Source organism: Microbispora corallina (genome assembly GCF_016863035.1).
Classification (GTDB): Bacteria; Actinomycetota; Actinomycetes; order Streptosporangiales; family Streptosporangiaceae; genus Microbispora; species Microbispora corallina.
The window spans coordinates 1-47,868 of the sequence record NZ_BOOC01000028.1 but is presented as its reverse complement, the minus strand read 5'-3'; the positions used below and the strand labels follow the sequence as shown (position 1 = coordinate 47,868).

Below are 47,868 nucleotides of genomic sequence, written 5' to 3'. Positions count from 1 at the left end.
GGGGGGGGAGCCGGGCCCGCGCGACTGGCTGGGGCCGCTGCGCAGCCGGGCGCTGGTGCTGCTCTTCCTCGGCCTTGCCGGCGGCGGCACCGCCGTCGGCGGGCTCAACATCGTCGCCGTGGCCTACGCCGAGCGGCACCCGGTGCCGGGCGGCGCGGGCGCGCTCCTGGCCGTGTCCGCGCTCGGGGCGCTGATTGGCGCGATCGTGCACGGCCGCAGGTCCTGGACGGCGGCGCCCACCGCGCAGGCCGTGCTGTTCTGCGCCGGCCTCGCGGTCACCTACCTGCTGGTGGCCACCATGGCCCCCGTATGGGTCATGGCGCCGATCTGCCTGGCGACGGGCCTGTTCCTGTCGCCTCTGCTGGTCGTCGCCTTCACGATGGTGGACGCGTTCGCCCCGCCGGGGACGGTCACCGAGGCGTTCGCGTGGCTCATCACGCTCTTCACCACGGGTACGGCCCTGGGCTCCGCCCTCGCCGGCGTGGTCATGGAGGTGGCGGGGCCCGGCACGGCGGCCGCCTCGACCGCGCTGGCCGCCCTGCTGGGCGCGGCGGTCCTCGCGGTGTGCCATCGCCTGCCCGAGAGCCGGCGGCTCGCGCCGCGGGAGGCCGCCGGCTGAGGAACCGGCGGCTCCGGGGACGCCTCCCCGGTCGTCCGGCGCGGGCACGACGGCGACGAGGCGCGCCGGCCTGTGGAATCGGCAGAGGGACAATGGAGTTGTCCCGTGGATGACCGCAAGCCGTAGGCTTGAGGCTTCCGGGCAATGGAGGTCATCTCGTGCTGGTTGACTCGTTCGGCCGGGTCGCGACCGATCTGCGCGTGTCGCTGACCGATCGGTGCAACCTGCGGTGCTCCTATTGCATGCCGCCCGAGGGCCTCGACTGGCTGCCCAAGCCCGAACTTCTGACCGCCGACGAGGTCGTCCGGCTGGTCACGATCGGCGTCGAGCGACTCGGCATCACCGAGGTGCGCTACACCGGCGGCGAGCCGCTGCTGCGCGGGGACCTCGTGGAGATCGTCGCCGCCACCGCCGCCCTGCGGCCCCGGCCCCAGATCTCGCTCACCACGAACGGCATCGGCCTCGCCCGGCTCGCCGAGCCCCTGGCCCGGGGCGGGCTCGACCGGGTCAACGTGTCGCTCGACACGCTCGACCGCGACGTGTTCGTCCGGCTCGCCCACCGGGACCGGCTCGGGGACGTGCTCGACGGCCTCGCGGGGGCGGCCTCGGCCGGCCTGCTGCCCGTCAAGGTCAACACCGTGCTGATGCGCGACGTCAACGAGCACGAGGCGGTGCCGCTGCTGCGCTTCTGCCTGGAGCGGGGCTATGAGCTGCGCTTCATCGAGCAGATGCCGCTCGACGCCCAGCACGGGTGGCGGCGCGACCGGATGGTGACGGCGGACGAGATCCTCGGCCTGCTCAAGGACTCCTTCGACCTCACCGAGGACGACCCCCGGGCGCGCGGGAGCGCCCCCGCCGAGCTGTTCCTGGTGGACGGCGGCCCGGCCCGGGTGGGCGTGATCGGCTCGGTCACCCGCCCGTTCTGCGGCGCCTGCGACCGGGTCCGCCTCACCGCCGACGGCCAGGTGCGCAACTGCCTGTTCGCCACCGACGAGTCCGACCTGCGGTCGGCCCTGCGCTCGGGCGCCTCGGACGACGACCTCGCGGCCCGGTGGGTCGCCGCCGTACGGGGGAAACGGGCCGGGCACGGCATCGACGACCCGAGCTTCCTCCAGCCGGCCCGTCCCATGTCGGCCATCGGCGGCTGAACGGGGATCTGCCGTGCGTCCGCCCGAGGGCACGCCGTACGACGCGGTGATCCTGGCCGGGGGGAGGGCCGAGCGTCTCGGCGGCGCGGACAAACCGGGCGCCCTCGTCGGCGGACGGCCGCTGGTCGAGCGCGTCGCCGCGGCCGTCGCCGCCGCCCGCGCGCTCGTCGTCGTGGGACCGCCCCGGACCGGCCTCCGCGCGGTGTTCACCCGGGAGGACCCGCCCGGCGGAGGACCGGTCCCGGCGCTGCGCGCCGGGCTCGCCGAGGTGGCCGCGCCGTGGGTCGCCCTCCTCGCCGCGGACCTGCCGTTCCTCACGGCCGCGCACGTGTCCGCGCTGCTGCGCGCGGCCCTGCCGGACGCCGCGGGAGCCGTCCTGGTGGACGACGGCGGCCGCGAGCAGTGGCTCACCGGGGTGTGGCGGACGGCGGCCCTGCGGGACGCCCTGGCGGCGTACGAGGGGCGGTCGCTGCACCGGCTGCTCGGCCCGCTCGATCCGGTGCGGCTGCGCCTCACGGGGGAGGACGGATGCGAGCCGTGGTTCGACTGCGACACGATTGACGATCTCGGCACGGCCCGCCGCAGGGCCGGGGAGCCCTGACCCACGAGGAGGCCGCATGAACGTGCTTGAGGAGTGGACCGCGCTGGTCTGCCGCGAGCTGGGGATCGACCCGGCGCGGGTGGACCGCGCCGCGGTGCTCGACCTGACCAGGGACGTCGCCCACGGGGTGACCCGGCCCGCGGCGCCGCTCACCGCCTACCTGGTGGGGCTCGCGCAGGGCGCGGGGACGGCCCCGCCCGACGCCGTGGAGAGGCTGTCGCGGATGGCGGGCGACTGGGGCAGGGCGACCGCGGAGACGCTCGGCGACTCTTGACAGGAGACCTTACGGACGGGGTCGCGGGAACAGCGGCCCCCGTCCCGATACGCGGCCACCACGGGAACACGGCCGGAAAAAGTGGTAAAGCCCGGGAAAAGGGCGACGCCGGGTGGTTACGGGGGCAAACCACCCGGCGCCGCTTCATCGGCGTTCCGACGGGGGCCCGGAACGCCGGCACCAGCGCTCCGACGGGGGACCAGAGCGCTTGGCTAAACTGTACACCTCTAACCCATGGGTTGCGTCAAGACTTTGTCACGACCCGATCTCGCGTCGGTGGCGTGGGATCTCGTTTTGGCTGGATCCGGTCAAGTCTGAGCCGGCCGGAAGGCTCTCACCTCGTTGGTTGGCCCCGATAACGGCAAGGTATGGCAAAAGAACGGCCCCGGCGACGAGCAACCCCTTGATCGGCCAGGGAGCCGGCAGGGCCACGGCGAGGATGAGGCAGATCAGCCGGATGCTCATCTTGATCAGATAGCTTCGCTCGCGCCGTTTGATGTCGTCGGACAGCGACGGCTGCGCGTCGGTCACCTGGTGGACCACCGTGGTGCCGCGCCTGAACCTGCGCCATGGCTTCACGACTTCCACGTTAGTCCTCCACTGTGGCGGGTGTGAAAGCCGCACAAGGATACGATCATGCGGAGACCAGAGCAGGAGGACAAGATGTCGGATCGTACCTACCGGGTGACCGAGATCGTCGGCACCTCGGGGGAGAGCGTCGACCAGGCCATCCGCAACGGCGTCCGGCGCGCCGCCCAGACCCTGCGGCACCTCGACTGGTTCGAGGTCACCGAGGTCCGCGGGCACATCGTGGACGGCGAGGTGGCCCACTTCCAGGTCGGCATGAAAGTGGGCTTCCGCCTCGAGGACGCCTGACCGCGAGAGGCGCGGCCGACGATGGCCGTCAGCTGGCCTGGCTGACCGTCGACATGTTGAAGTCGGGCACTCGGAGCGGCGGCATGACGGCGCGGGTGAAGTAGTCGTTCCACTCGCGCGGCAGCGTCTGCTCGCTCGCGCCCACCTCGGTCAGGCGGCCGAGCAGGTCGACCGGCGACTCGTTGAACCGGAAGTTGTTGACCTCCCCGGTCACCTCGCCGTTCTCGACGAGGTAGACCCCGTCGCGGGTGAGCCCGGTGAGCAGCAGGGTCTGCGGGTCGACCTCGCGGATGTACCACAGGCAGGTCAGCAGCAGCCCCCGCTCGGTCGAGGAGATCATCTCCTCCAGTGAGCGGCCGCCCTCGGGGCCCGTCATGATCAGGTTGTCGATCTGCGGGGTGGCCGCGAGCCCGGTCAGCTCCGCTGAGTGCCGGGTCTGGATGAGGTTGGCCAGCGTGCCGTCCGCGATCCAGTCGGTGCGGGCCAGCGGCAGGCCGTTGTCGAAGACCGACTGCTCCCGGCCCGACGCGTGCGCGATCACGAACGGCGCACACTCGATGCCCTGGTGAGCGGGGTCGCCCGACAGCCGCAGCGGGATCGGCGACAGCCGCTCCCCGACGCGGGTGCCGCCGCCCGGCTTGGAGAACACGGTCCGCCCGTCGGCCGCGTCACGCGCCCCGGCCGACCAGTACAGGTAGATGAGCAGGTCGGACACCGCGGACGGCGGCAGCAGCGTCTCGTACCGCCCGGCCTCTAGCGCGATCCGCCGCTTGGCCCACTCCAGCCGCTGCGCCAGCGTGGCGTCGAGCGCGGCCACGTCCACGTCGGCGAAGTCGCGGGTGGCGACGCCGGTCCAGGCCGACCGGGAGACGTCGGCCGACTTGGCGTTCAGCTCCAGCCGTCCCGTCGGCTGGTCGTGCCGCTGCCGCAGCCCGGTCGAGGAGCCGACGAACGTCGAGGTGAGGATGTGCTCGGCGAAGCCGTACAGCCGCCGGCCCGACGCCTCGGCCGACGCGAACGACTCGCCCAGCGCCGGCGCGAAGTCGCGGAAGACCTCGATGGAGGTCGGCTCGACGGGCCGGTCCCAGCCCTCCGAGGCGCCGCCCTCGACGAGCGGGCGGGCGTCCTCCGACGGGCGCGCCTCGCGGGCCGCCCGGTCGGCCGCGGCGACCACGTCCTCCAGCTGGTCGGGCCGTACGGCGGAGCGGGAGACGACCCCCACGCCCTGCCCGGCGACCGAGATGACGGTGAGCCGGGACGAGCGGGCGACGCCGTTCGTCGTCAGCGTGTTGCCGGCGAAGCGCAGGTTGGCGGTGGACCCCTCGTCGACGATCACGACGCAGCCGTCGGCCTGGCTCAGCGCCAGCGCCCGCTCCACGGTCTCCTGTGGCGTGTTCACTTCCCACCCTCCTGGACGGTGTTGAGGATCCGCACGCCGCGGAACAGGGCGGACGGGGTGCCGTGGCTGACCGGCGCGACCTGGCCCGGCTGGCCCTTGCCGCAGTTGAACGCGCCGCCGAGCACATACGTCTGCGGCCCGCCGACGGCCTCCATCGACCGCCAGAAGTCGGTGGTCGTCGCCTGGTAGGCCACGTCGCGGAGCTGACCGGCGAGGCGGCCGTTCTCGATCCGGTAGAAGCGCTGGCCGGTGAACTGGAAGTTGTAGCGCTGCATGTCGATCGACCAGCTCTTGTCGCCGATCACGTAGATCCCCCGCCCGACGCGGGAGATCAGTTCGTCGGTCGAGGGGCCGCCGGGCGCCGGCTGGAGCGACACGTTGGCCATCCGCTGGATCGGCACGTGGCCGGGGGAGTCCGCGAAGGCGCACCCGTTCGAGCGGCCGAGGCCCTTCAGCAGGGCCATCCGCCGGTCGAGCTGGTAGCCGACCAGCGTCCCCTCCTTCACGATGTCGAACGACTGCCCGGCCACGCCCTCGTCGTCCCACCCGACCGTCGCGAGGCCGTGCTCGACCGTGCGGTCGCCGATCACGTTCATGACGGGGGAGCCGTAGTGCAGGTTGCCGAGCTTGTCGAACGTCGCGAACGACGTGCCCGCGTAGGCCGCCTCGTAGCCGAGCGCCCGGTCGAGCTCGGTCGCGTGGCCGATCGACTCGTGGATGGTCAGCCACAGGTTGGACGGGTCGACCACCAGGTCGTACGGCCCGGCCTCCACCGAGGGCGCCTTCAGCTTCTCGGCCAGCAGTTCGGGGAGCTCCGCCAGCTCGGACGGGAAGTCCCATCCGGTGCCGGTCAGGTACTCGTACCCGCGGCCCGCGGGCGGCGCGAGCGTCCGCATGTCGTCGAACCGGTCGCCGTCGGCCTTCATCGCGGTCAGCACAGGGTGGACCCGGACCCGCTGCTGCGTGGTCACCGTGCCGGCCGAGTCGGCGTAGAACTTCTGCTCCTTGACCTGCATCAGCGAGGCCGACACGTGGTCGACGCGGCCGAGCATGCCGGACGACCAGTCGGCCAGCGTCGCCGCCTTGTCGGGCAGCGGCACCTCGAACGGGTCGACGTCGTAGGCCGACACCCAGGTCACGTCGTCGTAGACCGGCTCGGGGGCCAGCTCCACGGGCTCCCGGTTGATCGGCGCGCTCACCGCCGCCACCCGCACGGCCTCCTCGGCCGCCCGGGCCGCGGCCTCCGGCGTCAGCTCGATCCCGGACGCGAAGCCCCAGGTGCCGTCCTTGATCACCCGTACGGCGAAGCCGAGGTCGTCGGCGTCCATCGAGCCCTCCAGCCGGGCGTCGAACAGGCGCAGCGTCTCGGCGCGCACCCGTTCGAGGCGGAAGGAGGCGTGCTCGGCTCCCAGGTCACGGGCGCGCTGGAGGGCCGCGTCCGCCAGCCGCCTGAGCGGCAGGGCGAGAAAGTCGGGGTCGATCTGGCGCATGTCCACGATCCTAACCCTGTGATCTTGTGCCCTGCGGACAAGTGGCCTACCCCCTGGTAGCCGATACCGTCGGTCGCATGGTTCGTTCTGTACTCGTCACCGGCGGCAATCGCGGCATCGGCCTCGCGATCGCGCGCGAGCTCGCGGCCGCCGGGGACGCGGTGGCCGTCACCTACCGATCCGGGGAGCCGCCCGAGGGGCTGTTCGGGGTCCGCTGCGACGTGACGAGCGCCGCGGACGTCGACGCCGCCTTCGAGAAGGCGGAGGCCGAGCACGGCCCGGTCGAGGTCGTGGTGGCGAACGCGGGGATCACCAAGGACACCCTCCTGCCGATGATGAAGGAGGAGACCTTCACCGAGGTCATCGACACGAACCTCACGGGCGCCTACCGCGTGGCCAAGCGGGCCGTGCGCCCCATGCTCCGGTTGCGGCGCGGCCGCATCATCCTGATCTCGTCGGTCGTCGGCCTGTCCGGTTCGGCGGGCCAGACCAACTACGCCGCCTCCAAGGCCGGCCTGGTGGGCTTCGGCCGGTCGCTCGCCCGCGAGCTGGGCTCGCGCGGCATCACGGTCAACGTGGTCGCGCCGGGGTTCGTCGAGACCGACATGACGGCCGTCCTGGACGAGGCGCAGCAGGAGCAGATCCGCAAGAGCATCCCGCTCGGGCGGCAGGCGAAGGCCGACGAGATCGCCCGGGTGGTCCGGTTCCTGGCGAGCGACGACGCCGGTTACATCACCGGCGCCGTCATCCCCGTGGACGGCGGCCTGGGGATGGGACACTGACAGGCGTCCCGGGGACGGACGAGAAGACTGGAGCTTGAGCATGGGTTTGCTGGACGGGAAGCGACTGCTGGTCACCGGCGTCCTCACCGACTCGTCGATCGCCTTCAACGTGGCGCGGCTGGCCCAGGAGGAAGGCGCCCAGGTCGTCCTGACGGGCTTCGGCCGCCTGAGCCTGGTCGAGCGCATCGCCAAGCGGCTGCCCGAGCCGCCGCCGGTGATCGAGCTGGACGTGCAGGACACCGAGCACCTCGACACACTGGCCGACCGGGTCGGCGCGCACGTGGACGGCCTGGACGGGGTCGTCCACTCCATCGGGTTCGCCCCGCAGACGTGCCTCGGCGGCAACTTCCTGAACACGTCCTGGGAGGACGTGGCCACCGCCGTCCACGTCTCGACGTTCTCGTTCAAGTCGCTGGCCGTGGCCTGCCTGCCGCTCATGAAGGAGGGCGGCGCGGTCGTCGGCCTCGACTTCGACGCCACCAAGGCGTGGCCGGTGTACGACTGGATGGGCGTGGCCAAGGCCGGGCTGGAGTCGTGCTCCCGCTACCTCGCCCGCGACCTCGGCAAGCACGGCATCCGGGTGAACCTGGTCGCCGCCGGGCCGCTGCGCACGATGGCGGCCAAGAGCATCCCCGGGTTCCAGGAGTTCGAGGACAGCTGGCCGGCCAGGGCGCCGCTCGGCTGGGACCTCGCCGACACCGCCCCGGCCGCCAAGGCCTGCGTGGCGCTGCTGTCGGACTGGTTCCCCGCGACGACCGGCGAGATCGTCCACGTGGACGGCGGCGTCCACGCGATGGGCGCCTGATCCGCGCAGTGTGAGGGCGCCCCCGGTCGCGGCCGGGGGCGCCCTCGTCGTTCAGGTCACTCCTGTCGTCAGGAACGTGTCGCCGCGGTGCCGCCGCTCAGGACGCGGCGCAGGTCAGCGCCGGTGTGGCGGCGGTGCCTGATGCGGTGAACCCGAAGGTTGTCGTGCCGGCGGCGGCGAGGGAGCCGTTCCAGGTCTCGTTGCGCACGGAGACCGCGGCGCCGGAGGTGGACGGGACCCCTCCCCACAGCTGGGTGACGGACTGGGAGCCGGTCCAGCTCCAGGTCACCGTCCAGCCCCTGATCGCCGAGCTTCCGGCGCGCACCGTCACCTCGGACTGGAAGCCGCCGGGCCAGGAGTTCACGGTCCGGATGCTCGCGCTGCACCCGCCCGGCTGAGGCGTCGGGGTCGGGGTCGGGGTCGGGGTGGGCGTCGGCGTGGGTGTGGGGGTCGGCGTGGGTGTGGGGGTCGGGGAGGGCGTGGGTGTGGGGGTCGGCGTGGGTGTGGGCGATGGGGTCCCGGTGCTGTTCAGGCCGAGGAAGTTGATGGCGTAGGCCACCATGCCGTTGAGGGGCAGCGAGTGTCCCTGGCCGGAGACGCTGACGCCCTCGACCGGCGGCTGGGTGCCCGTGGCGCCGTACCGGGTGCGGGTCCACCCGGACGAGGGGCTGTCGGTGGACGCGGGCGTCTGGCCGACGCCGTTGAGGTTGGTCCACTGCTTGATCTCTTCGCCGAAGTTGTTGTAGTTCAGCGTGCTGTCGGAGGTGCCGTGCCACAGCTGCATCCGGGGGTAGGCGCCGCTGTACCCGGGGTTCATCGAGCGGGCCAGGTCGCCCCACTGCTGCGCGGTCTTCGTGACCTGCCCGTTGGCGCACTGGCTGTTCCAGGTGGAGCCGTCGGTGGTGGCGAAGCAGCCCGCCGGGACGCCCATGAACGCCGAGCCCGCCCTGAACACGTCGGGATACTCGGCCGCCAGCACGTTGGTCATCATCGCCCCGGAGGAGACGCCGCTGACGAAGACGCGCCCGGGGTCGACGTTGTACCGGGACTTGGCGTAGTCGACCATCGACATGATGCCCACCGGGTCGCTGCCCCCGCCGCGCTTCAGCGCCTGGGGCGAGTACACGTCGAAGCAGCTCCCGCTGCGCGTGGCCTCCGGGAACACGATGACGAACCCGTACTGGTCCGCCGCCGTGACGTAGTCGTGGAAGTAGCCGTTGAACAGGGCGGACGCGGTGCCCTGACAGTAGTGGACGGCCACCAGCAGCGCGGGCCGGGCGGCGACCCGGTCTGGCACGTAGATGTACATCCTGAGGTTGCTCGGGTTGGTGCCGAAGTTCGTCACCTGGGTGAGCGAGGCGGCGGCGGCCGGTCGGGCGACCAGTAGCGAGACCGCTGCGACCACGGGCATCAGCGCGGCCGCGATCACGGCCACGATGCGACGTTTCACGGGCTGTCCTTCCTCCGGGTACACCGGTCCGGCGTGATGGCCGTGGCGCCGCGCGTCGCGCGACTCCCGAAATCGAGTACGTCACCCCGCCGGACCCGGGGGGTTTTAACGTTTCAGGAGTCTGTAGAAACATTTCTGGCATCACAAGGCCGAACGGCCGGGAGGCTCACCTGCGAACCGCAGCCGCCGGCGAACACCAGGTCGGAGGCCCTTGACGGCGCCGGCCGGAGGACGCCCGGTAGAAAATTTCACGACAACGGCGAAAGTCGCCGGGCGCGCGAGGCCGCCGACGGAGGGCAGGGAGAACGCGGTGACGGCCCGTCCGAGGGTCAGGCGGGCCGGGGCGCAGGGTCAGGGAGAACGCGGTGGGGGACCGCCGAGGGTCAGGCGAGGCGGTGGCGGCCGGAGCGGCCGGGCATCCGGAGGCCGCCCTCGAACGGGATCGACTCCTGCTGCTCGGCCCTGGCCCGGCGCGCGGACACCACGCGCGTGGCGAGCACGGCCGACAGCAGCAGCGCGGCCGTCAGCGCCGTCCCCACCCCGTCGTACGACTTGTGCGGCCGGACCGGCCCGCCGCGCAGGTCGCCGACCAGGTCGGGGATGCGCTGGCCCGGCCACAGCAGGGGGATCAGCCCGTCACGGTCCGGGTGCACGCGGGTGGCGGACCCGTCGGCGGAGACACCCCCGGCGGGCAGGTAGCTCGGCCGCAGCGGGTGGTACGGCTCGCGCGGAAGCACGCCCGCGGAGGGCCGGGGACGTTCCGGGGTCACCGAGCCGGGCTTCCCGCCCTCGTCGCCGGGGGCGCACCCGCCTCCGACCAGGGGCAGGCAACTGTCCCTGATGCTCTTCGTCAGCCCATCGGTGAGCCGGGCGGTGGGGCCGGCGCTCGGCGTGCCCGCGCCGGTGACGCCCTTGACCGTCTCCACCGTGTGGTCCACCGCGCCGCCGACACTGGCGGCGCCGTCGTTCACCGCGGTGCCCGTGTGCTGGACGGTCCTGTCGACGGTCTCGCCCACCGCGCCCACGGCTCCGGTCGCGGCCTTGCCGACGTCGTCGACCGTCGTGTTCACCGTGTCGTCCACCGCGTGGCCCACGTTGTCGACGGCCGACCCGGCGGCTCCCGTCGTGGTGCTCACGGCGTCGTCCACGGCCTTGGTCACGGGCTGCGTCGCGCCGCCGGTCGCCTTATCGGCGGCGTCCGTCACGTCGTCGACGACGCCGCCGACGCCGTCGACGACCGAGCACAGCCCGCTGGTGACACCCGAGACGAGCCCGCCGCCGTTCGTGCAGTCGAGCGCGTGCGCCGGAGCGGCGAACGCCAGGGGGAGTCCTCCGCCGAGGGCGATCGCGAGAGCCCCTGCGGAGAGCGCGGAGGCGTTGCGAGCGATCCCCATGTGTCCCCTTCCAAGATGAATCTGATCCATCCCCCGTCGTCTCTGCCACTGTTCGCCACCGGGCGGGGTTATGCAGTAGAAAGTTGCGATTCGGTATCGATGTGTGATACGTGAAGACGATTCTCGTTCGCCTCGGTGCGTACGGAGGGACCTCAGGGGTCGGAGACGTCGTCCAGGGCCTCGCGGATCTCCCACGGAAGGGTGAGCTTCTCGGCCTGGAGCACGCCGAGGAGCTGGGCGTGGGTCCGCGCGCCGACGATGGCCGACGACACGCCCGGGCGGTCGCGCACCCAGGACAGCGCGACGGCGAGCGGCGACACGCCGAGCCCCTCGGCCGCGGTGGTGACCGACTCGACGATCCTGCGGCACCGGTCGTCGAGATAGGGCTGGACGAACTCGGCGAAGTGCGGCGTCGCCGCGCGGGAGTCGGCCGGGATCCCGGTGCGGTACTTGCCCGTCAGCACGCCGCGGCCGAGCGGCGACCACGCGAGCACGCCGGCGCCCACGTGCGCCGCGGCCGGGAGCAGCTCCTCCTCGGCCTCGCGGGCCAGCAGGGAGTACTCCACCTGGGCCGCCACGACGGGGGCGCGGGACTCGCCCGCCCGCTGCCACACGGCGGCGGCCGCGAGCTGCCAGCCCGTGTAGTTGCACACGCCCGCGTAGGCCGTGCGGCCGGTGGACACGGCGAAGTCCACGGCGGCGAGGGTCTCCTCCAGGGGGACCGACGTGTCGAACGCGTGGAGCTGCCACAGGTCCACCTCGTCCAGACCGAGACGGGCCAGCGAGGCGTCGAGGGCGCGGATGAGATGGCGGCGGGAGGCGTCCCGGGCGCCGCCGGACGTGAGGACCGCCTTGGTCGCGATCACCAGTTCGGAGCGCGGCACGACGTCGCGGATCAGCCTGCCGATCAGGCGCTCCGCGTCGCCGCCGCCGTACACGTCGGCCGTGTCGATCAGCGTGCCCCCGGCCTCCGCGAAGGCCGTGAGCTGGGCCGTCGCCTCCTCGGCCGAGGTGTCGCGGGCCCAGGTCATCGTGCCGAGCCCGATCCTGGACACCGAGAGACCGCTGCGCCCGACAAATCGCTGGTCCATTGTGCGGTAAGACTAGCCGATAGGCTGTCCGCACCATGGACGTACTTCAGGCAGTCGTGCTCGGCGTCGTACAGGGGCTGACCGAGTTCCTGCCCATCTCGAGCTCCGCCCACCTGCTGATCGTGCCGAAGCTGCTCGGATGGTCCGATCCCGGCGCCGCGTTCACGGCGGTGATCCAGCTCGGCACGATGCTGGCGGTCGTCATCTACTTCTGGCGCGACATCGTCCGCATCGTGTGGACCTGGCTGCGCAGCCTCTGGACGCCGGAGCTGCGCGACGACCTCGACGCGCGCATGGGCTGGTACATCATGCTCGGCACCATCCCGATCAGCGTCGCGGGCCTGCTGTTCAAGGACGCGATCGAAGGCCCGGCGCGCAACCTGTGGCTCAACGCGAGCATGCTCGTCGTCTTCGGCCTGCTGCTGCTCGCGGCCGACCAGATGGGCAGGAAGAAGAAAGAGGTCGCCGACCTCGACATGCGCGACGGCCTCATCATCGGCGCCTGGCAGATGCTGCCGCTGATCCCGGGGGCGTCGCGGTCGGGGTCGACGATGACCGGCGCCCTGTTCCTCGGGTACACGCGCGAGGCGGCCGCCCGCTACTCGTTCCTGCTGTCGATCCCCGCCGTGGTGCTGTCCGGCCTGTTCGAGCTGCGGCACGTGGGCGACGGCGGCGGGGTGCCGGTGGCGCCCACGCTCATCGCGACCGTGGTCTCGTTCGCGGTCGGGTACGCCTCGATCGCCTGGCTGCTGCGCTACGTCGCGCGGCACTCGACGATCGTGTTCGTCGTCTACCGCGTCTTCGCGGGAACGTTCCTGCTCACCCTGCTGGCACTGGGCGTGATCTCCTCATGACGACCGTTCTCCTCGTACGGCACGGCCTCACCTCGATGACCGGGCCCGTCCTCGCGGGCTGGACGCCCGGGGTCCACCTCGACGAGCGGGGCCGGGAGCAGGCCCGCGCCACCGCGGAGCGGCTCGCGCCGCTGGAGCTCGACGCCATCGTCTCCAGCCCGCTCGAACGGTGCCGGGAGACCGCGGAGGCCATCGCCCAGGGCCGGGCCGTCTCGGTGCAGACCGACGACAGGTTCGGCGAGTGCGGCTACGGCGACTGGACCGGCAGGCCGCTGGAGGAGCTGGCAAAGGAGCCGCTGTGGCGGGTCGTCCAGGCCCATCCCAGCGCGGCGGTGTTCCCCGGCGGCGAGGCCTTGGCCGACGTGCAGAGCCGTGCCGTGCGGGCCGTACGGGACTGGAACGAGCGCCTGGGCGAGAAGGCCACCTATCTCGTCTGCAGCCACGGGGACGTGATCAAGGCCATCGTGGCCGACGCGCTGGGGCTGCACCTGGACCAGTTCCAGCGGATCACGGCGGACCCCGCGTCCGTCACGGTGATCCGTTACACCCCCCTGCGTCCCTTCCTGCTCAGATCCAACGACATCGGGGGCGATGTGACCAATCTGGTTCCCCCACCCGAGGTTCCGGGAGGCGAAGGCGGGGGAGAAAACTCCACCGGGAGCGATGCCGCCGTCGGCGGCGGAGCCGGGACCACATAAGGTCGGGCTATGCCGGTCTTCGACTACGATCCGCCTGACAGGTTCGTGGCCGGTGCCGTTGGGCAACCGGGCGCGCGAACCTTCTTCCTGCAAGCCCGCGGTCAGGGCAGGATCACGACCGTGGCGCTGGAGAAGTTCCAGGTGGCCGTCCTCGCGGACCGCCTGGACGAGCTTCTCGACGAGGTGCTGCGCCGCAGCGGCGGCCGCGCCCCCGTCCCGGCCATGGCGCCGGCCGAGCTGGCCGACCAGGGCCCCCTCGACCTGCCGCTCGACGAGGACTTCCGCGTGGGCACGATGGCCCTCGCCTGGGATCCGGACACCTCCCAGGTGATCATCGAGGCCCAGGAGGCCGGCGAGTCCGACGACGACGAGGAAGACGAGGACGACCCGCTCGCCGACGACCGGCCCGAGCCGGCCGTGCTGAGGGTCAGGATCAGCGCCGCCGCCGCCCGCGCGTTCAGCCGCCGGGCCCTGGAGGTCGTCGCCGCGGGCCGTCCGCCGTGCCCGCTGTGCGGCCGGCCCCTCGACCCCGATGGTCACATCTGCGTCCGTCTCAACGGTCACCACCCGGGAGGTCTGACGGCGTGACGCGGCGAACGAGCGGGACCGGCGTGACGGCTGCCGGGCAGGGGACGCAATGACGGCCGAGGGCGAGGCGGGCATCAGCGACATAGAGGGGCCGGGGCTGGACGACGCCGCGGCCATGAGGCTGCTCCGGGAGGGCACGATCGAGGTGGCCGGACGCCTGGTCGAGGCCACCAACATGACGCTCTACTGCTCGATCGGGAACGGCGAGCACGTGGCGGCGTGCGTCTACAAGCCCGTGCGGGGCGAGCGCCCCCTGTGGGACTTCCCCGACGGCACGCTCGCGGCCCGGGAGGTCGCGGCCTACGAGGTGGCGGCGGCGACGGGCTGGCGGATCGTGCCCCCGACGGTCTACCGCGACGGCCCCTTCGGCCCGGGCATGGTCCAGCTGTGGATCGACGCCGACCCGGAGACCGACCTGATGGCCCTCATGCGCAGCCGCAACCCCGCCCTGCGCCGCATGGCCGTCTTCGACGCCGTCGTGAACAACGCCGACCGCAAGGGCGGGCACCTGCTGCCGCTGCCCGACGGGCACGTCTACGGCGTCGACCACGGCGTGTGCTTCTCGGTCGACGACAAGTTACGGACCGTGCTGTGGCAGTGGCGGGGCAAGTCCCTGCCGCGCGAGGCCGTCAACGTCCTGACCCGGCTGGAGCAGGAGATGGAGCGGGGCCGGCTCGGGCGGCGCCTGCGCGAGCTGCTCACCAACGACGAGGTCGAGGCCACGTGGGAGCGGATCAAGCGGCTCCTGGCGACCGGCGTCCACCCCCACCCCTCCGAGGACTGGCCCGCCATCCCCTGGCCGCCGATCTAGAGATCGTTTCGATTACGTGACACTTGCGTGAACCGTACGAATTGTGCACTCTGCAGAGGTCTCTACCGATATGGAGGGAACGCGCATTGTGTACGGTCATCGTGAGCGTGGAGCCCGACGCCGGGACTCCGGTGCTCCTCGCGGGGGTGCGTGACGAGTTCGTCACCCGGCCGTGGATGTCGCCCGACCGCCACTGGCCCGACCATCCCGGCCTCGTCGGCGGGCGCGACCTGGAGGCCGGCGGCACCTGGCTGGCCGCCGACCCCGCCGCCCGCAGGGTGGCCGCGCTCCTCAACGGCCACGGCGCCGCCGCTGCGCCCGAGATCCGCCGCTCGCGCGGCTCCCTGCCGCTGCTGGCCGCGGCCGACGGCGTGCTGCCCCCGCTCGACCTGCGCGCGTACGACCCCTTCCACCTGGTCGTGGCCGGGCTGGACGGGGTGCGGGTGTGGAGCTGGGACGGCGGGCGGGTCGTGGAGGAGAAGCTGCCCCGGGGCGTCCACATGCTGGTCAACAGCGGGTGGGAGCGCGGCGACGACAACCCGCGGGTGGCATGGTTCCGGCCCCGGTTCGCCGCGGCCGAGCGCCCGGACTGGCGCGACGGCGGCTCCCCCCGGCGCTTCTGGGGCGAGTGGCTGGACCTGGCCTCCGGCGGCGGCCTGGCGGTGGACGACCCCCGCGCGCTGGTCTTCAGCAGGCGCCTCGAGGACGGCCGCGTCTTCGCCAGCCTCTCCGTCACCCTCGTCGCCCTCTCCCCGGACGGGCTGCGCTACGACTTCTGCCCCCGTCCGGACGACCCGGGGACCTGGCACCGCGTGCCGCCGACCGCCTGATTCGAGCTCCCGGGCCCGCGGATAGGCTTCACACCATGCGATCGTGGTCTGCTCCGAACGTCCCCAGGCTGCCCGGTCCGGGCCTTCCGCTGCGCCTGTACGACACAGCCGCCCGAGAGGTCCGCGAGACCGCCCCCACCGGGGAGGCGCGGATGTACGTCTGCGGGATCACGCCGTACGACGCCACCCACCTCGGGCACGCCAACACCTACCTCGCCTTCGACCTGGCGTACCGGGTGTGGCGGGACGCCGGGCACGAGGTCCACTACACGCAGAACGCCACGGACGTGGACGACCCCCTCCTGGAGCGCGCGCAGGCCACCGGCACGCCGTGGCAGGACCTCGCCGAGCGCGAGATCGACCTGTTCCGCTCGGACATGGAGGCACTGCGCATCCTTCCGCCCAGGGAGTACGTCGGCGTGACCGAGGTGGTCGACCAGATCGCCGAGCTGATCGGCCGGCTCACCGAGCGGGGCGCCACCTACGTCCTCGACGGCGACGTCTACTTCTCGGTGTCCGCCGCCCCCAAGTTCGGGGCCGTGTCGGGATACTCCGAGGAGACCATGATCGAGCTGTTCGCCGAGCGCGGCGGCGACCCGGCCCGTCCCGGCAAGCGCCACCCGCTCGACTGGCTGCTGTGGCGCGCCGAGCGGCCGGGCGAGCCCTCCTGGCCGTCGCCGTTCGGCCCGGGACGCCCGGGCTGGCACGTCGAGTGCACGGCGATCGCCCTGCGCAACCTCGGCACCGGCTTCGACGTCTCCGGCGGCGGCTCCGACCTGATCTTCCCCCACCACGAGATGGGCGCCTGCGAGGGCCACGTCGCGACCGGGGAGTGGCCGTTCGCGCGGGCGTACGTGCACGCCGGCATGGTCGGCCTCGACGGCGCCAAGATGTCGAAGTCGAAGGGCAACCTCGTCTTCGTGTCGCGGCTGCGGGAGACGGCCGACCCCATGGCCGTACGGCTCGCGCTGCTGGCCCATCACTACCGCGACGACTGGGAGTGGACGCCGGACCAGCTCGCCGAGGCCGAGGCGCGGCTGGCGCGCTGGCGGGCGGCGGTGGCGCGGCCGGCCGGCCCGGACGCGGCGCCCGTGCTGGCCGAAGTCAGGGAGCGGCTCGCGGGCGACCTCGACGCGCCGGCCGCGCTCGCCCTGGTCGACGCCTGGGCGGCGGCCGGGGGCGACGACTCCGCCGCGCCCGCGCTGGTCCGTGACCTGACCGACGCTTTGCTCGGCGTGGCGCTCTGACCTGCGGGTTCGCGGTGGCGTACAGCGGACCCTCAAGTTTTCCACAGCCCGCGTTCAAGGTCGGCTGGTTTCGTTGACCGTGCTATAGCGTTGATCGCGAGCCGGTCCTCCGCGGGCGAGCCGGCGCGAGGGGGAGCGGTGCGTGTGGTGTTCCGCCGATGGGCCGGCACGGCCGTCGGCGTCCTGGTCGCCGGGCTGCTGATGATGGCCTGTTCGGCGCCGGACAGCGGCGCGACCAGCGGCCGGGCGACGATCGGGTCCGGTGCGGGGTCCGGTGCGGGGTCCGGCGCGGCCTCCGCCGCCGCCGTGCCGGACGAGGCGCCCGCGGGCGGCGGGTCGTCGCGGTGGCCGGTGTTCGGGTTCACCCACACGCAGTACACGGCGGACTACGGCGACGACCGCGCCCTCGCCACGGCGCGGCGCGCCATCGCCAGCCAGCGGCTCCTGCAGAACCAGCACATCATGGGGTTCGGCGCGCTCAACCCCGAGCCGAGCCCCGGGCGGTTCGACTTCGCGTCCCTCGACGACCGGATGGACCTGATCCGCAAGACCGGCGGCGTGCCAGTCATCACGCTGTGCTGCGCGCCCGACTGGATGAAGGGCGGCCGCGCCGGGCGGACCGACTGGGGCCACATCGAGCGGGCGCCCACGCCCGACCACTTCCAGGACTTCGCCGATCTCGCCGCCAAGGTGGCCGAACGGTACCCCTACGTCACGCACTTCATCGTCTGGAACGAGCTGAAGGGCTTCTTCGACGAGGGCAGGCACCGCTGGGACTACGAGGGCTACACCGACATGTACAACCGGGTCTACAAGGCCCTCAAGGCGGTCAACCCCAAGATCCAGGTCGGCGGGCCCTACCCCGTCATGGCCGACTTCGACGCGCCGTCGGAGCTGGAGGGCCCCTGGGGCAACGTGGACCAGCGCGTGCTCGACGTCCTGCGCTACTGGGACAAGCACAAGAAGGGCGCCGACTTCGTGGTCGTCGACGGGTCCGCCGAGACCGACCAGGGCATGATCCCCGACGACTTCGGCGCCCAGGAGAAGTTCTCCGCCGTCAACCAGTGGCTGCACAAGCACATCGGCCTGCCGATCTGGTGGGCGGAGTGGTACCCGGAGCCGGACGATTCGGGCTGGCCGGACGCGAAGCGCGCCGCGGTGGCCGCCGTCTCGATGATCGAGCTCACCCGGACGAAGTCCGCCGCCGTCCTGTACTGGAACCGCCAGGAGGAGGGCGAGAAGTGCCCGCCCGGGTGCCTGTGGACCAGTCCCCGGCAACGCGGCGGCGGGCAGCCCACGACCCTCTTCAAGGCGCTCCAGGGGTTCGCCCGCTGGTTCCCGCTCGGGGTGAAGACCGTCCCCGTCCAGGTGTCGCCCGCCTCGGTCCGGGCGCTCGGCCGGGACGACATGACGGTCGTGGTCAACACCGCGTCGAGCGAGGTCGGCGCCACGGTGAACGGCAAGCGCCTCAACCTCGCCCCCTACGAGGTCCGCTGGGTCCCCCGCACCTCCTCCTGACCGCCGGCCGGAGGCGTCCCGGACGCGTGGTCTCTGATGTAAACCAGGATTCCCATGGAGTCCTGGTGGCGCATGGGCCGACAAGCTCGCCGCCGGCTTCACCAACTCCGCCTCGAAGAGCGGAGACAAGCTCAACACGCTGCACTTCCTCGCGTCGTTCGCCGCGCAGCACCAGATGATCTGGGGCAGCCTCGGCCTGGCCCCGGGCTGGAACGCCCTGGACGCGAGTGAGCACGGCCTCAACCGGCTGGGCTTCTGGGCCGGGGCCGGCGCCCAGACCCCGCTGGACGGCGGCGCCGAAGCGGTCCACCCCGCGGACATCGCCACGGCCGAGCGCCTGGGGGCGCGCGTGGCGGAGCAGGCCGCCGCCCTGGTGGCGGGGCGGTCCGCGCTGGCCACGAGGGCCTGAGAAGCCCAGGGCGACCCAAGACAGGGCCGAGCCCGGTCGGCCGCGCCAGGACGGGCTCCACGCACATATCATCGCCACGGGAACGGCATCCCCGTCGCACTCAGCCTGACCGGCGGCAACCGCGACGACGGCAGTCGGGCGCGCCCAGTCTCACAGCCGGGATCTCAGCACGTCGATCTCGCATCCCGGCGCGAACGGGTCGAAGCCGTGCTCGACCAGCCAGCGAACCACCAGCAGGCTTCGCAACGACCACCACGCGCGGATCACGTCGAGGTCGACGTCGGCGCCGTAGCCGGCGACGACGTCGCCGAGGTGCTTCTCGTGTCCGAGCGTCAGGATGGCGAGGTCGAAGAGGGCATCACCTTGGCCCGCCTCCGACCAGTCGATGATGCCCGTGATCTTCTCGCCGTCGACGAACACGTGAGCGATCTGCAGGTCGCCGTGCGTGAACACCGGAGCCCACGGCCGGAGCGCGGCCTCGGCGACCTGGCGGTTGCGGGTGACCAGGTCGGCGGGCAGGACGCCGTTCGTCACGAGCCACTCGCACTCGGCGTCGAGTTCCGCCGCCAACTCGTCCATGCTCCGGCCGGCCCGGCCGCGCCGGGGCGGCAACGGAGCGTCGTGCAACCTCCGGATGGCGGCGCCCGCCGCGGCCCAGGCCGCCGGGGGCGCGGTCGACGGCTCGCCGAGGCGGCCGAGCGCCGTCCCCGGAACCGCGGCGATCGCGAGCACGGGTGGCTTGTGCCACAGGACCTTCGGGGTCGGGACCGGCGCCAGGGCCATCGCCTCGACCTCGATGCGCGCCGGATCGGCGTCCACCTTCAGGAACACGTCGCCGACGCGCAGCGTAGCGCGCTCGGAATGGGCGACGACCACTTCGACCTCATCCATGGGCGACCCAGTATCCCGGGGATGATCGTCGATGTCGCCGGGTTTTATCGCGTGCGACGGCGCGGCTCACCGTGTCCCGCCACCAAGCGGCCTCGTGGGCGACACCGCCGCTGCCCCGCCGTCAGGGACCCACCGGCGTCATTCGTCCGGGCCCTGCCCAGCGCCCTTCCTGCGCGCGCGCGAGGCGCGCAGGTTCGCGATGTTGCCGCAGGTGCGGACGTTGTGCCAGACCGCGCTGCCGTTGCGGGAGGCGTCGTAGAAGGCTGTACGGCACCGGGGTCCGCGGCACAGCTTGAGGTGCGACCAGGCGCCGTCGTGCTGGGCGAGAAGGATCTCCGACCAGACCGCCGACGCCAGCCAGCTCGCACCCGTGCCGGCCGGGATGACGGCCACGCGGCCCCGCTCGTCGGCGACGAGGAGCGCCCGCGCGCGCGGCAGCACGGCGCCGGTCGCGTCGAACGGGCCGGTGAACCGCTCGCCGGACGGGACCACCAGCATCTCCTGCAGCGTGGTCCGCAGTTCACGCAGCGCGTCCAGGTCCTTCTCCGGCAGGAAGAGCTCTGGCGGCTCCAGCCCGTGCGCCTGCGCCCACTGGCCGGCGGCCGCACGCAGCCAGTGCCGGGCGGTGGCGAGGTCGGCCAGCAGATCCGCCCCGTGACGGGCGACGGCGTGGGTGTTGACCAGTTCCTGCACGAGAGCCAGCCCCCCCGGCGCGGTGCGGGCCTCGAACCTCTCCGTCGCCATCCATGACATAGGCAAAGTGTACTTGACTCCAGTCATGAGTACGTCCAGGATGACAGAGGCTAAAGCGATTACACCTCAGTCGCCTACGCGACTCGTCGCCGGCTGACATCGACCGCCGAACTGATCCGTCAAAGGAGTACTTTCATGGCAAAGCTGGACTATGCGGTGTACGTGGCCCCGTCGAAGGCCGCGGTCTCCGACGACCTTCCCCCGGGGGAGGCGCGGCGGATGTGGTCGCCGACCGCATCGACCCTCATCTACGGCGCGAACGACGCGGTCCTGGTAGATCCGCTCATGACCATCGACGAGTCGCGTGCCTTGGCCGACTGGGTGGCGGCCACCGGCAAGAACGTGACCACCGTCTTCGTCACCCACGCCCACGGCGACCACTTCTTCGGCGCCCCGGCGGTGCTCGAACGCTTCCCGGACGCCGCACTCGTGGCCACGCCCGGCGTCGCCGCGCACATGGGCGCTCAATGGGGTCCGCGCTGGTTCGACGGATTCTGGGCCCCGCGCTTCCCCGGCCAGATCTCGGACCGGCACGTGGTGGCGCAACCGCTGGCCGCCGACGGACTGATCGAGCTGGAAGGAGAGCGCCTTCACGCGATCGAGCTGGGCCACACCGACTCCGACGGCACCAGCGCCCTGCACGTCCCGTCCATCGGGCTGGTCGTCGCGGGTGACGCCGTGTACGGAGACGTCCACCTCTATCTCGCCGAGTCGAAGGGCAACGGCCGGAAGGAGTGGCTTGGCGCCCTGGACACCATCGAGAGCCTCCGGCCCCGCGCCGTCGTCTCCGGCCACAAGCGTGACGGCGACCCCGACAGCCCGGAGGACATCGGCAGGACCCGCCGCTACATCGAGGACTTCACGGCCGCGGCCGAGAAGGCCGAGAGCCACACCGACCTGTACGACGCGATTGTCGCCCGCTACCCCGACCGGCTCAACCGCGGCGTCCTGTGGAACTCCGCCAAAGCGGTCATGTCCTGAACCGTCCCCGCCCTTGGCGCGCGGAGAGGTGGCCGGCCGTCGTCCAGAAGGGGGCGTCGGGGGTCGTCGCGCGGGATGGTCGTCCGGGTTCTCCTCGGGACCGCCGCCCTCTCCAGCGGGCCGGGCGCCGCGACCGGCCCGCCGCCCGGTCGTACGGCACGAGCCGGGTGGCGGGTGCGGCGCGGTCAGCCTGCGGGTGGTCCGTCCGCCAGCACCGCGCGGAGCGTCTCGGCGAACTCCTTGGGCTGCGCGAGGAAGCCGCCGTGGTCGCCGGGGAACTCGACCGGGGTGACACCGAGCAGGCCGGCCAGCGCCACCGAGGTCGGATGCGTGACCAGGCCGCCCGAGGTTTCGCCGATCCCGACGACGACCCGGCCCGCCCCGGCCGTCACCGCGGCGACGTCCGGCCGGTAGCGGGTGGTGCCGCGGATCTCGTGGGCGAAGAAGCGGGCGCCGTTGGCGATGTCCTGCTCGGAGAACTCGCCCGGCGGCTGGGCCGGGGCGCCGCCCTGGCCGTCGTCGAAGCCCGACGTGACCATGAACTTCCCCCAGGCCGCCGGCTGCCCCTCCCGGTAGAAGGTCGCGACGATGTCGTCGACCGCGGCATGCCTGTCGGCGGCGTCCGGCAGCAGGTCGAGCAGGGGAGGCTCGTGCGCGACGAGCGTGCGCACCCGCCCGGGATGCCGCGCGGCGAGCGCGAGACACGTCACCGCGCCGCCGCTGCTGCCGAAGACGTCCGCGGACGTCGCGCCGAGTGCGTCGAGGAGGACCGCCATGTCGTCGGCCCGCAGGTCGGGCGTGGAGTCCTGCTCCGGGTCGTCGAGGACGCTGCCCGAGATGCCCCGAGGGTCGTGGGTGACGACGGTGTGGTCGTCCGCGAGGGCGTCGGCCAGGGGTGCGAAGGCGGCGGCGTCCATGGGCGCCCCCATGACCAGCAGCAGGGGCCCGGAACCCCGGACCTCGTAGCGCAGGCGCCCGCCCGCGACGTCGACGGTGTGGGTGATCATGATCGGTGGGTCCTTCCGTGAATCGTCGTCTGTGACAGGGTGACGCGGATAGGACTCCCGCCGGCCCGCGAAATCGTCGCGGATTCGAAAAAATCTTCGGCGCCGCCGTCCCAGCCCCGGGCCGATCGTCGTCCCCGCCCCTGGCCCAGGCCCGCGCCCGCCGTGCGTCCCGCCCGGCCCATCTCGACGGACGCCTCGCCTGACGACGCGCATCGACGTCCGGCGCGGGTGAGATCGGCCTGTCCGGGGGTAACCCCTTTCTGCCATCCTCGCCAGGCATAATTCGCGAAATTGCCGGTCAATCTCGGAGGTCGCCCTCCGAACGGCCCGGCATTCGCCAGGGAACGACCCTAGAACGGTCCAAGACGTCGGTTAGCATTTCTCATCATGAGCGACATGCCTTCTGTCGACGCCATTGTTTCCACCCGTGGTGACCGCGCCGAATTGCTCACGGAAGCCGTCGACTCCATCGTCCGGCAGGACTATCCGGGCCCCGTCACCGTGATGGTCGTCTACGACCGGGCGGAGCCCGACGCGGCCCTCGCCGAGCGCGCCCGGGACGCCTCGCCCCATCCCCGCGAGGTCCGGGTGATGCGCGGCGACCGCGGTCCGGGGTCGTCGGCCAGTCGCAACGCCGGCATCCTCGCCACCTCCTCCGAACTGGTCGGGTTCTGCGACGACGACGACGTATGGCTGCCGGGGAAGCTGTCCAGCCAGGTCGCGGCGCTGACCGGCAACCCGCGGGCGCTGTTCGCCTCCTGCGGCGCCGAGACCGACTACGGCGACCGGACCAGCACCTGCCTGTGGCACAAGCCGCAGATCGCGCACGCCGACCTGCTCGAGTCCCGGGTGAAGCAGGCCTGCACCGACTCCTTCCTCGTAAGGCGGGAGGGGTTGCTCGGCCCGATCGGCCTGTTCTCCGAGGACATCCCCGGCGGCTTCGCCGAAGACTACGACATGCTGCTGCGGGCCGCCCGGCACGCGCCGATCGTGTACGTGCCCGAGGTCGGCGTGCGCGTCCGCGTCCACGGCAGGCGGTCCCACTTCAATGGGCGCTGGGCCACGATCGCCACGGCCAACGAGTGGCTGCTCGCCACCTACCCCGAGTTCTTCACCGAGCGCAGGGGCTTCGCCCGGCTCGCCGGCCAGATCGGCCTGGCCTGGAGCATGTACGGCGAACGGCGCAACGCCCTCCGGTGGGCCCGCCGGTCGTTCCTGGCGAGCCCGCTGGAGGTCCGGTCGTACGTCGTCACGGCGCTCGCGCTGGGGGCCGTCTCGCGCTCGTGGGTGCAGCGTCACCTCGACGCCGCGGGCGCCACCTCCTGAGGGGCGGCCCCGGGGGTCACAGCGGGACGTGGTCCCCGAGGTGGGCGAGGCCCTCCAGCAGCGGGGGGACGGCCGCGATGTGGCCGACGGCCCGCACCGGCCGGAGCCGCCGCAGGAGGACGCGCAGCCGGGTCTCCGCCGGGGCCGCGCGCAGCCGGAACGGGCCATAGTTGCCGATGCACGCCCGCCGGTAGGCGTAGGGCGCCTCCTGGGGGTGGGAGTCGACGGTCACGCAGCCGTAGCGGTATCCGGCCGCCCGCACGGCCTCCAGCACCCGGGCGTCCGCGAAGCCGTAGGGATAGCAGATGCCGTCGGCGGGCTGGCCCGTGATGTCCCGCAGGATGTCCCGGCTGTGGGCCAGCTCGTGCTTCAGCGCCTCGTCCGGCAGCGTGGTGAGCGCCGTGTGGGTCAGCCCGTGGGAGCCGATCTCCATGCCCTCGTCGGACACCGTGCGCAGCTCGTCGGCCGTCATCAGCCGCTTGCGCGGACCGGGCTGGTCCCACGCGTTGTGGTCGCCCAGCAGCCCCGGCACGATGTACAGGCTCGCGGTGAACCCGTACCGGCGCAGGACGGGCAGCGCGTGGTCCAGGAAGTCGGCGTACCCGTCGTCGAACGTCAGCGCGACCAGGTCGCCGGTGCTGCCGGCCGCCAGCAGTTCGCGTGTCGAGACCCCGCGCTTGCCCCGCTTGTAGAGCCACCTGATCTGGGCCTCGAAGGTGTCGGGATCGACGGTTATGGAATAGGGGTCGAATGTGTAGTGGTCGATCGAGTGATACATCCAGATCGCAGACACTCGACGAGTCTACGTGAGCGTTCGTTCCGCTCACAGGCGCTCGTTATGTCATCGTGATCCGACGGTCGCCTCCGTGTACTCCCATCAGCCACATTCGCCTCGGTAACTCTGCTTATCCCGAAATTTCTGGGTAAGGAGTTACCGCCCCCCGGCGCGGAGCGGAAAGTCGACTTACCGGACGGCGTCAGGACCCGCCGCGCAGGCTGCCGTACCGGCGCATGAGCCGGTCGGCCAGGCCGTGCAGGCGCGGGCTGTCGAGCACGAGCTGCCGGGCCCGGCGGACCGGGGTGTTCCTGGCCCAGTACAGCGCGGCCCCGGCCGAGCGGCGGCGGGCGCAGCCCTCCGCCACCATGTGGCCGCCGGTCCGCAGCGTCTGCTTGTAGTCGTCGCCCTTGCTGGTGCTCCAGTCCATCTGGAGGATGCCGTCCTCGGCCGCGGCCTTGGCCATCAGCAGGTGCTGGAGCAGCCCGGGGGAGTACTTCGAGTAGTCGGCGTCGTAGGCGGGGAACCAGCCGGCGAGCAGCGTGTCCGAGCGCAGGCCGATGTGCCCCGCGATCGGCTTGTCGCCCGCGTAGAGCATGGTGAGCGCGCCGGAGCAGCCGGGCGCGCGGGCCGTGTGCAGCCGCTCCACCAGCTCGACCACCCAGGGCTGGGCGAAGCGGTCGGGCCGCCCGATCCTGCGGTACTGCGCCGACTTCCACTCGATGACGCGGCGCAGGTCGTCGGCGTTCTCGGAGTGCAGCTCGACGCGCAGGTCGCCGTTCTCCCGGCCGAGCTTGCGCAGCCGGGTCATCGCCGTCTTGATCGTGCGGGGGCCGTTGGCCTTCACCTGCTCCAGGTACGCGTCGTACCCCGCCGACACGTCGATGAGCACCGACTCGGCCTCCAGCGTCGCGTACGGCGCGAACCACGGCTGGCCGCCGACGAGGAACTCGAACTCCCAGACGTCGAGCCCGGCGCCCTTGAGCAGCGTGCGGGCGTCGAACGTCACGCCCGGCGCATGGACGACGCCCTGCGCGAACGACACCCACCCGGCGATCGGCCGGCCCACGCCCATCGGGTGCCGCTCGAACGGGAAGAAGCCCACCGTCCGGCCGCCCTCGCTCAGGACCGCGACGAACGCGTCCCGCCGCACCTCGCCGGCGGCCACCGTGAACTCCGGGGCGAGGAACGGGCTGGCCAGGTGCGGCTGGGCCTCCTGCATCGCCCGCCACCCGGCGATCTCCGCGGGGCCGAGCTCGCCGGGACGGATGACGGTGATCTGCATGGGATCCTTCACAAGACAGCGCTGGGGAAGGCACCCATCCTAGGGTCAAGCCGGCCCCCGTATCGGGCAATGGGCGGGGGATCATCTGTGGGACGCTAGTGACGTGACCGTCATCGCCGATCTCGACATCGCGAGGCTGGACTTCTGGGAGCGGCCCGCCGCCGAGCGGGCCGAGGCCTTCGCGTGGCTCCGGCGGCAGGAGCGTCCCGTCTTCTTCTCCCAGCCCAAGGTTCCCCTGGCACGTTCCGGCCGGGGCTTCTACGCGGCCGTCAGGCACACCGACGTCGTCGAGGCGAGCCGCAACGCGGCCGTCTTCGCCAACAGCCCGGCCGTCACCAATCCCGAGCCGCCCAAATGGGTCAAGCACATCTACGGCGACTCGCTGGAGAACATGGACGCGCCCGAGCACACCCGGCTGCGCCGGATCGTCTCCCGCGCGTTCGCCCCCCGCATGATGCAGCGGCTGGAGGGCCTGATGCAGCGGCGGGCCGAGACGGCCGTGGCCGAGCTGGCCAAGGCGGGTCCCGGCGACTTCGTCGAGCTGGTCGCCCAGACCTTCACCACCCACGTCGTGTGCGACCTGCTGGGCATCCCCGAGGAGCACCGGGAGAAGGTGCTGGGCTGGGTCAGGGACACGGTGGAGTACCAGGCCGTCCGCAGCGACCCGAAGGGCATGCTCCGTCACGCCGTCCGCAACACGCGCGCGACGTTCGGGCTGCGCAACCTCGTCATCGGCCTCGGCAAGGAGCGCCGCAGGGAGCCGGGCGACGACGTGATCTCCGCGCTGGCCAACGCCGACGTGAACGGCGAGCGCCTGACCGGCACGGAGCTGGGCGCGTTCTTCCTGCTGCTGGTCGTCGCCGGCATCGACACGCCCGGCCACACGCTGTCCCACGCGGTGACGCTGCTCAGCGAGCACCCCGAGCAGCGCGAGCTGCTGCTGTCCGACTACGACGCCCACATCTCCGGCGCGGTCGACGAGATCGTCCGGTACGCGTCGCCGATCACCCAGCTCCAGCGGACCGTCGTCGCCGAGCACGAGCTGCGCGGCCAGCCGCTCGTCCCCGGAGACAAGGTCGTGATGTTCTACAACTCGGCCAACCGCGACGAGCAGGTGTTCACCGACCCGGACGTCTTCGACATCACCCGCGGGCCCAACCCGCACGTGAGCTTCGGCGGCCCGGGGGCCCACTACTGCCTCGGCGCCCACCTCGCCAAGCGCGAGCTGACCGTGCTGCTGCGCGAGCTGTACACGCGGCTGCCCGGCCTGCGGCTCGCGGCGCCGCCGGTGCCCATGGTGTCGACGTTCAACAACGCGGTCCGGCGGCTGCCCGTCACTTTCTGACCAGCCTGGCGTACCCCTTCAGCACGCGGTCGGCCTGGTCACGCAGGAACGGCGTGGCCAGGACCGTGTTGCGCAGCGCACGCGGGGGCACCCGCAGCAGCCAGTGCGCGGCCGCGCCTGGCGTCGCCCGGGCCACCCGGCCCTCGGCCACCTCCAGGTCGCGGGTCTTCAGGCTCTCCTTGTAGTCCTTCTCGCCGCGGCCCATGTCGATGTGGCGCAGGCCCATGGCGGCGAAGTCCTCCGCCATCCCGAGGTGCTGCAGCAGGCCGGGGGAGTACTTGCCGAAGCGGACGTCGTACGCCGGGAACCACGTGCACAGCTGGCTGCCGGTCCGCAGGCCGAAGTGCCCGGCGACCACCTCGTCGCCGGCGTACAGCAGCGACAGGCTGCCCGCGAAGCGGTCGGTGCGCAGGGCGTGCAGCCGCTCGACGAGCTCGACGATCCACGGGTGGGCGAAGCGGTCGGTGCGGCCGGTGCGCCGGTACTGCGCGGACTTCCACTTCAGCAGCTCGTGCAGCGCCGCCGTGTCGCCGGACTCCGCCACGTGGCGCACCTCGCCGACCTCGCGGCCCAGCCGGTTGCGCTTGTACCGGGTCATCCGGTGCGTGGTGGGGGAGCGGCGGCGCAGCCCCGCCAGGTACGCCTCGTAGCCCTCGTCGAGGTCGATGACCGGGGAGGGGTGCCGGCTGCCGTGGTAGGGGGCGAACACGGGCTGTCCGACGTGCAGGTGGTCGAACTCCCACGCCGACAGGCCGGCGGCCCGCAGGAGCCCCCGGGCGTCCAGCTCCAGCCCCGCCGCGTACACCATGCCCTGCAGGTCGGTGAGGCCGGCGGCGACGGGCTTGCCGATGCCGAGCGGGTGCCGCTCGAAGGGGAAGAACCCGCCGATGCCCGAGCCGTCCTCGACGACGGCCACCCGCACGTACGGCCGCAGCTCGCCGACCGTGCGGACGAACTCGGGGCACAGGAACGGGTTGTCCTGCTCGGGGTCGGCGTCCTGGAACTTGCGCCACCGCGCGAGCTCCGGCTCGCCGAGCTCCCGGGGATGGATCACCGTGATTCGCACCCGCCTAGTCTCTCGCCTCCGGCGACCGCCCGGTGCGTGAACGGGCGTCCGCGCCCCCGTCCCGGACGGACGCCGGGCCGGGCGGAGTCACGCCGGCCAGCGATGGCGCGAAAACGGTCCAAACGCGCACGAGGGACGTCCTGCCCCGATAAGGTGGCCCGCTGTGGGAGGACGCAGGGGACGCCATGCGCGCGGACGCCGATCCCCCCGCTGGCCCGTCGCCGTGGCCCTGCTGGCGCTCGCCGTGGTCTGCGCCGGCGCGATCCTCGGAGTCGCCGCGCTGCGCAGGGACGCCCGGCAGGAGAGCCCGTCCGCGGCCGCGGCCGCGCGCGTCACGCCGCTGACCGTCTCCCGCACCGCCGAGCCCGTCCAGTGGCCGCGCTGGGGGCTGACGCACACCCAGTACACCCCGGGGGACGACGAGCGCGTCGCCGGGCCGGCCGTGCGGGCGCTCGCGGCGCAGCCGCTCGTGCAGAACCAGCACGTCATGGGCTTCGGCGCGGACAACCCCGAGCCCCGTCCCGGGGTCTTCGACTTCGCCTCGCTCGACGCCCGGGTGAAGCTGATGGCCGACACCGGAGGGGCGCCCGTCCTCACGCTGTGCTGCGCGCCGGACTGGATGAAGGGCGGCCGGCCGGGCAAGACCGACTGGAGCCTCATCGAGACCGCGCCCCGCCAGGAGCACTTCGACGACTTCGCCAGGCTCGCCGCGGCCGTCGCCCGCCGGTACCCGCACGTGCGCCGGTTCATCGTCTGGAACGAGTTCAAGGGCATGTGGGACGACCGGCACGGGGAGTGGAACGCGGTCGCCTACACCGAGCTCTACAACCGCGTGTACGACGCGCTCAAGGCCGTCGACCCGGGCATCCAGGTGGGCGGGCCGTACATCCCCGTCGACACCTACGTGTCGGGCTCGCCCAGCCCGTCTGAGGTGAGCGGCCCGTGGGGCTCGGTCGACGGCCGGGTGGTCGAGGCCGTGGACTACTGGCTGCGGCACAAGAAGGGCGCCGACTTCGTCGTCGTCGACGGCGCCGCGGCCTCGCACGACGGCTCGCTGAAGCCCGACGAGTTCGGCGCGCTCGGCAAGTTCGGCGCGGTGACGCGCTGGCTGCGGCAGCGCTCGGGCCTGCCGGTCTGGTGGGCCGAGTTCTACCCGCTGCCCTGCTCGTCGATCGACCCCGGCGGCTCCTGCCCGGCCCTGCAGTGGACCGGGGAGCGCCGCGTGGCGGTCACCGCGGCCGCGCTGATGGAGCTGGCCGCCGGCGGCGCCGAGACCGCGCTGTACTGGGACACCTACGCGCCCAGGGACAAGCGGGAGGGCTGCCCGCTGTGCCTGGTCTCCAGCGACGACGGCGCCCCCACCGCCACGCTGCGCCTGCTGCAGGACTTCGCCCACTGGTTCCCCGCGGGCACCCCGCTCGTGCCGGTGACGGTCTCCTCGCCGGTGGTGCGGGCGCTGGCCCAGGAGCACCGCATCGTCGCGGTGAACACGACCGGCGACGTCCAGGCGGTCAGCGTGGACGGCGGCGGCGTCACCCTCCAGCCGTACGAGGTCCGCTGGATGGATCCGGCCGGAGGGCGGTGAGAGGCTCCCGCCTCCCGCGTTCACTCCAGCGGCAGCCGGGGCGCCAGCCAGGGGAAGACCACGTACCACAGCGCCGCGGCCACGGCTGCGGCCAGCAGCAGGGCGATGAGCAGCCGGAACGGAGTGCTCCCGGGCAGCCGGCGCCAGACGTACCTGTACACGTTCACGTCTCCTGACGGATCAGTCGTGGCGTTCCTCTCGGCGGACGAGCTCGCTCTGGACGACCAGGCGCTGCCCGGCGGAGAACTTGGGGTGGCAGGTGGTCATGGTCATCAGCGCCAGCGTGGGTCGCTGCGCGGGACGGCCGGGGACGGGGTCGGTGACGTCCAGGTCGTCCGGCCGGACGATCTCCGTGCGCACGACCTGATAGGTGTAGCGGGCGTCGGAGGCCTCCACGACGATGGCGTCGCCGCGCCGCAATTCATCGATACGGTTAAAAGGCGCACCATACGTTGTCCGATGCCCTGAAATAACAAAATTTCCTATTTGGCCGGGCAGCGCCGTCCCCGGATAGTGGCCGGGGCCCTTGCGCAACTCGGCAGATCCGACGCCTTCGACTATCGCGTACCGGTAACTGGCCCCCAGCCGCGGGATCCGCAGCAGGGCGAGGGCGTGCCCGAGCCGGATCCGCCCGGGGCCGTCGGTGTGCCTCCAGCCGAGCTCGCGGGTGAGCCCGCGCTGCAGGACCCGCTGGGTCCGTTCCGTGTAGGAGCCGGTGCCCCAGAGCAGGTACGCGTAGAAGAGCAGGACCACCAGGCCGGCGGCCACGCCGATCTCGCCGATGGCCCGCAGAGCGGTCCTCATGGCGTCAGCGGTTCGTCGAGCACAGGGTGAGTATCGGGGCCGTGCCGCACCGGGACCGCGGTCCGCGCGGGGGGTTGGCGAAGTCTTTGGCGCAAGGTGCGGTTCCGAGACGTGAGGCCGCCTGCGCGACGACTCGAAACGCGAAAGCCCCGGCACGGCGCCGTCATCGGAGCGCCGCGAACCCCCGGCGGCGAGGAACGGGCGCGGCCCGGACTCCGTGCCCGGGCCGACCGTCAATGGTTCGAGAACGCTCGCCGATCCTTCGGTAAGCATCGTGTGGCGGGATTGAGCGGCTCCTTCCGAGGCGCATATAACAGGTGAGCAGTGAACATATCGCTCATCATTATGAGCGAAAGGATTTTTTCGGGAGTACAAGTGGCAAGCAGAAGTACCATACCCATTCTTCTGGCCGCGACGGTCGCGGGCGGCCTGGCTTTCGGGTGCACGGGGGTCGCGGCCGCGCAGGCCGCGCTGTCGCCGCCCCATGCCGTCGACGGCTGGCGGACCGGTGTCTATCCGCCGTCCCCCGCCGCGCAGGCGGACGTCTTCGTGGAACCGCGCGATACGCACACCAACACCTGGTCCCAGTCGGTGCCGAACTCCTATGCGTGGAACAACACGAAGAACAACGACGGTCAGGTGCTGCCCGTCGTCGCGCCCGGTGCGGTGGGCGGGGCCGCCCCCGAAGAGGCCGGGCACGAGGCGGCCCCGAAGGCGGAGGAGAAGCCCGCCACCGAGACCTCCACCGAGACCTCCACCGAGAACAAGTCGGAGCCGGAGGAGGAGTCGGAAGAGGCGGGGGAGCCGGCCGAGTCGCAGGACGTCGCGCAGCAGCCGGGCGGCGCCGGGCAACTGCCCTTCACGGGCGCCCCCGTGAAGGTCGCCGTCGTGGGCGCGGGCCTGCTGTCCGTCGCCCTCGCCTGCATCCTGCTCTCCGTGCGGCGTCGCAGGTCCGGTGCAGAGTAGGAGGAAGCGCCGGCTCGTCCTCATCGGTGTGCCGTCACTGGCCCTCGGTCTCGTGTTGACCGGGGGCTGGTCGCTGCGTCTGGGGCTGGGCGCACGCGAACAGCTGGAGGCGACCAGGGACGCCCTGCTCCGGCTGCGCGATCCCGGGTCGGCGGCGGCGGCGCTCGCGGACGCCCGGTGGCACGCGGCCGAGGCCCGGCGGCTCACCGGGGGTCCCGTCTGGTGGCTGCTCACCCATGCCCCCCTGGTGGGGGACGCCGCGGAGACGACCCGGGGGCTGGCCGTGGCCGCCGACGATCTCACCGGCGCGCTATCCCGAGTCCAGCAGGCCGGCGCCCCGTTCCTCTCGGCCGGCTCCTTGTCCGCGGGAGACCTGCGCCGGACGCTGACCGCTCTCGGCGCCCTGGCGCCGGTCCTCGACGGGGCCGCCACGCGCCTCGACGCGGTGCGTTCCGATCTGGCCCGCACACCGGCCAGGACCGGCGTGCCGACCCTCGACCGCGCGCGTGCCACCGTGTTGAACGAGGTCGACCGGCTCCGGGGGTGGGCCGGAGCGGGGGCCGACGCCGCGGCGCTCCTGCCGCCCATGCTGGGCCGCGACGGTCCCCGCAGATATTTTCTGGCGTTCGAGACCAATGCCGAGTCGAGGGGGACCGGGGGCCTCGTCGGCGCGTTCGGCATCCTGAAGGCCGACGGCGGCAGGGTTTCCGTGACGCGGCTGTCGGCCAACACCGGCATGGCGGCGAGCGCGAAGCCCGTCGTCGACCACGGCCAGGGGTTCGCCTCGCGGTACGGGCGGGGCGCGACCACCACGCTGTCGGTGTCCAACCTGTCCCCGCACTTTCCCTACGCGGCGACCACCTGGACCGGCTTGTGGCGCCGCCAGACCGGCCAGGAGCTCGACGGGGCCATCGCGACCGACCCGGTCGGCCTGTCCTACATCCTGGGCGCAATTGGGCCGGTGAAACTTCCCGGAGGCGAAACGGTGACGGCCGGCAACGTCGTCGACCTCACCGAACGGGTTGCCTACGCCCGCTACCCCGATCCTGTCGAGCGCAAGAAATACCTGATCAGAATCGCCGCAGCGGTCAGCGAGGCGCTGACCGGATCGGTGCGTGAGCCCGCGCGGCTGCTGCCCGCCTTCTCGCGCATGGTGAGTGAGCACCGGCTCCGGGTCTGGAGCCGGGTCGAGGACGAGCAGCGCCGTCTGGCGGCCACCCCCCTCGGCGGGGTGCTGCCCGAGCAGCGCGGGCCGTACGCCGGGCTCGTGGTCAACAACTCGGCCGGCACCAAGCTCGACTACTACCTGGACCGATCGCTCACCTACGAGCTCGGCCCCTGCCGCCCCGACGGGCAGCGCACCTCCCGGGTGCGGATCCGGCTGACCAACGACGCGCCGCGCGGGCCGCTGCCGACGTACGTCACCGACCGGCTCGACGACCCGGAGCACCCGCACGCCGCCGGGTCCAACCTCCTCTGGGTGTCGGTGTACGGCTCGGTCGGCGCGAAGGCGAGCGCGGTGCGCCTCGACGGCAGGCCCGTGGGGTTCTACGCCGAGTATGAGCGGTCCCACCCGGTCTTCTCGGTCATGCTGGAGTTCGCTCCGCGGCAGTCCCGGACGCTCGAGCTGGACCTGCTCGAGCCCTTCACCGCGGCCCCGCCGGTGATCCCGGTGCAGCCGCTCGTCCGCCCGCAGCACACCGTGATCGAGCGCGACGACCGAGGCTGCCCAGGGTCGTGACGCCGGCCGCCCCGGCTCCGGGAAGCGTAAAGCGCGGCGTGCCGCGGGATGCCGCTCCCCGGCGAGAGCCCTAGCGTCGCGCTCATGGAGCGTACGTGTGACGGCGACGCCTGCCCCGGACGTGGGCCCGGCTTCCGCATCCTGTTCGTGTGCACGGGGAACATCTGCCGCTCGCCACTGGCCGAACGGCTGACGCTGTCGGCTCTCGGGCCGGACGGCCCCGTCGTGGCGGCCAGTGCCGGGACCCGTGCCGTGCCGGGACGGCCGATGGACGAGGGGGCCAGGCGCGAGCTGATCTTGCTGGGTGGCGATCCCGAGGGGTTCGTCTCGCGCCCGCTGACCGCCGAGGCGGTGGCCGCCGCCGACCTCGTGCTGGCCGCCTCGTCCGAGCACCGCCGCGAGGCGGTGGCGCTGCACCCCCTCGCGGCGGCGCGCGCCTTCACCATCGCCGAGTTCGGCGCGTTGGCGCGGGCCGTGCCGGCGGGCGACGTGCTGTGTCACGGCGATCCCGCGCGGCGCGCGCAGGTCCTGGTGGAGCAGGTGAGGGCGCTGCGCGGACTGGTCCGGCCGGAGCAGCCCGACATCGCCGATCCCTACCGGGGCTCCCGCAGGGCCTACCGGTCCGCGGCGCGCCGGATCGCTGAGTCGCTCGCCGTCCCGCTCACACTGATGGGACGGGGATCGAATCCCTGACCTCGGCCTGCTCCGCCGAGGCGTAGCCGTAGCCGTAGCCGTAGTAGTCGCCCTGCCTGGCCGGCGCGAAGTTCAGGACGGTGCCGACGAGGCGGGCGTTGATCGACGACAGCAGCTCCTCGGCGCGCGCCACCTGCTCGCGCCGCGTCCTGCCGTGCCGTACGACGAGCAGCGCGCCGTCGCAGATCGCCCCGAGGGCCGCGGCGTCGGTGACGGGCAGCAGCGGCGGCGCGTCGATGATCACCATGTCGTAGGCCTCGGCGAGCCGGGCCAGCACGGCGCGCATCCCCTGTGAGCCGAGCAGCTCGCTGGGGTTCGGCGGGATGCGGCCGCTCGGGAGCACCGACAGGCCGGAAGGGCCCCACGTCTGGATGACCTCGGGCAGGGACGCCTGGTCGATGAGGACGTCCGTGAGGCCGGTCCCGCCCTCGATGCCGAGGTAGCGGGGGAGGCAGGGGCGGCGCAGGTCGCCGTCGACCAGGATCACGCGCCATCCCGCCTGCGCCATCGTGATGGCCAGGTTGGCGGAGGTCGATGACTTGCCCTCATCGGGAAGACAGCTGGTCACGACGAGCGACTTCGGCTGCCTGTCCACGCCGATGAACTGCAGGTTGGTCCGCAGCGAACGGAAGGACTCCGACCGGGACGAACGGCCGTTGCCGTGGACGATCAGCGGGTGCTTGCGGGCGTCCCGCTCGTACCCGATCACCCCGAGGAGCGAGCTCTTCGTGATCCGCTGCAGCACCTCCGCCGTCTTGATGGTGGTGTCCAGGCGATCGCGCAGCGCGAGCGCGCCGACGGCCGTGAGCAGCGCGATCAGGACGCCGAGGGCCAGGTTGAGCAGCGGCCGGGGCGCGACGGGCGCCTGGGGGACCTCGGCGTCGTCGACGATCGTGATCCGGACGGTGGGGCGGCTCTTCGGCGTCGGCCGCTCGATCTGGTCGATCAGCCTGGCGAACGCGGCCCCGAGCCCGTTGGCCCGGGCCGCCGCGCGGGCCGGGTGCGTGTCCCGCACCGTGACGCGCAGGATCGCGGTGTTGGGAATCACGTCCGCTGTGAGCGAGCCCTGCAGGCTCTGGACGTCCCGCTCACTCACGACCTGGCCGACCACGCGGCGGCTCGTGAGCAGGGTGGCGTACGACTGCACCCGCTGCTGGGACAGCACTCCGGCCTGGATGGCGGTGGAGACGCTGCCCTCCCTGTCGTCCGCCGAGACGAGCATCGAGATCGCCGCGACATAAGTGGGCGGGGTGTTCGCCGTCACGACGACGGCGCCTCCCAGCCCGGCGAGCAGCGCGAGCAGCAGGAGCAGCCAGTTCGCGCGCATGAGGCGCGCGTAGTAGAGGAGTTCCATCAACGGTCACCGCCTAACAGGAAGAGAGCTCTGCGGGCGGGCAGGTGCCCCGTAGACCCGCACGCGTTGCGACAGGACGACCCCGGCGCCGCCGGCGGCCATGGCGCCGAGCACTGCGCCGAGCGTGGAGATCCAGCCCAGCGTCGTCACAAGGTCGAGCACGCCGGCCGCGGCTGCGACGGCGGCGAGTGTGACAGCCGTGAGCCTCACCCCGAGACCCAGCCGCCGGAGGCGGTGCGAGAGGTGGTCCGATCCGCCCAGCAGCAGCGGCCGTCCCGCCCGCAGCCGCGACAGCAGCACGACCCCCGTGTCGACGGTCGCGACGAACGTCGGCAGCAGCAGGCCCGCGATCGCCGTGCCCGTCCGGGCGCCGGTGACCAGCGCCGCCGCCGAGGAGGCGAGCAGAAAGCCGATGAACAGCGAGCCCGCGTCCCCCATGAAGATCCTCGCCGGGGCCCAGTTGTACGGCAGGAAGCCCAGGGCGGAGGCGGCAAGGGCCGCCAGGACCAGCCCGATCACGGGTTGCGCGGTCGCGAAGGCCGCGGCCGCCAGGAGCGCCGCGCTCACCGCGGTGAGAGTCCCGAGGGCGCCGTCCATGTTGTCGAGCAGATTGAAGGAGTTGGTGACCACGGCGATCCATACCAGGGTGGCCACGAGGTCCAGCCAGGTGCCGGTGATCGGCGCCACGACCCCGCTCACCACGACGACGCCGGCCGCCAGCGCCTCAACGGCCAGCCGGGTGAGCGGGGGGAGCGGGATGAGATCGTCGATCAGGCCGAGCAGGGCCATGGCCAGGGCACCGACGAGGATGCCGGCGACCGGCCGCACGGCCGGCCCGGCGAGTGTGATCGGCGGGACGAGGGTGCCCAGCACGATGGCGACCCCGCCAAGATAGGGAGTGGGCCGCCGGTGCGACTTGTGCCCCCCGGGCCGGTCGACGATTCCCCAGCGCAGCGCTACCCGTCGCAGCACGTGCGTGGCCGCCGCGGTCAGCAGAAAGCCGCAGACCGCGGCGGCCGGGACAGTGGAGCTGTTCACCGCCGGGGAGCCGCCAGCTCCGCGCGGGCCTCGGCGATGGTCTCCGTCAGGATGTCCTCAAGCGTCCGGCGGGGTGACCAACCGGTCAGCTCGCGTAGCTTGGTGGTGTCGGGCACGCGGCGCACCATGTCCTCGAAACCCTCTCCGTACGCCTCGCCGTACGGGACCAGTTCGACGCCCGATGTGCTGTCCGTCATCTCGACGATGAGCTTGGCGAGCTCCAGGATGCTCACCTCGTGATTCGCTCCGATGTTGAACGTCTGGCCCACGGCGCCCTCGTGGTCCAGCAGGCGCACCAGCCCGTCGGCCACGTCCTCGACGTGGGCGAAGCATCGGGTCTGGGTGCCGTCGCCGTACACGGTGAGGGGCAGCCCGGTGACCGCCTGACGGACGAGGGCGGGAACGACCATGCCGTACGCGGGGCTCTGCCGGGGGCCGACGGTGTTGAACAGCCGCACGACGATCGTCGGCAGGCCGCGTTCCTTGTGGTAGGTGTTGGCCAGGATCTCGTCGACGGCCTTTGCTGTGCTGTAGGACCATTTGGCCAGCGCGGGGCTGCCCAGGATGCGATCGGCGGACTCCGTGAGCGCGTCGCCGGCGTTCTTGCCGTAGATCTCGCTCGTGCTCGTCACGAGGATCTTGCGCCGGTAGCGGTGGGCCGCCTCGATGACGGTCTCCGTGCCGCGGATGTTGGTGACGAAGGAGCGCAGCGGCTCCTTGAGGATCAGCTTGACCCCGACGGCCGCCGCGAGGTGGACGACCACGTCGCACTGGCGCACGAGTTCGTCGACCATGAGGGTGTCCAGCACCGATCCCTGCACGAAGCGCAGGTTCGGGTGCGGGGTGAGGTTGGCGAGCCGGCCTGTCGACAGGTCGTCGAGCACGACGACCGAGTCGCCGCGGGCGAGCAACGCGTCGGTCAGATGGGAGCCGACGAAGCCGCTTCCGCCGGTGATCAGATATGTGCGCCTTGGTGAGTGGGTCACCGAAACCTCCAGTGGCATGTGCATTGGAACGTGAGAGACGGCATGCGAAAGGAATGGAGTGCGATCACAGACGTGTTCCGGCGGCCTTTTCGAACCACTCCACGGTCTGGCGGAGCCCCTCGCTCATCGGCACGGGCCGCACGCCGGGGAACAGTTCGAGAAGCAGCCGGGAAGACGCCTGCGACACGCGGATGTCGCCCGTGCGCGGGGGCAGGAACGTCGCCTCCACAGGACGGCCGAGCACCGCTGAGAGGGCGTCCTTCAGGGACAGCAGCGAGGTCCGCGTCCCGTACGCGAGGTTCACCGGCGTGCCGCTCGCCACCCCGCGGACCACCGCCTCGGTGAGCACCTGCGCGACCGTTCCGACGTAGGTGAAGTCCCGCGCCTGGGTGCCGTCGCCGTGGATCGGCAGCGGCTCGCCGGCGAGGGCGGCGGACACGAACGCCGGGATGACCGCCGCGTACGCGTGGCCGGCCGACTGCATGGGACCGTACACGTTGAAGAAGCGGAAAGGGAGCACCCGCAGGCCGAAGCTCTCCGCGTACGCCATGGCGTACGCCTCGGTGGCGAGCTTGCTCGCGGCGTACGGGCTGAGCGGGCGCGTGGGCAGGTCCTCGTGCTTGAACGGCTCGGTGCAGTTGCCGTAGACGGAGGACGAGGAGGCCAGGACCAGGTGCGGCCGGGTCGCCCGGCACGCCTCCAGGACGTGGAGCGTGCCCGTGGCGTTGACCGTGTGCGACGCTAGCGGGTCCGCCAGCGACCTGGGCACCGAGGGCCGCGCGGCGAGGTGCACGACAGCGCTCGCCCGGGAAACGAGGTCCGCCAGGAGGTCGCGATCCAGGATGCTCCCGGTCACCAGTTCCACGCCCAGGTCCTCGACATTGCGCCGGTCGCCGGTGCTCAGGTCGTCGAGCACGGTGATGCTCTCGATCTCGGGCCGGGTGATGAGCACGCGGCAGAGGTTCGCGCCGATGAAACCGGCGCCGCCCGTCACAAGGATCCTCATGTGTTGCTCTCTTCAGACAAGGCGGTGCTTCGAGGCGCCGCGAAGTGATCGGTAAAGGGCTTGGGTGTCCGAGACGAGGCGTTCGACGCCGAACGCGCCGGTCGTCCATTCGCGGGCCGCCTCGCCCATCCGGCGGGACAGGCCGCTGTCCGAGAGCAGCCGCACCACGTGCTCGGCGAGTTCGGCCGCGTCGGTGGCGGCGAGCAGCCCTGTGTGGCCGTCGCGCACGATCTCGGCGATGCTGCCGACGCGGGTGGAGACCGCGGGTGTTCCGGCCATGCCCGCTTCCACGAGCGTCAGCGGGGTGCCCTCGTTGTCGGCGGTCATCAGCACCACGTCGGCGGCCGAGTAGACCGTCTCGACGTCCTTGCGCCATCCGAGCAGGTGGAAGGAGTTCGGGGCGAAGCCGATCCCTTGCTCCAGCTCCTGCCTCAGCTCGCCGTCACCGCAGACGACGAACCGGCAGCCGGGTATGCGGCGAAGGACCGCGTCCGCCACCTCGAGGAAGCGGTCGGGCCGCTTGATCCGGGTGAGCCGCCCGACGTAGGCGACCACCGGCGCGTCCTGCGGGAGCCCCAGTTCGGCCCGGGCCGCCTCCCTGCCGGGCACTGGGCCCAGCCGCACGCCTGGCGGGATGACGACGTACTGCTCCCGCCGCCCGATACCGGCGGCCAGCAACTCGTCGCGGACCTGGGCTCCGACGGTCACCAGCCGGTCCGACATCGACGCGAGCGCCCGCTCCGTCCGTATGTAGAGGCGCAGCTTGGCGGGGGAGAAGTAGCCGTGCAGCAGATGCCCGTGGAACACGTGGATCCGCGCCGCCCCCACCCCCGACATGAGGGCCGCCGTCCGGCCGAGCGCGCCCGCCTTGGCCGTACGGGTGTGCACGATGTGCGGCCGGAATTCGCGCATCGCACGGACCAGTTGGAAAAAGGCGCGCACGTCGTTCGCCGGGCTGATCGAGCGGCCGAGGCCGCGCACCCGGTGCACCGGCACGGCCGCGTCACGCAGGCGCAGATGGTCGCCCTCGGCGTCGCCGACGTGGCCGATGTAGAGCCGGTGGTCGAACTCCTCGGAGTTCAGACCCTTCGACAGTCCCAGAACCTGCGTGGCGGGGCCGCCCACATTCATGCGGGCAATGATTTCCATGACGCGAATCCGGCTGTCCGGCTTCATCGGGATCCTCGCTGATAGGCCTGTCTCACGCCCGAGAAACTAACCGGCGCGAGGATCTGCGCAGCGGTGCGCTCACCGTGACGGGGAAGAGTTTCCGATTTCGGTACCCGGCCATGATCGAGTGGCCGCCGTCCGGGGAGATCCGGACATCGTGGCTGGTAACCGCGCTGTCGTCTGCTGCCGGACTACGTTCAGGCGGGCGATGCGATTCCGATGGAAAGGACAGGCCAAGAGGGCCGTGTTTCGCTTGCCTGTGCTTATCGCGATGATTTCCTTTTACGTATCTTCCGGTGCGCTCGCCGAGTCGGCGAAGCGTGGTTTCTGGGAATTCAAACCCGCGATCGCGGATGACGTGGATAAAAAATCGGTAGGCGGAGCACATGAACTTCCATTCCAATTCCGGCTGCGATCAGGCTGATGCGGCGGCTCCGGCCGGGCTCACCGTGCGCGGGCTTCGGGTGTGCGAGGTCGTCAAGACCCTCGACCCCGGGGGCGCCGAGGTGTTGCTCGTCGAACGGCTTCTGACGGCGCGGAGGCGGATCGTGAACAGCGCCGTGGACTACACGGTGATCTGCCTGCGGGCGTCGACCGGTGAGCTCATCGAGCGCTTGCGTTCCGCCGGAGTGACGGTCGTCGACCTCAGTTCGTGCCCACGGGCGCTGGTCTACGCCAGGCTTGCCGCGATGGTCCGGCGGTTCGCGCCGGATGTGCTCAACGTGCACTCTCCGGCGCCCGGCATCGTGCTCCGCCCGTTCGTGCGGCTCACCAGGCGCAGGTCCGTCCTCGTGTCGACGGTCCACGGCATCCAGTGGCCCAAGACGATGTTCCTCGACCGGCTCACCCGGAGGCTGGACGACCGTACCGTCGCCGTGTCACCGGCTGTGGCGCAGTCCCGCGCCGTCGCGGGTTGCCGTCGGCTGCTGACCCGGATTCACGGGGTCGACGTGCGCAACCAGCGGGAGTGGGCCGCACGGGCGGCCGACGTGCGGCGCGAGTTCGACGTGCCCGAGAGCGCCTTCCTGTGCGTCACCATCGCCAACTTCCGCCCCGAGAAGAATCACCGCATGCTCGTCCAGGCGGCCTCCGAGGTGGTGCGGGCCCGCCCGGACGCCGTTTTCCTGCTCGCGGGGGAAGGACCGCTGCGGGACGCGGTCGTTCGCGACGTGCGGGAGCGGCGTCTCGCCGGGCAGGTGCGCGTCCTCGGGCGGGTATCCGGAGCCAGGCGGCTGATCGCGGCAGCCGACCTTCTCGTCCTCAGCTCCCACCACGAGGGGCTGCCCGTTGTGGTCATGGAGGCACTCGCGGCGGGGGTGCCGGTGGTCTCCACCCGGGTCGGAGGCCTCCCCGACCTGATCACCTCGGGGCGGAACGGCATCCTCACCGAGCCGGGATCGCCCGGCGCCCTCGCCAGGGCCGTGCTCCAGGCGATGGAGCCGCGGACCCATAGTGAACTGCGGGCCGGAGCCCTGGCTGATGGGGACGGCTTGGACATGGTCACGACGTCGGAATGGTTCGAGGAGCTCTACGTGGACCTGGCCGGGCGTGCGGGCCTCGGGCGGGGGACGTTGCAGCCTCAGTGACGGCGGACGTACGAGGGGCGTCGCGATGGTGGCGCCCCTCTTACGCGCCGGACATCGCCGCCGGGGCGGAAGCGCGTCAGCCGGTCGTGCGGCCGGCCGGCGCCGATGGAGCAGTCCGGCTGTTCCACGTCCGGTCGCCCCGTCACGTGCGGCTCCCGCTCTAGAACCGGTTGAGCCGCCGAGGGGTCCGGGCGGGCGTCAACCGCTCGTACCACTCCTCGATGCGCCCCGCCACCAGGGGCCAGTCGAGATCGGAGGCCGCGCGGACACCGTGCTCGGCCATCCGTCGTCGAACCGCGTCGTCGTCGAGTACCCCACACAGGTGCCTGGCCAGATCCGCCGCGGATCCCGAGCGGAACACGCGGTAGGCGGCCTCGTCGGTGACGGCGGGCTCGAGTGACGACTCAGAGGAGACGACGACCGCGGCGCCGAGCGCCAGCGCCTCCAGCGGCGCGGTCGGTATCCCCTCGGCGATGGTGGGCAGCCGTTGGGAGGAGTGCACGAAGACCTCGGCCCTGCTGACCAGACGGTAGACCTCGTCCGGCGGGATCTGCCCGGTGAAGCGGACGTCCGGACCGGCTAGTCGTTCGAGGCGGGCCCGTTCCGGGCCGCTGCCGACGATGACGAGGCGGGCGTGCGGGTGGGTGGCCCGAATCTCGTGGAACGCCGCGATGGTCAGCGAATGGTTCTTCACCGGCACCAGCGATCCCACGCTGACGATCAGCCCCCGCTCGACCTGGTTGCTCTCCCGTATCGCGGCGAGCCTTTCGAGGTCCACACCGGCAGGTAGCGAGCGGATGAGCCTGTCGGGAATGCCGGCCGCGCGCAGGTCCGCCCTGGGTCTCGTCCCCGACACGATGAACCCGGCGACGTGGCGGAAGGCCCACGGCATGATCCGCCGGTGGCGTGTGTTCATCCCGCCATGCACGTGGACCACGAGAGCGATGCCCAGCCGCCGCGCGGCCGGGCCCAGGCCGAGCGCTTCGCGGTGGTCTCCGTGCAGGTGGATGACGTCGATACCGCGCATCCCGTGCAGGGCTCTCGCGCACTCGACGGCGAACGCGATCTCATCCGTCTTCAGCGACAGGGCTCGTGTCACGGCGGTGCGCGCGAGCGGGAGTGATTCCGCCCCAGGCGGAGCCTCGCCGTGCCGATGCGCGATGACGACCTCATGCCCGCGGAGGAGTTGCTCGTGTACGAGGCGCTCGATGTAGCGTTCCTTGCCCCCGGGCTCCGGAGGCAGGCGATGTCCGATGTGCAGAACTCTCATGTCGGCTTCCTGGAAGTGCGCGGGTCAGGGACGATCAGGACCTCATCCGTCCGCCAGTCGGTAGACGGAGCAGTCGCCCGACCGGAACACGAGCGTCGCGAAGTCGCCGAGTTCGGGGCTGACGCCCGCGAGGTGCCCGTTCTCCGCCAAGAGCCACCGCACGTGGTAGCGCCTCCGCAGGTCCTGCATCACAGCGGCAGTCGGGCTGCGGAACGCGGCGTCGTTGAGCCGGATCCGCTCGCGGTCCCAGAACGGGATCTGCGCGACTGTCAGCCCGGGGTGCCAGCGGTTCTCGCTGGTGAAGGTGAACGCCCACCCCTCGACGAGCATCCGCCGCTCGCTGAGGGCGGACGCCCAGAACTGGCGGCTGTCACACGGGCTCTCGAGTCCCCAGCGGCAGTGCGCATTCGTGGCGACCAGGTCGCCGGGACCGGAGTGGTCGCGTAGCCAGCGTCCGGCGGCCATGAGCCCCTCCGCAGCCGGGGCGGAGGTCCTGCCCGCCTCGCCGGCGTGCTCGCCCGCAAGCGGGAAGACGGTCGCGAGCACCCGCGCGTGCAGGTCTGCGGGTAGGCCGATGGCCGCGAACGCCACGGTTGTGAGCGCCCAGGCTCGGATCCACCCCGCCTTGACGATCAGGACCACGCCCGCCGAGGCCGCCGCGATGGCCAGCACGATGTACGGCAGGAACAGCAGGGTGTCCCGCTCGGGGGGCACGGGAACTCGCACTCCGCAGAGCACCGGGATCAGATACACGGAAAGAAGGCCGCAGGCGGCGGCGGACAGGACCGCCCGGCGTGAGACCCCCGCTCTCGCGACCAGCTCGCGAAGGCCGAGGATCGCGAGGATGGCCAGATAGGGATAGGCGCCCCACAGGAAGAAGAACTGGCTGAGACTGGGATGGGCGAGGAACAGGGCGGTGCCGAAGCCGATCCCACCGAAGCCCAGCATGAGAGGCACCGCCTGCCGGGCGAGCAGGCGGGGGCGGGCCAGCAGCCCGAGGATCCCGGACCACACGACGAGCCAGCCCAGCAGCACCACCAGGGTCATACCGATCAGGGAGCTCGCGGTGGGTTGCTCCTGGCCGGCGATACCGGTCAGAGCCCTCCAGGTCGTGCGGATGAAATAGAACGGAGAGACGACGAGCGCCCCCCGGGTTCCGGCGTACAGCACGAACTGCGAGAAGGCCAGACCCATGGCCGTGATGCACAGCGCGCCGGCGGTATGCCGCGAGAGCCGTCGTTCGCGGATCGTCTCCACGACGGCCACCGTCACGAGTCCCACCGCGAGCATGGGGAGGTAGGTGGCCTTGGCCCCCGTCAACGCCGCGGTGAGAAGTGTCAGGAGCAGCCACCCGCCCGCGCTCCGCGCCCGCTGCTGGAGAATCTCGATCAGTACGATGACGAGGGGGGCGAACAGTAGTGATCCGAAGGTCTGGGTGGGGCTCCACCACGCGAGGTCCGGGATGCCTCCCCAGGTGAACGAGCCGATGTCCTTGCCGAGGTAGAGGGACGGCGTCGCCACGAAGATCGTCGCTGCTGTCGCCAGCAGGCCGCCTGTCCATGACCCGGTGACCCTGCGTCCGTTCAGGGCGATCAGCGTGATCAGCGCCGCCAGCATCGGCACCACGCCCAGGCGCGACAGCAGTATCAGCGGCTCGATGCCGGTGATCTGACTCGAGGCGGCGAAGTGGGCGTACACGAACCAGTGGTAGGAGAGCGGCTCCCCGGCCACCATCGGCATCGTCGGCGGCACATGGTTCTTCAGCTCGCCGATCAGGCTGAGGTGGAAGGGCACGTCGGGCGCGGCGGTGCCGAGCGCGGGCCAGGTGAGAGGAGTGAGGGCGAAATACGACACCGCGCCCCATGCCACCAGATAGATCATGATCAGGGCGAGCGCCCATGACCACCACAACGGGGCATGCCGGCGGGGCGGCGACTTCCAGTGCGGTCGCAGGCGTGGCACGAAGAGGAAGAGGGCGTAGGTGGCTGTGGGCCAGACCAACACGAGGAGAGGGAGCCCGGCCGCACGAGCGGCGATGTAGGAGCAGACCTCCAGGGCGTACCCGAGCGCCAGACCGAAGGCGATCTCCTCCGCGAGCGTACGCCTGCCGCCGTGCAGGGCCCGGACGAGCAGGACACCGGGCAGGGCCAGGCCGAAGGCGACGTAGACGGCGAAGACGAGCAGGTCGCGCGGCGTGACGCCGTAACGGAGCAGAACGACCATGGTGAACGCGGCGACCGTGGCGGCGGGCAGCCACCAGGATCGCAGGAATCCGCGGGCGTGTGCACTTCGCCCGCCTGACGCCCGTGCCGCGCGGCCGGTCGGCCTGGACGGACTCCGCGTGGCCGGGTGAACGGGCGACGTCGCTTCCATGAGTGCAAGCCTGGCGAGCCGATCGGCGGAGGCGGGCCGGACGCAGCGTGCCAATCGCTTTCTTGTCACTCCTTTGACCGATCCCGGGCAGTAAGTGCCCGCCCCTCCTCCTGCCGACTCCCACGGGAGATTTCCATGGCGTAGCCGACGGGTTTCGCCACGGAAAGCCGCGGCCATGGCCGGTTCGATCCTTTGCGCCGGCTTGGCCGAAGGGAAAGGCGGTGTACGCGGAATCGACGGGTTTTCTGGGCTAGGGTGTCGAGACGTTGCCGACCTCCCGTTTTGCGCGCCACATTATTCGGGTGATTCTCTGTGGAATACATGGTTGTCGCGATCTCCGCGATTGTACTTGTCTTTCTTATTCAGACTTTCCTGCACGGGGATGTGGCGCGGCGGGCCCTATGGGTGCTGTTTCTGGCCTTCGTCGCACGACTCGTCGTTCATGTCCTGCTCCTGCGCAGCCACTTGCTGCCGTACGGCGGCGACAACTACACCTATGAGCTCTGGGCGGAGCGGATCGTAGAGATCTGGAATCGCGAGGGGTTCCAGTTCGTCGCCATCGACGCGGTGTCGGTGCCCTGCAATCTCTTCGCGCTCGTCATCTACGTGTGCGGCGGTCCGGCTCCCCTGGCATGCACGTCGGTGGTAGCGGTCATCGCGTGCGCACTGTGCATCCTCATGTACCGGTTCGCCAGACTCATCGGCGCCGACGAGCGCGCCTCCTACCGGCTCCTCGTCCTGACGGCGTTCATGCCGGCGTTCATGCTGCATACGTCCGACACGTTCAAGGACGGGTTCAACGTGTTCTGCGTCATGGCGTGCCTGGCGCTGGCCACGTCGAACGTCCAGAGGTTCGACATCCGGAAACTGCTGCTGCTCCTGCCATTGCTATGGGTCCTGTGGAACGTGCGCCCCTACATGGTGTTCATGTGCGGGCTGCCGCTGGTCCTCGGCTTCGTCGGGGCCAGGCGGGCTCTTCCCCTGTGCACTCTCGCCCTTCTCGCCGGACTGCTGGTGCCCCTCGTGTTCTTCCCCGAGACGGCGCAGGACACTGCCATCGGGACGATGCAGGAACAGCTTGAGCGCGGGCAGTCGGAGGCGGTTCGTCTCGGGAACGCGGAGGGAGGTTCCGGGGTCGTCTTCGACGACGGCGGAAACCCATGGAGCGCGATTCTGCCGAAGCTCACCTACACGGTGCTGTCGCCGTTTCCCTGGACGGGTGGAAGCGCCGTGCTCCAGTTCGCGAAAATCGAAACGCTGGTCTGGTATCTCCTCATCTTCCACGCCATTAGAGGAGCACGTCATCTCTGGCGTCAGAGCCGGAGAGTGCTGATGCTCCTGCTGCTGTTCGTCGTGCCCTGCACGATCGTGTACGCGACGAGCATGTCCAATATCGGTCTCATCTTCCGGCAGCGGATGCCGATCGTCATGGTCGTGAGCCTGCTGGCCGCTGTCGCCTGGACGCAGGCCGCGCGGAAACCGGGGCAGGGCGCCTCCCGCACCCCCGCACCGCGCCCAGAACCGGTACGGCGCCGCACCGTCGTCGAGCCATGGACATGATCGCCGCGCTTGATCTGGCCGCCGGCGGGCTGTCGCATCCGCGAGCTCTGACGTGAACTGTCGTCCTTCCTGGCGGTACGGGACGGCCAGAGCTCATCTGGACGGCGTCGCCGCAGGCCGGGATGCCGGCGGTTGCTTCCCCGCGGAGGTGGAGGCGGGGGGTTGCGTCCTGCGCAGATCGGCAAGGCGTGGCACCAACGCGGACACGGGCATCCGCGCCGATCGCAGGAACCACGCCGTCTCCAGGAACGCCAGTAGCGTGTAAGAAACGGACGACACCAGCGCGGCGCCGACCGCCCCCCATCGCGGGATCGCCATGAGGTTGAGCAGCAGGTTTACTGCCAGAGCCCCACAAGAGATCGCCGCCATCGTGACCGGACGCTCGAGTCGCACCAGATACTGCTCGACCGGGCGGACCAGGGTCAGCGTGACGGTACCGGGGGCGAGCAACAGCAGGGGAGCGACGCTCGCGGCGAAGGCGTGGCCGTACACCAGCGGGATCAGCCAAGGTGAGGCGGCCGCGATCAACCCGATGATGGCAGCCGATACGAGCAGGTTGAGCCGCAGTGTGCGGGCGGTGACCAGTTGGGCCTCGCGCGCTCCCTGGACGGCCTGCCGAGGGAGAACGACCTGGGTGAGGGCCTCGGCCGGCATCCGGGCGAGGCCCATCACCGTCACGGCCACCGTGTAGATGCCGACCGTCGCCGTGGAGTCCAGAGCGCTCAGCAGGAAGACGTCCATGCTCAGGAGGAGGTTGGAGGCCACGAGCCCGACGTGGTAGCGGATCGAAAGGCCGAGTTCGTGCCGGACGAAACTCTTCTCACAACGCAGGGTTATGGGCCACAGCGCCCGGACCGAGAAGAAGAACGGCACCACGATGGAGGCGGTCCAGCAGAGGACCACGCTTGTGATGGTCACGTGCCCAGAGGCCGCGAGGGCGAGGATGGGCAGGCATTGCGCCATCGAGGCGACCACGGTGGCCTGGTTGACCACCTTCCTGCGGGACTGCAGCAGCAGAATGGAGGTGAAGTTGATGGACGCCGTGCCGAACGGGATGGCGAGCAGCGCCGCCGCCCACAGAGGGAACGCGCCGGGCGAGCCCTTGACCGCGACGAGGACGAGAACGCCGACCGTCGCCACGAATCCGAACGCCATGCCGAGGACCAGCGCGTTGGTGATGAGCGGCCGATGGCGGGACGAGTTCGGCCAGAAGGTGATCTGTGATTTCTCCAGGGACAGGTGGGCCACGACGATGGCGGTGCCGGCTGTGGTCGCTATGACGGAGTAGACGCCCCTGCCTTCGGGCTGCAGGGTCCGCGCGATGAGAATCCCCGTCACCGCTCCGAGGACCAGTCGCAGCATGCGGCTGGCCAGCACCCCGGCGACGGCGGTGAGTGAGGGGCTCAGGGCCGCGATGCGGGTT

At 71.6% G+C, this 47,868-nt stretch carries 46 protein-coding genes; 24 read left to right on the top strand and 22 right to left on the bottom strand.

The window, feature by feature from the left end; all coding sequences use genetic code 11:
- The 4 genes from Mco01_RS25420 to Mco01_RS25405 all read left to right on the top strand — a co-directional run.
- Positions 1-619: MFS transporter (locus Mco01_RS25420; protein ID WP_504739633.1), on the top strand; the 619-nt coding region annotated here is incomplete at its 5' end.
- A gap of 158 nt (positions 620-777) precedes the next feature.
- Positions 778-1,767, top strand: coding sequence for a GTP 3',8-cyclase MoaA (gene moaA / locus Mco01_RS25415; RefSeq protein ID WP_204059394.1), 990 nt, complete (start codon positions 778-780; stop codon positions 1,765-1,767).
- Positions 1,768-1,780: 13 nt separating this feature from the next.
- Positions 1,781-2,368, top strand: coding sequence for a molybdenum cofactor guanylyltransferase (gene mobA, locus Mco01_RS25410; protein ID WP_204059393.1), 588 nt, complete (start codon positions 1,781-1,783; stop codon positions 2,366-2,368).
- 16 nt (positions 2,369-2,384) lie between these two features.
- On the top strand, positions 2,385-2,642 hold the full coding sequence (locus tag Mco01_RS25405) for a DUF6457 domain-containing protein (RefSeq protein ID WP_036318594.1): 258 nt from the start codon (positions 2,385-2,387) through the stop codon (positions 2,640-2,642).
- A 255-nt stretch (positions 2,643-2,897) separates the two neighbouring features.
- On the opposite strand, the gene Mco01_RS25400 is transcribed toward Mco01_RS25405, so the two are convergent.
- Positions 2,898-3,230: a DUF3099 domain-containing protein gene (locus Mco01_RS25400; protein ID WP_239103903.1), complete on the bottom strand. Its 333-nt coding sequence runs from the start codon at positions 3,228-3,230 to the stop codon at positions 2,898-2,900.
- A 75-nt stretch (positions 3,231-3,305) separates the two neighbouring features.
- On the opposite strand from Mco01_RS25400, the gene Mco01_RS25395 reads away from it, so the two are divergent.
- Complete coding sequence (locus tag Mco01_RS25395; RefSeq protein ID WP_204059398.1) at positions 3,306-3,518, top strand: dodecin; 213 nt, start codon at positions 3,306-3,308, stop codon at positions 3,516-3,518.
- A gap of 28 nt (positions 3,519-3,546) precedes the next feature.
- On the opposite strand, the gene Mco01_RS25390 is transcribed toward Mco01_RS25395, so the two are convergent.
- Entirely contained in the window at positions 3,547-4,917 is a 1,371-nt protein-coding gene (locus tag Mco01_RS25390) for a metallopeptidase TldD-related protein (protein ID WP_204059392.1), read from the bottom strand.
- The gene (locus Mco01_RS25385; protein ID WP_204059391.1) at positions 4,914-6,407 is read right to left on the bottom strand and encodes a TldD/PmbA family protein; all 1,494 of its coding nucleotides are present in this window, start codon (positions 6,405-6,407) and stop codon (positions 4,914-4,916) included. Before Mco01_RS25385 ends, Mco01_RS25390 begins: the two co-directional genes overlap by 4 nt.
- A gap of 77 nt (positions 6,408-6,484) precedes the next feature.
- On the opposite strand from Mco01_RS25385, the gene Mco01_RS25380 reads away from it, so the two are divergent.
- Both Mco01_RS25380 and fabI read left to right on the top strand, forming a co-directional pair.
- Positions 6,485-7,189 carry a beta-ketoacyl-ACP reductase gene (locus Mco01_RS25380; protein WP_036318605.1) on the top strand — a complete coding sequence of 235 codons (705 nt, stop codon included), beginning with the start codon at positions 6,485-6,487 and terminating at the stop codon, positions 7,187-7,189.
- Positions 7,190-7,229: 40 nt separating this feature from the next.
- On the top strand, positions 7,230-7,994 hold the full coding sequence (fabI, locus tag Mco01_RS25375; RefSeq protein ID WP_204059390.1) for an enoyl-ACP reductase FabI: 765 nt from the start codon (positions 7,230-7,232) through the stop codon (positions 7,992-7,994).
- 97 nt (positions 7,995-8,091) lie between these two features.
- Here the strand turns inward: fabI and Mco01_RS25370 are convergent, their stop codons facing one another.
- From Mco01_RS25370 to Mco01_RS25360, 3 genes are all read right to left on the bottom strand, one after another.
- Complete coding sequence (locus tag Mco01_RS25370; RefSeq protein WP_239103902.1) at positions 8,092-9,444, bottom strand: extracellular catalytic domain type 1 short-chain-length polyhydroxyalkanoate depolymerase; 1,353 nt, start codon at positions 9,442-9,444, stop codon at positions 8,092-8,094.
- Positions 9,445-9,827: 383 nt separating this feature from the next.
- On the bottom strand, positions 9,828-10,838 hold the full coding sequence (locus Mco01_RS25365) for a hypothetical protein (protein ID WP_204059389.1): 1,011 nt from the start codon (positions 10,836-10,838) through the stop codon (positions 9,828-9,830).
- Positions 10,839-10,990: 152 nt separating this feature from the next.
- Positions 10,991-11,929 carry an aldo/keto reductase gene (locus Mco01_RS25360; RefSeq protein ID WP_204059388.1) on the bottom strand — a complete coding sequence of 313 codons (939 nt, stop codon included), beginning with the start codon at positions 11,927-11,929 and terminating at the stop codon, positions 10,991-10,993.
- 35 nt (positions 11,930-11,964) lie between these two features.
- On the opposite strand from Mco01_RS25360, the gene Mco01_RS25355 reads away from it, so the two are divergent.
- From Mco01_RS25355 to Mco01_RS25320, 8 genes are all read left to right on the top strand, one after another.
- Positions 11,965-12,783 (top strand): undecaprenyl-diphosphate phosphatase, encoded by an 819-nt coding sequence (locus Mco01_RS25355; RefSeq protein ID WP_036318621.1) that lies wholly within the window; start codon positions 11,965-11,967, stop codon positions 12,781-12,783.
- Positions 12,780-13,481: a histidine phosphatase family protein gene (locus Mco01_RS25350; protein ID WP_204059387.1), complete on the top strand. Its 702-nt coding sequence runs from the start codon at positions 12,780-12,782 to the stop codon at positions 13,479-13,481. The genes Mco01_RS25355 and Mco01_RS25350 overlap by 4 nt, the downstream gene beginning before the upstream one ends.
- A gap of 9 nt (positions 13,482-13,490) precedes the next feature.
- The gene (locus Mco01_RS25345; protein ID WP_204059386.1) at positions 13,491-14,069 is read left to right on the top strand and encodes a DUF3090 domain-containing protein; all 579 of its coding nucleotides are present in this window, start codon (positions 13,491-13,493) and stop codon (positions 14,067-14,069) included.
- 49 nt (positions 14,070-14,118) lie between these two features.
- The gene (locus Mco01_RS25340; RefSeq protein ID WP_204059385.1) at positions 14,119-14,880 is read left to right on the top strand and encodes an SCO1664 family protein; all 762 of its coding nucleotides are present in this window, start codon (positions 14,119-14,121) and stop codon (positions 14,878-14,880) included.
- Positions 14,881-14,981: 101 nt separating this feature from the next.
- The gene (locus tag Mco01_RS25335; RefSeq protein ID WP_239103901.1) at positions 14,982-15,710 is read left to right on the top strand and encodes an NRDE family protein; all 729 of its coding nucleotides are present in this window, start codon (positions 14,982-14,984) and stop codon (positions 15,708-15,710) included.
- A 35-nt stretch (positions 15,711-15,745) separates the two neighbouring features.
- Positions 15,746-16,957, top strand: coding sequence for a cysteine--1-D-myo-inosityl 2-amino-2-deoxy-alpha-D-glucopyranoside ligase (mshC, locus tag Mco01_RS25330; RefSeq protein ID WP_204059383.1), 1,212 nt, complete (start codon positions 15,746-15,748; stop codon positions 16,955-16,957).
- 138 nt (positions 16,958-17,095) lie between these two features.
- Complete coding sequence (locus tag Mco01_RS25325) at positions 17,096-18,475, top strand: GH39 family glycosyl hydrolase (RefSeq protein WP_204059382.1); 1,380 nt, start codon at positions 17,096-17,098, stop codon at positions 18,473-18,475.
- Between the two features lie 175 nt (positions 18,476-18,650).
- A complete protein-coding gene (locus Mco01_RS25320; protein WP_204059381.1) occupies positions 18,651-18,884 on the top strand; it encodes a hypothetical protein in 234 nt (77 codons plus the stop codon).
- A 150-nt stretch (positions 18,885-19,034) separates the two neighbouring features.
- On the opposite strand, the gene Mco01_RS25315 is transcribed toward Mco01_RS25320, so the two are convergent.
- Both Mco01_RS25315 and Mco01_RS25310 read right to left on the bottom strand, forming a co-directional pair.
- On the bottom strand, positions 19,035-19,775 hold the full coding sequence (locus tag Mco01_RS25315; protein ID WP_204059380.1) for a phosphotransferase family protein: 741 nt from the start codon (positions 19,773-19,775) through the stop codon (positions 19,035-19,037).
- Between the two features lie 138 nt (positions 19,776-19,913).
- Complete coding sequence (locus Mco01_RS25310; protein ID WP_204059379.1) at positions 19,914-20,528, bottom strand: CGNR zinc finger domain-containing protein; 615 nt, start codon at positions 20,526-20,528, stop codon at positions 19,914-19,916.
- Positions 20,529-20,663: 135 nt separating this feature from the next.
- Between Mco01_RS25310 and Mco01_RS25305 the strand changes: the two genes are divergently transcribed.
- Complete coding sequence (locus Mco01_RS25305) at positions 20,664-21,509, top strand: MBL fold metallo-hydrolase (protein WP_204059378.1); 846 nt, start codon at positions 20,664-20,666, stop codon at positions 21,507-21,509.
- A 185-nt stretch (positions 21,510-21,694) separates the two neighbouring features.
- On the opposite strand, the gene Mco01_RS25300 is transcribed toward Mco01_RS25305, so the two are convergent.
- A complete protein-coding gene (locus Mco01_RS25300) occupies positions 21,695-22,516 on the bottom strand; it encodes an alpha/beta fold hydrolase (protein WP_239103900.1) in 822 nt (273 codons plus the stop codon).
- A 396-nt stretch (positions 22,517-22,912) separates the two neighbouring features.
- On the opposite strand from Mco01_RS25300, the gene Mco01_RS25295 reads away from it, so the two are divergent.
- The gene (locus tag Mco01_RS25295) at positions 22,913-23,842 is read left to right on the top strand and encodes a glycosyltransferase family 2 protein (protein WP_204059377.1); all 930 of its coding nucleotides are present in this window, start codon (positions 22,913-22,915) and stop codon (positions 23,840-23,842) included.
- A 16-nt stretch (positions 23,843-23,858) separates the two neighbouring features.
- Here the strand turns inward: Mco01_RS25295 and Mco01_RS25290 are convergent, their stop codons facing one another.
- Both Mco01_RS25290 and Mco01_RS25285 read right to left on the bottom strand, forming a co-directional pair.
- Positions 23,859-24,635: a polysaccharide deacetylase family protein gene (locus Mco01_RS25290; protein ID WP_204059376.1), complete on the bottom strand. Its 777-nt coding sequence runs from the start codon at positions 24,633-24,635 to the stop codon at positions 23,859-23,861.
- A gap of 184 nt (positions 24,636-24,819) precedes the next feature.
- A complete protein-coding gene (locus Mco01_RS25285) occupies positions 24,820-25,902 on the bottom strand; it encodes a GNAT family N-acetyltransferase (RefSeq protein WP_204059375.1) in 1,083 nt (360 codons plus the stop codon).
- Between the two features lie 103 nt (positions 25,903-26,005).
- On the opposite strand from Mco01_RS25285, the gene Mco01_RS25280 reads away from it, so the two are divergent.
- Entirely contained in the window at positions 26,006-27,247 is a 1,242-nt protein-coding gene (locus Mco01_RS25280) for a cytochrome P450 (RefSeq protein WP_204059374.1), read from the top strand.
- Here the strand turns inward: Mco01_RS25280 and Mco01_RS25275 are convergent.
- Positions 27,237-28,313 (bottom strand): GNAT family N-acetyltransferase, encoded by a 1,077-nt coding sequence (locus tag Mco01_RS25275; protein WP_204059373.1) that lies wholly within the window; start codon positions 28,311-28,313, stop codon positions 27,237-27,239. The two genes, Mco01_RS25280 and Mco01_RS25275, sit on opposite strands and share 11 nt — an antisense overlap.
- A 163-nt stretch (positions 28,314-28,476) precedes the next feature.
- On the opposite strand from Mco01_RS25275, the gene Mco01_RS25270 reads away from it, so the two are divergent.
- A complete protein-coding gene (locus tag Mco01_RS25270) occupies positions 28,477-29,898 on the top strand; it encodes a glycoside hydrolase family protein (RefSeq protein ID WP_239103899.1) in 1,422 nt (473 codons plus the stop codon).
- A gap of 20 nt (positions 29,899-29,918) precedes the next feature.
- Here the strand turns inward: Mco01_RS25270 and Mco01_RS25265 are convergent, their stop codons facing one another.
- Complete coding sequence (locus Mco01_RS25265; protein ID WP_204059400.1) at positions 29,919-30,065, bottom strand: hypothetical protein; 147 nt, start codon at positions 30,063-30,065, stop codon at positions 29,919-29,921.
- Positions 30,066-30,078: 13 nt separating this feature from the next.
- Positions 30,079-30,702 carry a class E sortase gene (locus Mco01_RS25260; protein WP_204059372.1) on the bottom strand — a complete coding sequence of 208 codons (624 nt, stop codon included), beginning with the start codon at positions 30,700-30,702 and terminating at the stop codon, positions 30,079-30,081.
- Positions 30,703-31,077: 375 nt separating this feature from the next.
- Here Mco01_RS25260 and Mco01_RS25255 point away from each other — a divergent pair, with 375 nt between their 5' ends.
- The 3 genes from Mco01_RS25255 (at position 31,078) to Mco01_RS25245 (ending at position 34,102) form a co-directional block, all read left to right on the top strand.
- Complete coding sequence (locus Mco01_RS25255; protein WP_204059371.1) at positions 31,078-31,668, top strand: hypothetical protein; 591 nt, start codon at positions 31,078-31,080, stop codon at positions 31,666-31,668.
- A 28-nt stretch (positions 31,669-31,696) separates the two neighbouring features.
- Positions 31,697-33,409: a DUF4012 domain-containing protein gene (locus tag Mco01_RS25250; protein WP_204059370.1), complete on the top strand. Its 1,713-nt coding sequence runs from the start codon at positions 31,697-31,699 to the stop codon at positions 33,407-33,409.
- Between the two features lie 84 nt (positions 33,410-33,493).
- Positions 33,494-34,102 carry an arsenate reductase/protein-tyrosine-phosphatase family protein gene (locus Mco01_RS25245; RefSeq protein WP_204059369.1) on the top strand — a complete coding sequence of 203 codons (609 nt, stop codon included), beginning with the start codon at positions 33,494-33,496 and terminating at the stop codon, positions 34,100-34,102.
- On the opposite strand, the gene Mco01_RS25240 is transcribed toward Mco01_RS25245, so the two are convergent.
- The 5 genes from Mco01_RS25240 to Mco01_RS25220 form a co-directional block, all read right to left on the bottom strand.
- Positions 34,071-35,456, bottom strand: a complete 1,386-nt coding sequence (locus Mco01_RS25240) for a tyrosine-protein kinase domain-containing protein (RefSeq protein ID WP_204059368.1) — start codon at positions 35,454-35,456, stop codon at positions 34,071-34,073. The two genes, Mco01_RS25245 and Mco01_RS25240, sit on opposite strands and share 32 nt — an antisense overlap.
- Positions 35,457-35,462: 6 nt before the next feature.
- Positions 35,463-36,494 (bottom strand): glycosyltransferase family 4 protein, encoded by a 1,032-nt coding sequence (locus Mco01_RS25235; protein WP_204059367.1) that lies wholly within the window; start codon positions 36,492-36,494, stop codon positions 35,463-35,465.
- Positions 36,491-37,480, bottom strand: a complete 990-nt coding sequence (locus Mco01_RS25230) for an NAD-dependent epimerase/dehydratase family protein (RefSeq protein WP_239103898.1) — start codon at positions 37,478-37,480, stop codon at positions 36,491-36,493. Before Mco01_RS25230 ends, Mco01_RS25235 begins: the two co-directional genes overlap by 4 nt.
- A gap of 64 nt (positions 37,481-37,544) precedes the next feature.
- Positions 37,545-38,486, bottom strand: coding sequence for an NAD-dependent epimerase/dehydratase family protein (locus Mco01_RS25225; protein ID WP_204059365.1), 942 nt, complete (start codon positions 38,484-38,486; stop codon positions 37,545-37,547).
- A gap of 12 nt (positions 38,487-38,498) precedes the next feature.
- Positions 38,499-39,617: a glycosyltransferase gene (locus Mco01_RS25220; RefSeq protein WP_239103897.1), complete on the bottom strand. Its 1,119-nt coding sequence runs from the start codon at positions 39,615-39,617 to the stop codon at positions 38,499-38,501.
- 425 nt (positions 39,618-40,042) lie between these two features.
- Here Mco01_RS25220 and Mco01_RS25215 point away from each other — a divergent pair, with 425 nt between their 5' ends.
- On the top strand, positions 40,043-41,242 hold the full coding sequence (locus Mco01_RS25215; RefSeq protein WP_204059363.1) for a glycosyltransferase: 1,200 nt from the start codon (positions 40,043-40,045) through the stop codon (positions 41,240-41,242).
- Between the two features lie 160 nt (positions 41,243-41,402).
- On the opposite strand, the gene Mco01_RS25210 is transcribed toward Mco01_RS25215, so the two are convergent.
- Together Mco01_RS25210 and Mco01_RS25205 are read right to left on the bottom strand one after the other, a co-directional pair.
- Positions 41,403-42,512 (bottom strand): glycosyltransferase family 4 protein, encoded by a 1,110-nt coding sequence (locus Mco01_RS25210; protein WP_204059362.1) that lies wholly within the window; start codon positions 42,510-42,512, stop codon positions 41,403-41,405.
- Between the two features lie 42 nt (positions 42,513-42,554).
- Positions 42,555-44,735 carry a hypothetical protein gene (locus Mco01_RS25205; protein WP_204059361.1) on the bottom strand — a complete coding sequence of 727 codons (2,181 nt, stop codon included), beginning with the start codon at positions 44,733-44,735 and terminating at the stop codon, positions 42,555-42,557.
- Positions 44,736-45,197: 462 nt separating this feature from the next.
- On the opposite strand from Mco01_RS25205, the gene Mco01_RS25200 reads away from it, so the two are divergent.
- On the top strand, positions 45,198-46,445 hold the full coding sequence (locus Mco01_RS25200; RefSeq protein ID WP_204059360.1) for a hypothetical protein: 1,248 nt from the start codon (positions 45,198-45,200) through the stop codon (positions 46,443-46,445).
- A 93-nt stretch (positions 46,446-46,538) separates the two neighbouring features.
- Here Mco01_RS25200 and Mco01_RS25195 read toward each other — a convergent pair.
- A partial coding sequence (locus Mco01_RS25195) for a lipopolysaccharide biosynthesis protein (protein ID WP_204059359.1) occupies positions 46,539-47,868 on the bottom strand: 1,330 nt, incomplete at its 5' end.

Excerpts from the sequence above, each read along its gene's own strand:
- Mco01_RS25220 (WP_239103897.1), bottom strand. The coding sequence starts at position 39,617 with ATGAATGTGGGCGGCCCCGCCACGCAGGTTCTGGGACTGTCGAAGGGT.
- Mco01_RS25240 (WP_204059368.1), bottom strand. The coding sequence starts at position 35,456 with ATGGAACTCCTCTACTACGCGCGCCTCATGCGCGCGAACTGGCTGCTC.
- Mco01_RS25310 (WP_204059379.1), bottom strand. The coding sequence starts at position 20,528 with ATGTCATGGATGGCGACGGAGAGGTTCGAGGCCCGCACCGCGCCGGGG.
- Mco01_RS25360 (WP_204059388.1), bottom strand. The coding sequence starts at position 11,929 with ATGGACCAGCGATTTGTCGGGCGCAGCGGTCTCTCGGTGTCCAGGATC.
- Mco01_RS25395 (WP_204059398.1), top strand. The coding sequence starts at position 3,306 with ATGTCGGATCGTACCTACCGGGTGACCGAGATCGTCGGCACCTCGGGG.
- Mco01_RS25295 (WP_204059377.1), top strand. The coding sequence starts at position 22,913 with ATGCCTTCTGTCGACGCCATTGTTTCCACCCGTGGTGACCGCGCCGAA.
- Mco01_RS25245 (WP_204059369.1), top strand. The coding sequence starts at position 33,494 with ATGGAGCGTACGTGTGACGGCGACGCCTGCCCCGGACGTGGGCCCGGC.
- Mco01_RS25225 (WP_204059365.1), bottom strand. The coding sequence starts at position 38,486 with ATGAGGATCCTTGTGACGGGCGGCGCCGGTTTCATCGGCGCGAACCTC.
- Mco01_RS25380 (WP_036318605.1), top strand. The coding sequence starts at position 6,485 with ATGGTTCGTTCTGTACTCGTCACCGGCGGCAATCGCGGCATCGGCCTC.
- Mco01_RS25305 (WP_204059378.1), top strand. The coding sequence starts at position 20,664 with ATGGCAAAGCTGGACTATGCGGTGTACGTGGCCCCGTCGAAGGCCGCG.
- mshC (WP_204059383.1), top strand. The coding sequence starts at position 15,746 with ATGCGATCGTGGTCTGCTCCGAACGTCCCCAGGCTGCCCGGTCCGGGC.
- Mco01_RS25345 (WP_204059386.1), top strand. The coding sequence starts at position 13,491 with ATGCCGGTCTTCGACTACGATCCGCCTGACAGGTTCGTGGCCGGTGCC.
- fabI (WP_204059390.1), top strand. The coding sequence starts at position 7,230 with ATGGGTTTGCTGGACGGGAAGCGACTGCTGGTCACCGGCGTCCTCACC.
- Mco01_RS25320 (WP_204059381.1), top strand. The coding sequence starts at position 18,651 with ATGATCTGGGGCAGCCTCGGCCTGGCCCCGGGCTGGAACGCCCTGGAC.
- Mco01_RS25300 (WP_239103900.1), bottom strand. The coding sequence starts at position 22,516 with ATGATCACCCACACCGTCGACGTCGCGGGCGGGCGCCTGCGCTACGAG.
- Mco01_RS25405 (WP_036318594.1), top strand. The coding sequence starts at position 2,385 with ATGAACGTGCTTGAGGAGTGGACCGCGCTGGTCTGCCGCGAGCTGGGG.
- Mco01_RS25215 (WP_204059363.1), top strand. The coding sequence starts at position 40,043 with ATGAACTTCCATTCCAATTCCGGCTGCGATCAGGCTGATGCGGCGGCT.
- Mco01_RS25285 (WP_204059375.1), bottom strand. The coding sequence starts at position 25,902 with ATGCAGATCACCGTCATCCGTCCCGGCGAGCTCGGCCCCGCGGAGATC.
- Mco01_RS25210 (WP_204059362.1), bottom strand. The coding sequence starts at position 42,512 with ATGAGAGTTCTGCACATCGGACATCGCCTGCCTCCGGAGCCCGGGGGC.
- Mco01_RS25350 (WP_204059387.1), top strand. The coding sequence starts at position 12,780 with ATGACGACCGTTCTCCTCGTACGGCACGGCCTCACCTCGATGACCGGG.
- Mco01_RS25355 (WP_036318621.1), top strand. The coding sequence starts at position 11,965 with ATGGACGTACTTCAGGCAGTCGTGCTCGGCGTCGTACAGGGGCTGACC.
- Mco01_RS25205 (WP_204059361.1), bottom strand. The coding sequence starts at position 44,735 with ATGGTCGTTCTGCTCCGTTACGGCGTCACGCCGCGCGACCTGCTCGTC.
- Mco01_RS25315 (WP_204059380.1), bottom strand. The coding sequence starts at position 19,775 with ATGGATGAGGTCGAAGTGGTCGTCGCCCATTCCGAGCGCGCTACGCTG.
- Mco01_RS25385 (WP_204059391.1), bottom strand. The coding sequence starts at position 6,407 with ATGCGCCAGATCGACCCCGACTTTCTCGCCCTGCCGCTCAGGCGGCTG.
- Mco01_RS25365 (WP_204059389.1), bottom strand. The coding sequence starts at position 10,838 with ATGGGGATCGCTCGCAACGCCTCCGCGCTCTCCGCAGGGGCTCTCGCG.
- Mco01_RS25260 (WP_204059372.1), bottom strand. The coding sequence starts at position 30,702 with ATGAGGACCGCTCTGCGGGCCATCGGCGAGATCGGCGTGGCCGCCGGC.
- Mco01_RS25340 (WP_204059385.1), top strand. The coding sequence starts at position 14,119 with ATGACGGCCGAGGGCGAGGCGGGCATCAGCGACATAGAGGGGCCGGGG.